We start from the raw sequence: 47,298 nt of genomic DNA on the forward strand, positions 1-47,298 counted from the left end.
CGTCGTGGAGCTGCAGAAGGGCGCCGGCGAGACCGGTGCGGCAGCGAACCAGGTGCTGGGCGCGGCGCAGGAGCTGGCGCGCCACTCCACCGATCTCGACCACGAGGTCGCGAGCTTCCTCTCCGGCGTCAAAGCCGCCTAGAGCCTCGGACGCAAAAGTGGGAACCGGTTTTGTGTGGAAAGAGGCTCACAATCAAAAGCCTAAAGCACCGGGCGTGAGTTCGAATTCACGTCCGATGCTTTAGGCAACCGGGTGTGAAACGGGGGCGCTGTTCGCTGGCGCGGGTCTCCGGTTTCGCTCGTTGTGCTGAGGAAGAAATGCCGGATGGGCGTTGCATCGTGCCTGCCCATTCCGCATCAGGGCCGCTGGAATCAGCGGCCCTTTTCGCGCCCCTCATGATGCCGGCGGCAGCGCTCCAGTCCACTGCGCAGAAGAGCGGCGACGATATTGTTGGGTCGCCGGATCAATCGTCTCAGGAATGTGCCCGTAGATAGGTGCCGGGGAGCAGGCGCTCATACATTTTCCGGGTTTTCCCGTAGCATTCGCAGGCTGTTTCTTCGACGCCAGCCCGGTCGATGACCGTGATGCTGCCTCTGGACTGCTGGATCAATCCTGCCGTCTGCAGAGTTCGGGTGACCATGCTGACCGTCGAGCGCTGAACGCCCAGCATCTCGGCCAGAAATTCGTGTGTGAGCGGCAGGGTGTCTTGCTCGGCACGATCGTGCATGGCCAGGATCCATCGGCAGGTGCGGGCTTCGACCGGGTGAACCGCATTGCATGATACGCTCTGGAACGTATGCATCAGCACAGCCTGGCTATAATTGCTGAACAGCTTGCAGACATCCGGGCGTGCATTGCGCACGTGGTTCAGCCGCTCGAATGCGATCCGTGAGGCGCTGCCGGACATCTGGACGATATAGCGCCCGAAGGCCTCTCGCGTGGCGATTTCGGCCAAGAGGCCCATTACTCCCTCTCGCCCGAAGACCGCCACCTCGACGGCACTCCCGTCCTCCATGACGTTCACCAGCGAAATCATGGCATTGTGGGGAAAATAGGCGTAGTGGAGAAGCTCGCCGGCTTCGTAGAGCACTTGGCCGCGCGTCAACCGCACAGCATCCATGTAAGGGAGTATCGCGGCAAAGTCCTCGGGCTTGAGCGCAGCCAGTAGGCGGTTGGCGCGGTGATCTGCGGTGAGAGCCTCTGTCATGGCAATCTCCACACCCCAATCATATAACGCGTCTATGCACAGTTTGTGGCGTTCTGGAGCGCCACGGAATATCGGATTTCGAAAGATCGAGATGAGCGCGACTCACGGGGGCGCTGATGAGGTCCGCTCTCGACAATGTCTGGTTTTTGCGCACTTCCGGGACCGACCGAAAGTAGCATTAGTGCCTGCTTGCACGAGGCAAAGGGTATGGCGCGTCTGTGCCTTGCTTGAGATGCGCCCCCCTTATATATCACGGCTCTGCGAGGACGACCTCCCCCTTCTGGGCATTCACTCGGGACGACCCGACCTTCCGGCTGGGGGACTGAATCATGCGCACGACTCGTGACCGTATCCGTCACGCCATCAGCTTCGAACTCGTCGGACTTGCTCTCGTCACGCCTCTCGGTGCGTGGGTCTTTGGCATGTCCATGACCGACGTCGGTGTCGTCGGGATTGGCGCCGCGACCATCGCGACGATCTGGAACTACGTCTATAATCTGGGCTTTGACGCCATCATGCAGCGCCTGACGGGCGGAACTCGAAAGGGCATCACCATCCGAGTCCTGCATGCCGTCCTGTTTGAGGCGGGTCTGCTGGTCGTGCTGATGCCTCTCATTGCTTGGTATCTCGATATCGGCCTCTTTGAGGCCTTCCTCATGGATGTGGGCTTCGCCATCTTCTACATGGTCTACGCGTTCGTATTCAATTGGGGATACGATCGGGTTTTCCCCTTGCCCGCATGGCAGGCTTCTTCGCAAACGCCCTGATGGCGGGCCTGTGCCGGAGATTACGAAAGATTAATGCAGGCATTCAGTCATTGTTCACTGGGCGACGTCGAAATTGAACGCAGGCAATTCGTTCACATTCTGCCTGCGGAGTGAGTTATGAAGAGAGTAGTGTCTGGTATTGTTGTGGCGTGTTTGGCCGCTGGTGTTGTCGGGTCTGCGACCAATGCTGCAAACGCGTCTCCTTTGATTTTCGTGAAGCCCGAAGTTGAAGGTGCAGAATTGCAGCAGGTTCAATTTCGTCGCGACCACGATCGGGCCAGATATGAACGCCGCTTCCACCGCCCGCATCATGAACGCCGCGTTGAGCATCCTCGTTTCGAACGGCGCGGCGGCTGGGGTTATTACAACGGGCATCGAGGCTATCGGGACTACCGCCGTGGCTATCGGCATTACAATGGATGGTGGTTTCCGCCGGCGGCCTTTGTCGCGGGAGCCATCATCGGGGGTGCTATCGCCAATCAGCCCGCAGTCGCTGCTCCGCCGGTCTACGCTCCGGTTCGCTTGAGCGCTGCGCATGTCAACTGGTGCACGAACCGCTGGAAGTCCTATCGCGTATCGGACAATAGCTATCAGCCTTTGAGCGGGCCGAGGCTCGCCTGCGTGTCGCCCTACGGCGGCTAGCGCATTGCATGGGCCCGGAGGGCCGCAAGAGTGAAAACCGGGTCCACTGTCCCATGCGATGCGCTCTTCTAAAGAACAGAACGTGGGCGGGCCCTTCGGGTCCGCCTTCAGGCGCCATGATTATGAGTATTTCTGAGGCGGATCCGCTTGTGGGCAGCCTCTGCCACACCTCTCCGATGGTTGCCCGGGAGGCTCGGCTGTGTCGTCGACGATCTCTCGTCGAGGCGGTTGCTTGAGGCTGTCAGCAGAGAGAGTGGCTCTATGTTCGCCCCGTCGACGGGGCGATGCGAGTGGGATGCCCATTCCGAACTCAAAAAGTCGCGTCGATCCCCAGGCCACAGCGCTCCAGGGCGTCAGAACTTTCGGCGGAGCCTTGGCGGCGGAAAAATTTCCTGGAGGCCGGTGGATGGGAATATTGGCGGAGAGGGGGAGATTCGAACTCCCGATACGGTTGCCCGTATGCCGCATTTCGAGTGCGGTGCATTCAACCACTCTGCCACCTCTCCGGAGGGCGAGGGCGTTCAGCCCCGCTGGTTGAGGCCGGGTGGATATCATGGGCTTGGCGGCTCTTCAAGCACCTTGGTGCATGTTTTTGAGAGGTTTTTGATTGACAAATCCAAAGGCAATCCGTACCTAGGCATCCTCTATGAGCGGGTACGAGTGCCTGCTCGTATCCATGCGGCTGCTCTCAGGCGGCCGTGAACCGAAGCCGGAAACTGCCAAAAAGCCAATCCTGCGGGCCATAAGCCTCGTGGAGAATTGGGTTTGAACACGAGGATCAAGATGTTCGCAGTGATCAAGACCGGCGGCAAGCAGTATCGCGTTGCCGCCAACGACGTCATCACCGTCGCCACGCTCGCGGGCGAGCCGGGCACAGCCGTTACGTTCGACCAGGTTCTCATGGTCACCAACGACGGCACGACCCAGGTGGGCGCCCCCCTCGTCGAGGGCGTGACCGTGGCAGGCGAGGTGGTGGAGCACACCCGCGGCGAGAAGGTCATCTCCTTCAAGAAGCGCCGTCGCCAGAATTCGCGCCGCAAGCGCGGGCATCGCCAGGATTACACCGTGGTGCGGATCACTGAGATCCTCGCCGGTGGCGCGAAGCCCAAGAAGGCTGCGCCCAAGAAGACCACCAAGGCCGCGGCGGAAGACGCTGCGCCGGCCACAGCTGAATAAGCGCAAGGCAACTGACAGGAACACGGGAGTAGACCCATGGCTCACAAAAAAGCAGGCGGTTCGTCTCGCAACGGTCGCGATTCCGAAGGCCGTCGTCTCGGTGTCAAGAAGTTCGGCGATCAACAGGTTGTCGCCGGCAACATCATCATTCGTCAGCGCGGCACGAAATGGCATGCGGGCGCGAACGTCGGCATGGGCAAAGACCACACCCTCTTTGCCACGGCCAACGGCCGAGTCCGATTCCTTACGCGTCAAGGCCGAGCCTTTGTATCGGTCGTCCCGGCCCAAGAGGCCGCAGAGTAAACGGCGAGAGCAAAACGAAGGAGCTCCCGCCGGCATCACACCGACCCGGCGGATCGAAGCTCCGAAACAGGCCCAAAAGGCCAAGCTCAGATCCGAGAACCAACAGGGGAGGTGGGATGTCCACCTCCCCTTCGTGTTTTCCGGGCCAGGGAGGCCCATTCGGATCGGAGCAAGAGCATGTTTCCCGACCTCACCCGTGACGATGTTTTCCGTCTCGAGACGCGCCGCCTTTGGCTGCGCTGGCCTCGCCTTGCGGATGCCCAGGCCGTCGTACGTCTTGCCGGTGAGAAAGCTGTCGCGGACATGACGGCCCGAATTCCGCATCCGTACCATCCGGACCAGGCCGAGAGGTTCATCTTCGAGGCGAGGCGGTCCAATGCGAACGGCGAAGGCCTGCAACTGGCGATCACCCCCAAGGGCAAGCCGAACAGCCTCATCGGCGTGGTCGGAATCAGCGCCGATCCTGAAACCGGCAAGCCCAACCTCGGCTATTGGCTCGGCATTCCGTCCTGGGGGCAGGGCTATGCCACCGAGGCGGCCCGGGCTCTGATCGACGCCTTCTTCGCCTACAGTGACGGAAGCGAGATCACGGCCTGCGCCCGGGTGATCAATCCGGCCTCGCGGCGCGTGCTGGAGAAGTGCGGCTTTGCCTATCAGGGCGCAGGGCTCTCCGAGCTGCCTGCCCGGTGCGGCTTCTATCCGGTCGATCATTTCCGCCTCGACCGGCGGACGTGGGAAAGCCTGAAGACCTGGGGCCATACCGGCTTCGTTCCCGAGCCCGCCTCCGTCGAGGTGGAGCTGGACCGCTCCATCTCGTTGGCGAGCTAAGCCGCCTTCACACGAACCGGAGCGCTCCCGAAAACCGTTCGGGAGCGCTTCTCTTTTGTCTGCGTTGCCCGTGCGGGTGCGTTGCTCATGGGCATGTTGTCCCGTAAAGGATACGGGTTATGAAATTTCTCGACCAAGCCAAGATTTATATTCGTTCGGGCAATGGCGGCGCGGGCGCCGTGTCGTTCCGCCGTGAAAAGTTCATTGAATTCGGTGGGCCTGACGGCGGCGACGGCGGCCGTGGCGGCGACGTATGGGCTGAATGCGTAGAGGGGCTCAACACGCTCATCGACTACCGCTACCAGCAGCATTTCAAGGCCAAGACCGGCGGCCACGGCATGGGCAAGAACCGCGCCGGCGCCAAGGGCGCCGATGCGGTGCTGAAGGTGCCCGCCGGCACGGAAATCCTGGAGGAGGACGGCGAGACCGTCATTGCCGACATGACCCATGTGGGCCAGCGCGTGCTGCTCGCCAAAGGCGGCAACGGTGGCTTCGGCAATGCGTATTTCACCACTTCCACCAACCGTGCGCCGCGCCGGGCCAATCCGGGCCAGGAGGGCGTGGAGCGCACGCTCATCTTGCGTCTGAAGCTGATCGCCGATGCCGGACTCGTCGGCCTGCCCAATGCCGGCAAGTCGACCTTCCTGGCTGCGGTCACGGCGGCGAAGCCCAAGATCGCCGATTATCCGTTCACCACGCTTCATCCGGGACTCGGGGTCGTGCGCGTCCATGGCCGCGAATTCGTGCTGGCGGATATCCCGGGCCTGATCGAGGGCGCGTCGGAGGGTGTCGGCCTCGGTGATCGTTTCTTGAGCCATGTGGAGCGCTGCCGTGTGCTGCTGCATCTCGTCGAAGGCACGAGCGAGGACGCGGGCGAGGCCTACAGGACCGTCCGTCACGAGATCGAGGCCTACGGCCACGGGCTTGCCGACAAGCCCGAGATCGTCGCGCTCTCGAAGGCTGACGCTTTGGACGAGGACACGCTCAAAGAGCAGCTCAAAACCCTGAAGAAGGCCTGCAAGCGTACGCCGCTCGTGATGTCCTCCGCATCGGGGCAGGGCGTGCAGGAGGTGCTGCAGGCGCTCCTCGCTGTCATCGACGAGGCGAAGGCCGAGGAAGAGACTGTCGAAACCGAAGATGAGTGGCATCCGTGAGCCCCCAGATCAGCCAGTTTCGCCGCGTCGTCCTGAAAGTCGGCTCCGCGCTCCTGGTGGATCGCGCCAGGGGTCGGCTGAATCATGCGTGGCTCGCCGCGCTCGCGGAGGATATCGCAGACCTCCATGCCAAGGGCGCGGATGTCCTCGTCGTCTCCTCCGGCGCCATCGCCATGGGGCGCACGGTCCTGGGGTTGCCGTCCGGCCCCTTGAGGCTGGAAGAGAGCCAGGCGGCCGCCGCCGTCGGCCAGATCGCGCTCGCGCGGACCTGGTCGGAGGTGCTGGCTCATCACGGCATCACCGCAGGCCAGATTCTCGTGACGCTCTCCGACACGGAGGAGCGGCGGCGCTACCTCAATGCGCGCGCGACGACGCTGAAGCTGCTCGAAATGCGCGCGGTGCCCGTGATCAACGAGAACGACACGGTGGCGACGTCCGAGATCCGCTATGGCGACAACGATCGCCTGGCGGCACGCGTGGCCACCATGATCGGGGCGGATCTTCTGGTGCTGTTCTCCGACATCGATGGGCTCTACACGGCGCCGCCTGCATCCGATCCCGATGCTGAGCATATTCCCGTCGTCCAACGCATCACGCCCGCTATCGAAGCCATGGCGGGAGGGGCTGCGTCCGAGTTGTCGCGCGGCGGCATGCGCACCAAGGTGGAGGCGGGCAAGATCGCCACGTCCGGCGGCACGCACATGATCATCGCCGACGGGCGCGCGAAGAATCCCTTGCGGCGCGTGGCGGAAGGTGGGCGCTGCACCTGGTTCCTCACGCCGTCCAACCCTGCGACGGCGCGAAAGACATGGATCGCCGGCGCGCTCGAGCCGCGCGGCGCGATCATTGTGGATGAAGGAGCGGCACGCGCGCTGAAAGGCGGCGCAAGTCTCCTGCCAGTCGGCGTGCGCCGCATCGAGGGCACGTTCCATCGCGGCGACGCGGTCACGATTCGGGATGAAAGCCGCGTTCTCGGGCGCGGTCTCGTGGCTTATGACGCCGAGGAGGCCTCTCGCATCATCGGCCGCCCGAGCCGCGATATCGAAGCCATCCTCGGCTATCCCGGTCGCGCCGAGATGGTTCACCGGGACGACATGGCGCTCAGCGACTGATCGTCGTTCAAAATTCTCAGCAGGGTCTGAGCGTCGCCGGGAGCAGCGCTTTTGATGTCGTTGTCGAAATAGACGTAAACGTCACGTTCCTCCCGACGCCATTCCGCGATCCGATGGGACCAGGCCCGCAGGGTTGCCTCGCTGTAGCTCCCCGCGTAGCGGCCGTCGGTGCCATGGGCGCGCACATAGACGAAAGCGGCGGTGCTCATCCAAGGGGCGGGAGCATCGGCGTGGTCGGACAAGCAGAGCGCCGCGTCGTGATCGCGCAGGATGCGAAAGGTGGCTTCTTCATACCAGCTCGGGTGGCGAAACTCGAAGGCGATGCGCTGGTCTTGCGGAACGAGCGATAGGCAGCGCGCAACCCGCCCGCGTGTTTCCTCATTGGCCCGCAGCATGGGCGGCAGCTGAAACAGGACGGGTCCGGAGGCATCGCCCAGGCCCGCCATGCGCCCGAAGACGAGATCGAGGCTCTCCTCGACGTCTTTCAGCTTCTTCATATGCGTGATGAAGCGCGAAACCTTCCAGGCGAAGATAAAGCCGTTCGGCACGCTCTCCCGCCAGGTCCTCACGGCCTGCTCCGTCGGCAGCCTGTAGAAGGAATTGTTGATCTCGGCCGTATCGAAACGACCCGTATAATAGGAAAGGAAGTCCTTGATCTTTAAGGTCGCAGGGTAGAAAGGTCCGTGCCAGGACTTATAGTGCCAGCCGGACGTTCCCACCCGGACCTCGGGATGCATCGTGGCATGCCGGACGGGGCGGCCCGGCTCTGGGATATCCCGGCGCGCTATGGATTGTGGATGGTTGGTTTCCCTTCGAGAAGCGGAGGGCTGGGACTGGGACATGGATGACACTCGAGCCTTGAGCGACACGTCGCTCGTCGAACACCTCAACGCGTCAGGTGCGGCTTCGGTTGGGAATCCGGATGTTCCGGCGCTCATGGCCGAGCTGGGACGCCGTGCCCGCCAGGCCGCCCGTGATATCGCCCTGGCTTCCTCCGAGCAGAAGAATGCGGCCTTGCGCACGATTGCCGCCAGCATTCGCGCGCGGGCGACCGCCATCCTTGCCGCCAATGCGGAGGATCTGGCCGAGGCCAGGGCCAAGGGGCAGACCCCGGCCTTCGTCGATCGCCTCGTTCTGAACCCGGAGCGCCTCGAAGCCATCGCCGCCGCCGTGGAGAGCATCGCCGAGCTGCCTGATCCCGTCGGCCGCCTGCTGGCGTGCTTCGAGCGTCCCAACGGCTTGAAGATCGAGCGCGTCGCGACGCCGCTCGGCGTGATCGGCGTCATCTTCGAGAGCCGCCCGAATGTGACGGCGGATGCGGGGGCCTTGTGCCTCAAGGCGGGCAACGCCGCCATCCTGCGCACCGGCTCCGACAGCTTCCGCAGCGCGCTCGCCATCGCGGAGGCCATGAGCGAGGGGCTGGAGAAAGCCGGATTGCCCGCCGACGCCATTCGCCTCGTCCCCACGCGCGACCGCGCCGCCGTAGGGGCCATGCTGTCGGGACTCGGCGGGAATCTCGACGTGATCGTGCCGCGCGGGGGCAAGAGCCTCGTGGCTCGCGTTCAGGAAGAGGCGCGGGTCCCGGTCTTCGCGCATCTCGAAGGCCTCAACCATGTGTTCGTGCACGGCAAAGCCGATCTGGAGATGGCGAAGAGCATCGTGCTGAACGCCAAGATGCGGCGGACGGGCGTCTGTGGCGCGGCGGAGACGCTGCTTGTCGACCGCGCCTGCGCGGCCACTCATTTGAAGCCGCTTGTGCTGATGCTGCTGGATGCGGGCTGCGCCGTGCGCGGGGACACGGCCACGCAGGCCGTCGATCCGCGCGTCACGCCTGCAACGGAAGAGGATTGGCGCACCGAGTACCTCGACGCCATCATCGCCATGCGCGTGGTAAACGGATTGGATGAGGCCATCGCGCATATTGAAACTTACGGCTCCCATCATACCGATTCCATCGTCACGGACGATGCCGCGGCCGCGGAGCGCTTCCTCAGGGAAGTGGATTCGGCCATCGTGCTTCACAATGCATCGACGCAATTCGCCGATGGCGGCGAGTTCGGGTTCGGGGCCGAGATCGGCATCGCCACGGGCCGCATGCATGCCCGCGGTCCTGTCGGCGTGGAGCAGCTGACGTCGTTCAAATATCGCATCCACGGTTCGGGTCAGACGCGCCCGTGATTTCCCCTCCCTCCCGTTTCCGTCTGATGCCCTCAGGGCTCGTCCGCGTGCCGCTGGCTACCCCCGGCATGCGGATCGGGCTCTATGGCGGCTCGTTCAATCCGGCGCATGCCGGACACCGCCATGTGAGCCTCATGGCGCTCAAGCGCCTGGGGCTCGACCGCATCTGGTGGATCGTCACCCCTGGTAACCCCCTGAAGGATACGGGCGAGCTGGCGTCCACCCCGATGCGTGTCACGCAGGCGAAAGAAGTCGCCGGCGACCCGCGAATCGACGTCACCGCCTTCGAGGAGGACATCGGCGCACGGTACACCGTCGATACCCTGGCCTATCTCAAGCGCCGTTTTCCGGGCGTGCACTTCGTGTGGATCATGGGCGCGGACAATCTGGCGGGCTTCCATCGCTGGCGAGGCTGGCGGCGCATCGCTCGGCTGATGCCCATTGCGGTCATCGACCGCCCTGGTTGGACCCTGAAGGCGATGCGCTCCCGCGGCGCGACGGTCCTTTCGGGGGGGCGCATCCATGAGGAGAAGGCACGGGCGCTGGCCGGTCTCAGGCCGCCAGCCTGGGTCTTCCTGCACGGCCCCCGCTCGCATCTGTCCTCCACCATGCTGCGGCAAATGGGACGAACTTCTCCTTCCGGGGGACGTTGAAAGATGGGGGCATCCGATCTTATCTTAAGAATCGGCGCTCCCCTTGGGCGCTGCTTAGAAAGGGCTTGAACCTGAACCGACTGAACTCTCTCGAAGCGGATACGAACACGCTTCCCCCTCTCTCCGGAGCGACTGCTCCGCAGGATGAGGATATCCGGGCCGCCGTCCTGGCTTCCATCGAGGATATGAAGGCCGAAAACACGGTCGAAATCGACCTGGCCGGTAAGACCTCCCTTGCTGACACCATGATCGTTACGTCAGGCCGTTCCCATCGTCACGTGGGCGCGATCGCCGACCGTCTGGTCAAGGATCTCAAGGACAAGGGGTTCGGCACTCCGCGCGTGGAAGGCCTGCCTGCCTGCGATTGGGTGCTTATCGACGCCGGCGACATTCTCGTTCACATCTTCCGCCCCGAGGTTCGTGGCTTCTACAACCTCGAGAAGATGTGGGGCGCCGATCGTCCTCAGGATCGCGCGAGCTGAACTGAAGGCTTGAACCGTTGCGACTGAGCTTGCTGGCCGTGGGCCGTCTCAAGAGCGGCCCCGAACGGGAGCTGGTCGAGCGATACAGGCAGAGGGTGGACGGCATGGGCCGGGCCCTGGGTCTGGCCGGGCTCGACATCGTCGAGTTGCCGGAAAGCCGCGCGCGCCGGGAGGACGACCGCCGCGCCGAAGAGGCTGAGGCCCTTCTGGAGAAGGCCGGATCCTCCGTGCTGATCGTGTTCGACGAGCGCGGCAAAAGTCCCTCGAGCGAGGCTTTCGCCGAGCGAATCAGGCAGTGGCGCGACGAAGGTCGTTCCGGGGTAGCCTGTGTGATCGGAGGCCCGGACGGCCTCGATCCCAAGATCCGCCAACGCGCCGAGTTGGTGGTTTCCTTCGGTGCGCTCACGATGCCGCACCAGATCGTCCGGGCGCTCGTGGCCGAGCAGCTTTATAGGGCGCTGACAATCATGGCCGGGCACCCTTATCATCGCGCCGGTCACGATGATTCCTGACGAATGTTCCGCCTGATGAATCTTCCCTCCCGCAAGGCCCTTGGCTTTGCCTCATGCCTGGCTGTTTGTGCCCTGGGCCCCGCATGGGCCCAGCAGGCGCCTGCGCCCGCTGCGGGAGCCTCGAAGGTTTCGCCCGAAACCGAGGAGGAGAAAAGGAAGCGCCAGAACGACCTCAAGGTTCTGGAGGAGGCGATGAACGCCAGCGCCGAGGCCCAGAGGCGCCTCACGGCAGAAATCGAGTCGATCAAGACGGATCGGGCCAAGCTCAATGCCACCCTGATCGAAACCGCAGGCCGAGTTCGGGATACGGAGGACCGGATTCGCGGGCTGGAGCAGCGCCTCCAGACGTTGACGTCCTCCGAGGCGGCCATCCGCCGCTCCCTGGAGAGCCGCCGCGGCGTGATCGTCGAGGTCTTTGCGGCCCTCCAGCGGATGGGCCGCCGCCCGCCGCCCGCCGTCCTGGTGCGGCCCGAAGACATGCTCGAGGCCGTGCGGGCCTCCATCATGCTGGGCGCGGTGCTGCCGGAGCTCAGGGCCGAGGCCGAGATTCTGGCCTCCGATCTTGCCGAGCTGGTGCGCCTCAAGGAGGCGATTGCCATCGATCGCACCACTCTCAACGCCGAACTGGGGCCGCTGAACGGCGAGCAGCAGCGCCTGACTGCGCTCATGGAGGTCCGCCAGAGCCGCATGGCCGAGGTCGAGCGCAACGTCGGGGCCGAGCGGGACAAGGCGGCGGCGCTTGCCCGTCAGGCTGGAACTCTCAAAGAGTTGATCGACCGGATGGAGGCGGAGATCGCCAGCGCCCAGAGGGCTGCCGAGGAAGCCCGGAAGGCGGCGGAGGCGCAGGAGCGCGAGGCCAGGGAGCGCTTTGCCCAGGCTGCCTTCCGCGATCCGGCCAGGCTGGCGCCGAAAATCCCGTTCTCGGAGGCGAGAGGCATGCTTCCGAGGCCGGTCAGCGGCGAGGTGACGTCGAATTTCGGCGCCGATGACGGCTATGGCGGAACGACGCGCGGCATTTCGATCACCACCCGTCCGAAGGCGGCTGTCGTATCACCAGCGGACGGCTGGGTGGCCTTTGCCGGGCCCTTTCGGTCCTACGGTCGACTCTTGATCATCAACGCAGGCGGGGGATATTATGTTCTTCTGGCCGGTATGGACCAAATCAACGTCGACGTCGGGCAATTCGTGCTCGCTGGCGAGCCAGTTGCGACCATGGGTGACACCTCTCTCATGAGTTTGACTGGATCTGCCATAGAAAAGAACAATCCCGTCCTCTATGTTGAGTTCAGGAAAGACGGCGGTTCAATCGACCCAGGTCCCTGGTGGGCGAAATCGCAAAGCGAAAAGGTTCGCGGATAATGCGCAAACTCTCCCTATTGATTCTCGGTGTGGCTATCGGTGCCGGCAGCGCGACCATGGTGTCGCAGACGAGCCTGATGACCTCGGGCGCAGTCGCCGCCTCGGCCGATACCTACCGTCAGCTGAGCCTTTTCGGAGACGTCTTCGAGAAGGTCCGCACGGATTATGTCGAGAAGCCGGACGAGTCGAAGCTCGTCGAATCGGCCATCAACGGCATGCTGACCTCGCTCGATCCGCATTCGAGCTACATGGATGCCAAGAGCTTCCGCGACATGCAGGTGCAGACCCGCGGTGAGTTCGGCGGCTTGGGCATCGAAGTGACGATGGAAGACGGCCTCGTGAAGGTCGTGACCCCGATCGACGACACGCCGGCCTCCCGCGCCGGCATCCTGGCCAACGACGTTATCACCCAGATCGACGGTGAGCAGGTTCAGGGCCTCAACCTGAACCAGGCCGTCGACAAGATGCGCGGTCCGGTCAATTCCTCGGTGATGCTGAAGATCCAGCGCAAAGAGGCGAAGGATCCGATCGAGGTGAAGCTTACCCGTGAGACCATCAAGGTCCGCCCGGTGCGCGCCCGCGCCGAAGGCGATATCGGCGTTCTGCGCATCACGCAGTTCAACGAACAGACCTACGATGGCCTGCGCTCGGGAATCGAGAAGCTCAGCCAGGATATCGGCGCCGACAAGGTGGCTGGCTTTGTCATCGACCTGCGCAACAACCCGGGCGGCCTGCTCGATCAGGCGATCATGGTTTCCGACGCGTTCCTCGATCGCGGCGAGATCGTCTCGACCCGCAGCCGCAATGCGGAGGATACGCAGCGCTTCAGCGCCAAGGCCGGCGATCTGACGAAGGGCAAGCCCCTCGTCGTGCTCGTGAATGGCGGCTCGGCCTCTGCGTCCGAGATCGTGGCCGGCGCCCTGCAGGACCACAAGCGTGCGACGGTGCTCGGCACACGCTCCTTCGGCAAGGGCTCCGTGCAGACCATCATCCCGCTCGGCGGCAACGGCGCGGTGCGCCTGACCACGGCGCGCTATTACACGCCGTCGGGCCGCTCGATCCAGGCCAAGGGCATCGATCCGGATATCGAGGTGCTGCAGGATGTGCCCGACGAGCTGAAGGGCAAGGACGAGACCAAGGGTGAGGCCGGTCTGCGCGGCCACCTGCAGAACGGCGGCGATAAGGAAGAGCGCGGCGGTTCCTCCGCTTACGTTCCGCCGGATCCGACCAAGGACAAGCAGCTCCTGGCCGCTTACGATCTGCTCCACGGGGTGCGCAAGGGCGCGGCCAACATCACGCCGACCCAGAACTGAGTTCGGCTGCATCACAAAACGATCAAGCCTGGCGTTGACGGACGCCAGGCTTTTTCATTCAGGCTTTGACAATCGTACGGGACGGCTTGTGCAGAATCCTTTGAAACGGCACTCTGCAGGCTCGATCTTTGGAACCATCGATACAAGCCGGCGATGACTGAGATGATCGGCGAACGTGGGGGCGAGGCAAGGGAGTGAATGTCTGATGAGAAACGCCAAAAGCCCGCAGAGCAGGAAGGAGCTACCGTATCGCTCCTGCGTCGGCGTCATGCTGCTCAACAAGCAGGGCCATGTTTTCATCGGGCGGCGTCATTCTTCCGATTCGAGCGATCAGGTCGCCGACGGCTATGCGTGGCAGATGCCCCAGGGCGGCATCGATCCTGGCGAGGATCCCTATCAAGCAGCCCTGCGTGAGTTGTACGAGGAAACCAGCGTTCGCTCGGTCAGGCTGCTCGCCGAAGCGCCTGACTGGTATTCCTACGACTTGCCATCCATGGTGGCGGGGCGCGCATGGCGAGGCCGCTACCGCGGGCAAACGCAAAAATGGTTCGCCTTCCGATTCGAAGGCGACGAGAACGAGATCAACATCACGCAGCCGGGCGGCGGGCACCACAAACCCGAATTCGACGAGTGGCGCTGGGAGGAGATGCATCGGCTGCCCGAGCTTATCATCCCGTTTAAGCGCGGCGTGTACGAGAATGTCGTCGCGGCTTTCGGCCATCTGGCTCCGCAGGAAACAGGGGCCTGATTGCTGTCGAGCTCTCCGCCCCTGCAGCGTCCGCAGGAACCACGTCAAAGCTTGTGAGTTGTTCCCGCGCTTTCGTGCAACCGACCGAGGCTGATCGTGCCGAACGAGCCCTTCGACCCTGAACCGAGCAACTCTCTCTCGAAGGACTTTCGCATCTTCCTCGATTCCGGATTCCTGATCGCGTTGCTGCTGGGTTTGTTGCTGCTCGCCTGCGTCGGGGGCGTCCTCCTCTACGCCGCCATGAAGTATGATATTTCGCCGTTGTGACACCCCTGCCGAACGACTTTAGGAACGGAACCCTCACGAACACTCTCCGTTGACATGGTCATGTGAGGGGCAGGGGGTCTGCTCCTCGTCGATGGAGGGTTCTCAATGCGCGTAACTTTGTTAGCAACCGTTGCGGCGGCAGCTCTTTCCCTCAGCGTGGCGGCCATTGCTCAAACGAGTGGTGGCTCGGGTGGAACATCGGGGGGCACCTCGGGCACCGTCTCCGGTGGCACCTCCGGCGGAACGGCAGGTGGCACTTCAGGCGGCGCTTCGGGCACCACCTCTGGGACGACTTCAGGCGGAACGTCGGGTACGAGCTCCGGTGCCGCATCGGGCGGTACCTCGGGCGGAACGTCAGGCACCTCGGGTGGAACGTCCGGTGCGACCGGCGGAGCGGCAGGCAGCACTTCGGGCGGCGCAGCTGCGACCGGCACCACATCGGGTACAACGAGTGGGACGTCCGGCAAGGCAGGCGGCGCCGCCAACACGACCGGCAGCACCTCCGGCTCCAATGTCAACGTCTCGAGCGAACAGCGCACGGAAATCACGCGTGCCTTCAGCAGCGTGAGAACCGAGCCAATGAACGACGTGAACTTTTCGGTGAACGTCGGCACCGTCGTTCCGGAGACTGTCGTGACACATCTGCACGCATGCCCGAGCGAGGTGGTGCGCATCCTCCACGGCCTGCCGGAATGCCGCTATGTGATCGTGCGTGATCAGGTGGTGATCGTGGAGCCCAAGACACGCAAGATCGTGACGGTCATCGAACGTCGCGGCTGAGGCCTCTGACGCCTATCGCTCCGACAACGCCCGTGATGGAAAGCGCATCACGGGCGTTTTTTCTGGCCCGGTGAAGGCTCAAGCCGCATGGGGGAACTCGTTCCTGCCCGTCTGGGATTCCTGTTGCGGCATCATCGCGATAGCCGCACGGGCATAGCGGCGGAATTCCTCCTTCAGGATTTCCGGCTCGGCTTCCCACAGCAATGCATCGTCCTCCGCCTCGTAAAGAGCCCGAGCGACGTATTCAATTTCTTGGTCCATGATAGTGCCCCTTCATGTCTTCGGTCGTTGCTTCTTGCGGCCGCCTGCACCACGCTTCTTTTATCGATTTTAGCGGGCGACAGGACTTGGCCGTTCAACGATGGCCATTTGTCCAAAAGGTTTCTGATTTGCCAAATGTGCAAAAGGGGTAGCTCAATGGATCCAAGCAGAAACGCGGGACGATGCAGGCGATCTCTTCAGGCTGTCATCCTACCCTGATCGCCCTCCGCGGTGTGGCCAGTGATGGAAGAGAGCCGCATCAACGATCAAACGCAAGAAAAACCCTCGGTCGTGCCGAGGGTTAGGCAATGGTGCCCCTGGCCGGGATCGAACCAGCACTCCTTGCGGAACTCGATTTTGAGTCGAGCGCGTCTACCAATTCCGCCACAGGGGCAAGGATCTGCGGAGTACCATGAGGAATTGAGCGTGGTCAATCAGGCAGATGTGAAAGCTTGGGCGGAGCCTGCCTCTCGCTATTCCGGGCGGCTTGTGCTCAAAGGAGCCGGGGCGTGCGGCCTCAAGACCGATATCTGCCGGAATTCCATGCTCAGACGCCTTTACGACTGGACGCTGTCTCTCGCCTCCAAGCCTTCGGCTCCTTATGCCCTGGCCGCCGTGTCCTTCGCGGAAAGCTCGTTCTTTCCCGTGCCGCCGGACGTGATGCTCGTGCCGATGATGCTGGCGCGTCCGGATCGGGCTTGGTTCTATGCCCTGATCTGCACCATCGCCTCCGTGCTCGGGGGTATCCTGGGCTATGCCATCGGGGTGGCCTTCTACGATACAATCGGGGCCCGGCTTTTCGAGTTCTATGGCCTCACCCAGGGCGTCGAGGCGTTCCGGCACGGCTATGCGGAATACGGGCATTGGGTGATCCTTCTCAAGGGCCTCACACCTATTCCCTACAAGCTCGTCACCATCACATCGGGCCTCGCGGGCTATTCCCTGGGATGGTTCATCCTGCTCTCTGCCCTGACCCGGGGCGCGCGCTTCTTCCTCGTCGCGCTGCTCATGAGCCGGTTCGGGCCGCGCATCAAATCGGTCATCGACAACCACTTCAACCTGGTTGCAACCGGGGCCATCGTCGTCATCATCGGCGGCTTCGTCGCTTTCCGTTATCTTTTCTAAAGGGGACAGGGATGAGCCTTCGCCTGACCATGCGCCAAGCTGCCCTGGCCGTCGTTCTGGCCGCAGCCGCCACCATCGGCGGAGCGCTCGTGTTCGAGCATGTGTTCGGCTATGTGCCCTGCAAGCTCTGCCTGATTCAGCGCAATCCCTATTACATTGCCATGCCTCTGGGGCTCGTGGCGGCCCTTCTGCCGCCCTCCTGGACGCGGATGGGCCTGTGGCTCCTGGCGTTGATCTTCCTCGTGAGCGCAGGGCTCGGGGCTTACCACGCCGGCGTCGAATGGGGCTTCTTCGTCGGACCCAGCGATTGCGGGGGCGGCTCGGGCGCCGGCACCGGAAACATGGGCGATTTTCTCAACCAGCTGCAGAATACGCGCGTGGTGAGCTGCACGGCCGCCGCATGGCGTTTTCTCGGCCTGTCCCTGGCGGGCTGGAATGTGCTGATCTCGCTCGCCCTCGCGGCCTTCGCCGCGAAGGCGGCCGCGGGCAAGGGCTTCGCTCTGGGGCGCTAAAGCTCGTTTGGGGGCGGTCCGGCTTTAAGTTTCGAGCTCGGCATCCCAATACAGGAAGTCCATCCAGGTCTGGTGCAGATCGTCCCTCGCCTGTGGCAGACGGCGGGCGATGGCGTCGAGTTCGTGGGGAGACGGTTCGAACGGCTTGCGCCGGAGGGTCATGCCGGCCTGCTGCGGCGTCTTGCTTCCCTTGCGCAAGTTATCGGCACTGCAGGATGCGACGATATTGCTCCAGGCCGACATGCCGCCCCGGCTCTTGGGGACGACGTGATCGAAAGTCAGATCCTTGGCGTCATATCGTTGGCCGCAATATTGGCAGGTGAACTCGTCCCGTAGGAACAGATGATACCGGGTAAACGCGACCTTCTTGCGTTTGCGGTAGCGCTTGAGAGCGACGACGGCCGGAACTTCGAAGGATTGATTGGCGGAGTGGACCAGGACGTCTTCATAGGTCTTGATCTGGACGACCCGGTCCTGAATCACGGCGACGAAGGCGTCCTGCCAGTTCCAGATCGACAAGGGAGCCCAACTGAGCGGCTGCAGATCCGCATTGAGAACGAGGGTTCTCAGGTTGGAGATGGGAACATTCATCCGAGAACCCCCATTCCGGAGTGCGATTGTGCGGAAAGGGGCGGGGTTCCGATCCGCTCAGGCGCCCATCGGTTTCCTTGGGGCATTCGCCACGAGGACGCGGAACGATGTCGAAGCAGGGAGCGGCCGGTTTGAGGAGAGGCTGAGCGTCGAATCGAGTGGGTGGTCGAAGAGAGGCAGATTGTGGCCCTCGGACTTCGAAACGCTTTATCATACTCGGAAATGACGTTCATGAGATCGAGGAACGCCGCCCTCATCGTATTCCACCAGCGACGGATGGGCATACGATCATCGCTCAATGACCGGTCGCTGGTCTCGAGGGCAAGGGCCGGAGCGGCCTCCGGCCTCACAACAGGTTTGATGCGAATCGTCACATCGCCTCCTCTCAAAGAAGAGTAGTCCCGTTTGAGTAGACTATAGGCAATGTGACGGTGTTGTGAAGTTGGCACGCGAAGGTGTTTGTGACGCACCTCACAGGAAATGAATGCGGGGTAGGGGTCCCGCAACGGAAGCGAACAGAGGCGGCTCACCCGCTGCCGAAGAGAGGGACCCATCGAAAATGAGCGTTCTTCAGCACGGTTTCGGGTCGCTCGAAGCGGCCATCGCCTCCTATGGGGTCTTTGCGCTCTTCGTCGTGCTTTACTTCGAGTCCTTCGGGGTGCCGCTCCCAGGCGAAAGCGCCCTGATCACCGTGTCCCTGCTCGCCGCCCGGGGCGATCCAGCCATCGGCCATGTCGTCCTGGCGGCATGGCTGGGAGCGGTGCTGGGGGACAGCACCGGCTATCTGATCGGACGCCTGGGCGGGCGTCCGCTGCTGCTGTGGTTGGCGCCGCGGGTCAAGCTGGCGCCGGACAAGCTGTCCCGCGTGGAGGCGATGGCCCGCGAGAAGGGCTTCATCATGGTGATGACGGCGCGTTTCGTCGTGGTCCTGCGGCAGCTCAACGGCATCCTGGCCGGGACGGTCGCCATGCCCTGGCCTCGGTTCGCCTTGGCGAACGCCCTCGGTGCACTGGCATGGGCCGCCTTCTGGGGGCTGGGAGCCTATTTCTTCGCCGATCTGTTCCGCCGCTTCGTTTAGAGCATTTTTCGGCGAGGTGGATCCGGTTCACCGCCCAAAAACGCAGCAAGGCAAAGAAAAGAGCTGATTCCACGCAAGGGAATCAGCTCCGAAACCGTCCTTGCCACTCCAGGCGACGGGGCGGAGAGGGTTAGCGCGTCGGAACCGGGTGCTCGCCGCGATAATCGTAGAAGCCGCGCTTGGTCTTGCGGCCGAGCCAGCCAGCCTCGACGTATTTCACCAGGAGCGGGCAGGGACGATACTTGGAATCGGCCAGGCCCTCATAGAGCACCTGCATGATCGACAGGCAGGTATCGAGACCGATGAAGTCGGCGAGCTGCAGGGGCCCCATCGGGTGGTTCGCGCCAAGGCGCATGGCGGTGTCGATGGCCTCGACGGAGCCCACTCCCTCATAGAGGGTGTAGATCGCCTCGTTGATCATCGGCAGCAGGATGCGGTTGACGATGAAGGCCGGGAAATCCTCCGAGACGGTGGAGGTCTTGCCGAGCTTGGCGATGAATTCCTTGGCGGATTCATAAGTCGAATCCTCGGTCGCAATGCCGCGGATCAGCTCCACGAGCTGCATCACGGGCACCGGATTCATGAAGTGGATGCCGATGAACTTCTCGGGGCGGTCCGTGGCTGCGGCGAGGCGCGTGATGGAGATCGAGGACGTGTTGGTCGCGACCATCGTCTCCGGGCGCAGGGAGGAGCAGAGATTGGTGAAGATCCTGCGCTTCACTTCCTCGTTCTCGGTCGCGGCCTCGATCACGATGTCGCAAACGGCCAAGTCGTCGTAGCCAAGGGCAGGCTTGATGCGCTCGAGCGCCGCCTGGCGGTCCGCATCGGTGATGGCGCCCTTGGCGACCTGACGGGCCATGTTGCCGTTGATGGTGGCGAGGCCCGCCTTGATGCGGTCCTCCGAGAGATCATGGAGCTGGACGCTCAAGCCCGCGAGAGAGCAGACATGCGCGATGCCGCTGCCCATCTGCCCCGCGCCGATCACGCCAACCGTTTTGATCTCGATGCCCATCTGACTTCGCCTACCATCCATGCTTAATGTATCCGGGCGGCCTGTCCGCCCGGATTGCGATCATTCGTCTATTCCTGACCCGATTAGCCGGCTTTGGTCAACTCCTCCTTGAGTTCAGGCAGGACCTGGAAGAGGTCGCCGACGAGGCCGTAATCGGCGACCTGGAAGATCGGGGCTTCCTCGTCCTTGTTGATCGCCACGATCACCTTGGAATCCTTCATGCCGGCGAGATGCTGGATCGCGCCGGAGATGCCCACCGCGATGTACAGATCGGGCGCCACGACCTTGCCGGTCTGGCCCACCTGCCAATCGTTCGGCGCATAGCCGGCATCGACTGCGGCGCGGGAGGCGCCCATCGCCGCGCCGAGCTTGTCCGCGATCGGCTCGATGTACTGCTTGAAGTTCTCCGCCGAACCGAGCGAGCGGCCGCCCGAGATGATGATCCGCGCCGAGGTCAGCTCCGGACGATCGGACTTGGCGATCTCCTCGCCCTTGAACGTCGACAGTTGAGGATCCTCGGCCGCATTCACGGTCTCAATGGCAGCCGAGCCGCCTTCGCCCGCCGCCGGGAAGGCGGCCGTGCGCACCGTGATCACCTTCTTGGCATCGGTCGCCTGCACGGTCTGGATCGCATTGCCCGCATAGATCGGGCGCTCGAAGGTGTCGGGCGAGACCACCTTGGTGATGTCGGAGACCTGCATCACGTCGAGCAGCGCGGCAACGCGCGGCATGGTGTTCTTGCCGTTCGAGGTCGAGGGCGCCACCAGGGCGTCATAGGCGGAGGCCAGCGACACGATGAGCGCGGCCGTCGGCTCGGCCAGCATATGCTCGTAAGCGGTTCCGTCGGCCAGCAGCACCTTCTCGACGCCGTCCAGCTTGGCGGCGGCTTCCGCAGCGGCGCGGGCATTGGAACCTGCGACCAGCACGTGCACGGGCGCGCCCAGAGCCTTGGCGGCGGAGAGCGCCTTGTGGGTGGCGTCCTTCAGGTGAGCGTTGTCGTGCTCGGCAATCAGCAACGTGGTCATTGTTTTTCTTCTCCCTTAGAGCACGCCGGCTTCGGTCTTCAGCTTCGAGACGAGTTCGGCCACGGAGCCGACCTTCACGCCTGCCTTGCGGCCGCCGGGCTCGGTGGTCTTGAGCACCTTCAGGCGGGGAGCGACGTCGACGCCGAGCGCCTCAGGCGCGGTCTCGTCGAGGGGCTTCTTCTTGGCCTTCATGATGTTGGGCAGAGAGGCGTAGCGCGGCTCGTTGAGGCGCAGGTCCGTGGTGACGATGGCGGGCAGCTTCAGGCCCACCGTCTGCAGGCCGCCGTCGACCTCGCGGGTCACGTCGATGGAGCCCTCGCCCACGTTCACCTTGAACGCGAAGGTGCCCTGGGGCCAGCCCAGCAGCGCCGCCAGCATCTGGCCGGTCTGGTTGGAATCGTCGTCGATGGCCTGCTTGCCCATGATCACCAGATCGGGCTTTTCCTGCTCGATCACGCCTTTGAGGATCTTCGCCACGGCGAGCGGCTCGACGGCGGCGTCGGTCTTGACCAGGATGCCGCGGTCGGCCCCCATGGCGAGCGCGGTGCGGATGGTCTCGCCTGCCTGCTGCGGGCCGATGGAGACGGCGACGATCTCGGTGGCCTTGCCCTGCTCCTTGAGGCGCACGGCCTCCTCGACGGCGATCTCGTCGAAGGGGTTCATGGACATCTTCACGTTGGCCAGCTCGACGCCGGACCCATCCGATTTCACCCGGATCTTCACGTTGTAATCAACCACCCGCTTCACGCACACAAGAAGCTTCATTCGTCTGTCCTCATTGAAGGTCAGGTCCGGAAATGGCCCATGGGAAGCTCTCCGGACAGATAGGAAAAAGGCGGAATGGACCGTATCCGTAAGCCTTCGAATGTCAACGCGGTGTCTGCAATTCCTGAGCCGCGGCGCGGGCCAGGACCGGATCGTAGCGATGACGCATGAACGGGATGAGAATAGCGCCCGCCACGAACCCGCCAAGATGGGCAAACCAGCCGATGCCTTCGTCCGAGCCGAAGAAGGCCGACACGAACTGCACGGCGAACCAGAAGCCGATGGCCCAATAGGCCGGCAGGCGCAGCGGGATTCCGCCGAGAAACAGGGCCCAGATCCGCACCCGCGGATAGAGGATCACATAAGCGGCCACGACGCCCGATACTCCGCCCGACGCGCCGATGAGAGGGCGTTGCGGAGCGGGAAGAATGAACGAGTCGGGCAGGCTGGCCCCGGCCACATAGAAGGAGGCGAGGGCGTGGGCGAAGCTCGCGACCACGCCGCAGACCAGAAAGAAGATCAGGAAGCGCAGGTGCCCCATGGCGTCTTCCACGTTGTCGCCGAACACCCAGAGGAACAGCATGTTGCCGATCAGGTGAAACCACGATCCGTGCAGGAAGATGTTGGTGCCCAGCGTCATCCAGGCGGGCACAAAGGGATAGCCCTCGGGCAGGGTCTCGAGGCCGAAGAGAACCGCCGGGATGAGGCCGAAGCCGCCCACCATTTCATCCGGGCTGAGCGGACCGAAGACGAAAACGAGATGAATGAGCGTGCAGACCACGATCAGGGACCGCGCCACGACCGGAGTTTTCATATGCTGCAGAGGGATGCCGTCGTGAAGCGGAACAAACATGATCGGCTCCTAAAGCATCGGACCCAAAAGAGAAATGAGCTATTGGGCGTACCGATGCTGGCTCCCTTCCGCAAGGGAGAGACCGGCGAACGGCCGGGAGCGGCCATTCGTCCGTTACGCTATCGATTCTGACCGGGCACCCAAAGGACGTCCAGGGCGCCCTTGTCGTTCACATGACGGGACGCGACGAACAGAAAATCCGAGAGCCGGTTGAGGTATTTGACGGCCTCTTGCGACACCTTCTCGTCGGGCTTCTGCATGAGTTCGACGACATTGCGCTCGGCGCGGCGGCAGACGGTCCGAGCCAGATGCAAGGCCGCGGCGGCGGGAGTGCCGCCGGGCAGCACGAAGGAGCGCAGGGGAGCGAGGTCGGCGTTGAGCGTGTCGATCTCCTGCTCCAGCCGATCCACCTGTCCCTGCGTCATCCGCAGCGGCTCGTAGGGAAGCGGCTTGTCCGTCTCCACGGTGGCGAGATCGGCGCCGAGATCGAAGAGATCGTTCTGAATGCGGCTCAGCATGGCATCGATCGGCTGCCCCTGCGTATGCAGGCGAACCAAGCCGATGCAGGCATTGGTCTCGTCCACAGTGCCGAAGGCCTCGATGCGGAGGTCGTGCTTGGGGCGGCGTCCCCCGGCGGCCAGCGCCGTGGTGCCCTTATCCCCTGTGCGGGTATAGATTCGATTGAGAACGACCATGGACGGCCCGGTTTCGAGAAGGTTCGTTTAGAACGAATACCCAACCCGAGCGCCGACATTCGTCAAGCCCCGATTCTCGGAGCACGCGCCGGCATTGGAGAGATGCTCGATGGTGGCCATCACGCTCCAATTGGCGGAGAGGCGGACACCGACCGAGCCGGACTCGCGAAAGAGAGGGGAGCAGCCCAGAGACTGGCGGTCCGAGAAGGGGTCGTGAACCTCCTTCTTGCCGTTGTGAAAGGCACCGCCAATGGTGCCTTCGACGAACAGCTGAGGCGTGACGTCGAAGGTCCAGGTCAGGCCCGTATAGGCGAAGCTCGTCCGATCATCGAAGTTCAGGCTACCGCCGAAATGCGGGCGGGGAATGAAGTAGCTCGTGAACAGGTCCGATGCGGTGAAGGGCTTCGCGAGAAGGATTTCGCCGGTGAGGTTCGCCGAACCGCCATCGCCCTCGGGACCCCAGGGATCCTGTGCGGAAAAGCCCATGCGGAACTCGGACAGAAGGCTCATCGGCTGATCGGATGACTTCCTGGCATCAGCAGCGAGAAGACCCGTCGATCCTGCAAGAAGAACGAAAAGCCCCAAGCCGATGGCTTTGCTGACGTGCATTGTGAAGAGATCCGCCGCTGAAAATCGAAGAGGCCATCAGGGTAGGCCTGCATGGCTAATGATCTCTTAATACAAATCGTGGCGTAAAAGTGTCAAGACAATGAAGGCTAAACCGCCCTCCACCAGATAACGCCCATGATGATGATGATCGCCAAAAACTGAAGCAGCACACGCATTCGCATGAGGTGCTGCGACCGGTTGGCGCTGCCCCCGCGCAGCATGTTGATGAGGCCGAGCAACAGGACGAAGGCAACGGCGAGAACCGCGATTGGCACAATGATGTCGGCGAAGCTGGTCATCTTGATTCCATGGATGCCCGGATCCGATCATCGGGATCCGGGGCGAGGGGAGGGGCCTTGAGCGTCTGACGCGGGCCCCTCTTACCCCTAAACCTAGTTCCTGCGAAGGAGGCGCTCGAAGTAATCGAGCTCTTCCTGCGGCCGCGTCGGGTCGCCGAGCTTGCGTCGCAGTTCCTCCAGGATGCGCTGAGCCCTCTGGGCCGGCGACTCGTTGACGTTGGGGACACCATCCCGTGTGTTGTCGACGTAGTCCTTGCTTCGGGTGGGACGGCCCAGGGGATCGTTGTTCCGCTGCCCGGTCTGCCCGGGCCCCTGAGGCTCGCCCTGGCCGGGCTGATCGCCCGCCTGCTGGTCGCCCTGGCCCTGCTGCATCTGCTGCATTTGCTGGGCCATGCCCTGCATGCCGCGGCGGAGATTTTCGAGGGCGCGCCCCTGGGCATCGACGGCGGGACCGTCCTGCCCTTCGCCGAGCGCGCCTTCAGCCTCCCGCATGGCCCCTTCGGCCTCGTTGAAGCCCTGCTCGCCCTGCATGCCCATGCCTTCCATGCGCCGCTGCAGCTCCTGCAGCCGCTCGCGCAGGGCCTGCTGCCGTTGCTGCAGTCCTGACGGATCCTGCGGATCGCCTCCGTTCTCACCCTGCTGCTGGTTGTCTCCCTGGCGTCCCTGCTGGCGCTGTCCCGGCTGGCGTTGCCCCTGCCGTGGCCCGTCGCGGTCGCCTTGCTGCATGCGCCGGTTCTGGCCTTGCCGGAACGTCTCGTCACGAAGGTCCTGCTGCTCGCGCGTCATGTCTTCGAGATCGCGCATGGCCTGGTTCATCTCGCGGGAGAGCGGATCGGTCATACGGCTGTTGGGCTGGGCCGTCTGCAGGTTCTCGAGGATATTGCGCAGCTCATCGAGAAGGCGCTGTGCCTCAGCCATGTCGCCACGGCGCATGGCCTCTTCCATCTGCTGCAGCATGCGGTTGAGATCGTCCTGCGAAATCACCCGGTCCGGCGCGCGCTGGTTCTGATTGTCGCCCTGCTGCTGGTTCTGCTGCATCCGCTGGGCGAATTCGCGCAGGAATTTGTCCATGGCCTGCCGCAACTCGTCCGTGAGGCGCTTGATCTCTTCGTCCGGGGCGCCACGCTCCATGGCCTCCTTCAGGCGTTCCTGAGCCGCCCGCAATTGCTGCTCGGCATCCGAGAGGTTCCCGTCCTCGATCTGCAGCGCCATGCTCCAGAGCCAATCGGCGACGTCGAGGAGGGCCTCGTCCGTCTTTGCGGCGCGCAGGCGCTCGGCGGCCGTGCGAAGGCCGAGGAACACGCCCCATTGCGGCGTGAACATCGCGGGCTCGATCAGCAGGGCGTCCAGGGCGACCTGCACGCGCTTGCGGTCGTCGGGGGCGAGCACGAGGTTGCGCCGCTGCTCGACGAGGGCCTTCGCGAGCGGGTTCGTGAAGGGCCGCTGCGGCAGGGTGAAGGTCAGCGCCTCGCTCGTCGCCTCCTGGCCGGCCTCGTCCTTGGCCTTGAGCCTGATCGTGACCGGCGCTCCGGCCCAGGGGTGGTTCGTCAGGTCGATGGGTGAGCGGGTCTCGGGGGCATTCTCCTCGTGGCTCGGAAGGGCGAGCGCGAGGGAGGGAGCCGCCACCAGGGAGCGCCCCTTGCTGCCGTCCGCCTTCTCGACCTGGCCTTCGAGGGAGGTGATGCCGTAATCGTCCTTTCCCTTGTAGACGAGAGTGAAGGTGCCGCGCGCATTGACCTCGGGCGGGCCGGCGAACGCGATTTCCGGGACCCGATCGGGAATGGCTTCGATCTCGAGCGTGACGCTGCGGGCGAACCCCGTGCTGACGGTCAACTCCCCGCTGCCGTCGAGCGTGTAGCGTTCCTCGCGCAGGTCCGCCCGCTGGTTGCCCTTCGGCGGCAGGGCGGTCAGGCCTTTTCCGGGTTTGATCTCCGCGGTGCCGTCACCGGCGACCCGGATCACGATGGTGGAATGGATCGGTGCGCGCAGGGACTGGCCCTTCGCCAGATCGATCATCAGCGGAGGCATGCGCGTGTAGAGCGGTGGATCGATCCACCCGTCGATACGGAAGGCCGGAGCGGAGGCCGAGGCCTCCCGCCAGTCGAAGGCCGCCTTCAGGCGCGAGCCGATCTCCGGCCCCGCCACGAAGGCGCTCGTCACGAGGGCCAGAACGCCGGCGGCCCGCAGGGCATAGCGGTCGCGCCGCGGCATGTCGGGCCGGGGCGGCGCGACCCGCATCCGCCCGATGGCCTCCTCGGCCCGCCTGCGGTGGAGCGACCAGAGCGCCCGGGTGCCGGGATCGCTCGATCCGAGTGCCAGGCTGTCGTCGAGCACCCGGGCGGGGCCGTGGGACAGGCCGGTGTCGCGGTCGAGGCGGTCGAGGGCCCGCACACGGCTCGGCATTCGCAGGCGCAGGAGCGGCCAGAGGGAGAGCAGGAACGCGGCGGTGAAGAGGCCGAGGCCGATCGAGCGCCAGAAGGGCGCGATATCGAGCCAGAGGCCGAGCCACGAGAGCGTCAGGAAGAGAAGGACGATGGCGAGCGGCAGCCAGATTCGGGGCCACGCATCCTCCCACCAGAGGGACCAGCGCGCATGGTTGACCAGGCGCCCGAACCTTTTGCTCAGGGGGCTCTGCGCAGGCGACGGGTTCGGGCCTTCGCTCATGCCAACTCTCTCCGCACCACGGATGTGCCAACGCCCCCGTCGAAAAGCTAGCACGCCAAGACGCGATGGCCAGTATGGAATCCTGTTCCGGCTTCAAGAAGTTTTGATCCGAACGATCGGGCCGGCTGCACGTGACAGCCTCGATCCAATGGTCAAGGCTCCCCTTACGGTAAGTTCCTGCGTGCCCTGGAGAGACCGTTAGGTCACCCTTGTCTCTCAAGCCCGGTGCGACGGCCTAGGCCTTCGAACGGCTGACCGGTCACACAGCTTTTAAGTGATATGTTGCAACATGGCAACGAGGATCTAAGCGTAGCTCTTATAAAACGTTATTATATTGACTATGACAATGTAACGCCATAACCCATGTGGCCTGAGGACCGTTCCATCGAACACCGCAAGGGGGAATATCATGGCAACTTCAAACAGCGCAGTGGCTGAAGGCACAACGGCTGCAAATCTTTCTATCGATTCTACCGCACTGACGGGGGCCACGATCGGGGTGGACCCGCTGCTGAATGCTGTCGAGGCCACCGATGCCGTTCAGGTGGCGATAAACCTGGACGACGGTTTCACCTTCGTATCGGCCAAGATCGACGATATCGATCTCTCGCCACTGGCAACTGCGGGGCAATACACTTTCGACGCCACCGGCTTGGCGGACGGCGAGCACACCATCACCGTGATGGCTTTTGATAATGCCAATAACGTGGAGGTCGCCACCACTCGGACGATTGTCATCGACACCACGCCTCCGGCGGATGCTGGCATCGACGTGGACAATCTCCTGAATGCGGAAGAGGCCAACAACACGGCCGTTTCGCTGGCCGTCACGCCGGACACTGGCGCTGTCATTGCATCGGTCAAGATCGACGGCATCAGCCTGGCTCTGCCGGACACGGCAGGGCAATATACCTTCGACGCCACCGGCCTGGCGGACGGCGAGCACACCATCACGGTGGACCAGGAGGATGCCGCCGGCAATCATTCCATCACCACCCGCACGATCGTCGTTGACCGCATGGCTCCGGCAAATCCGACAGTGGCCCTGACGCAGGACAGCGGCACGGACGGTGATGGTGTCACCAACAACGGCGCGCTGACAGTTGGGAACGTGGAGACTGGCGCCACCATCGAGTACTCGCTGGATGGAGGCACCACCTGGAGCACCGAGTACGCCCCGGACGATCTGGACGATGGCGACTACACGGTCCTGGTTCGCGTGAAGGATGCGGCTGGCAACGCGTCGGAGGCCGTCGAGATCGCCTTCACCCTCGACAGGACACCTCCGGGGGATGCCAGCATTGACGTGGACACTCATCTGAACGACACCGAGGCCACCGATGCGGTCGCGGTGGCGGTCATGCCGGACAATGGCGCGAGCATCGTGTCGGCTAAGATCGGCGACATCGATCTGACGGAGACGGCAACGGCGGGCGCCTACACGTTCGATGCCACTCAGCTTGAAGACGGCGAGTACACCATCACGATCGTGACGAAGGATGCCGCCGGCAACCAGACCACGACCATGAAGGTGGTCACCATCGACCGCGTGGCTCCGGACGCTCCGACGGTGACGCTGACGGACGACACCGGCACGGCCGGCGACAACCGCACCAGCAACGGCGCGCTGACGGTCGAGGGCGTGGAGGATGGCGCCACGGTCGAGTACCAGCTGGACGACAGCAATGAGTGGAGCACGGCTTACGACCCGACTGGCCTCGCGGATGGCCAGCACACGGTCAAGGTCCGCGTGACCGACGCAACCGGCAATGTGTCAGCCCCTACGTCGGTCACCTTCACCCTCGACACCACGGCCCCGACGAACTTCCAGGTTGCGGGCGGTCTCGTGGCCGAGAAGGCGCAGGTCGGTACGGAGTTCGTCACACTCTCCGCGACCGATGCCAGCGTGGGTGATACCTTCACCTACGCTCTGGTCGACGAGAATGGTGACGAGGTTCAGGACCCGCTCTTCGAAATCTTAGGCAACAAGATCAGGGTGAAGGCCGCCTTGAACGATACCGAGGTCGGCCTCCACGAATTGCGGGTGAAGGTCACCGATGCCGCTGGCCATGCTTTCGTGAAGGCGATCACGGTCGGCGTCTACAACACCGAGGAAGCTCCGGAGAACGTGAATCTCACCCTGGCGCCTCAGCCCCTCAAGGAGCTGGCTCAGAACGGCACGGTCGTCGGCGACCTGTCGGCCACCGACCAGGACGCCGGGGATGAGGTGACCTTCCGTCTCGTGGACGATGCGGACGGCCGCTTCGATGTCGTGAACGGCCAGCTCGTGGTCAAGAACGGGCTGAAGCTCGATTACGAGCAGGACCAGTCGTACCAGGTGACCGTGGAGGCCAAGGACAAGTCCGGACTGGTGACGCTCAAGACCTTCACCATCGATCTCGGTGACGTGAATCCGGAAGTCGTCGACGGAACCGCTGCCAACGAAACCTTCTTCGGCGGCACGGGCAACGATAGGCTCGCGGGCGGCGGGGGCAACGATACCCTGGTCGGCGGAGCCGGCAATGACGTGCTCAACGGTGGAGCCGGCAACGATGTGCTCAACGGCGGCTTGGGGAACGACAGGCTGTCGGGCGGTTCCGGCAGGGATGCCTTCGTGTTCAGCACGACGTTGAGCAGCACCCGGAACGTGGACACGATCACCGACTTCAGCGTGAGGGACGACACGATCCGTCTGGAGAACAAAGTCTTCCGCAAGCTCACCAAGACCGGCGTGCTGAACAAGGACTTCTTCACCATCAGCGCGAAGGCGAAGGACAAGAACGACTACATCGTCTACGACAACAAGACCGGCGCGCTCTATTACGATGCCGACGGTTCGGGGCGGGGCGCTGCGGTCAAGTTCGCCCAGCTCAGCAAGGGTCTCCATATGACCAATGCCGACTTCCTCGTCATCTAAAGCGTCGAACGCAAAAGCGGGAACCGGTTTTGCGTGAGACGATGCTCTAAAGCTATCTGGATGATGTAAAAACAAACCCCGGTGGATCACCACCGGGGTTCTTCATTGGGTTTGGAAGGGGTTTGGAAGCGAACTCCCAAAGTTTCAGGACAGCCAGCCTGGAACGCGATCGAGGCCGATGAGATCCTCGTAGGTCGGGCGCGGCCGCACGACCGCGCTGTCCATGCCGCGCACCAGAACCTCCGGCACGAGCAAGCGCGTGTTGTAGGTGTTGGCCTGGACCGCGCCATAGGCGCCCGCCGTCATGATGGCGATGAGATCGCCCGGCTTCACGGTCGGCATGTCGCGGGAGAGTGCGAGGTAATCGCCTGTCTCGCAGACCGGGCCGACCACGTCGGCGACAATGTGGGGCGTGTCCGCCGAAGGCTCCGCCACCAGCTTGATGTTGTGATAGGCGTCGTAGAGGGTCGGGCGGATGAGATCGTTCATCGCTGCGTCGACGATCACGAAGGTGCGGTCCGCGCCTTCCTTCACATAGATGACCTTCGCGACGAGGACGCCCGCATTGCCGGCGATCAGGCGGCCCATCTCGAAAACGAGCTTGAGGCCGAGATCCTTCGTGTGGCGCTTGATAATCTGGGCATAGGCCTGCGGATCGGGCGGCGGCTCGTTTTCGTCCCGGTAAGGCACGCCGAGGCCGCCGCCGAGATCGATGTGGTGCAGCTTGTGCCCGTCCGCCATAAGGTCGCGGGCGAGCTCGGCCAGGAGGGCCGTCGCGTTGTCGAAGGGCGAAAGGTCCGTGATCTGGCTGCCGATATGCATGTCGACGCCGGTGATCTCGAGGCCCTTCAGCCGGGCTGCCCGGGCATAGACCTCACGGGCGCGGGAAATCGGGATGCCGAACTTGTTTTCCGACTTGCCGGTTGAAATCTTCTTGTGGGTCTTGGCGTCCACGTCCGGATTGATGCGGATCGAGATCGGCGCGCGCCGGCCTTTCGAGAGGGCGACGTCCGAGAGCGCCTCCAGCTCCGGCTCCGATTCCACGTTGAAACAGAGAATGCCGCTGTCGAGGGCGAAGGCCATCTCGGCCCTCGTCTTGCCGACGCCGGAGAACACCACGCGCTCACCCGGCACGCCCGCCGTCAGGGCGCGGCGCAACTCGCCTTCCGAGACGATGTCCATGCCCGCGCCCAGGCGGCTCAGGGTCCTGAGCACCGCCTGGTTGGAATTCGCCTTCATGGCGTAGCAGACGAGGGCATCGGTTTCCGCGAAGGCTTCCGCGAAGACGCGGTAATGCCGCTCGAGCGTGGCCGAGGAATAGCAATAGAATGGGGTTCCGACCTCGTCGGCGAGGTGGCGCAGGCTGACATCCTCCGCGTGAAGGACGCCGTCGCGATAAGCGAAATGGTGCATGGGTCTGCCTTAGAGCAGCGGATCGAGAATAAAGGGCTTGTTGGGGATGGTATAGGCGCGGCTGGGTTTCGAGCGAGGGGTGCCGACCGGAGAGGGGAGGGTGGCCTGGTCCTCGGCGTTCTGCTGCTGCGTCTGGGCTGTGGCGGACCCATTCGGCGGCGGCTCGAGCGCGCCGCGGCGGCCGCAGGCCGAAAGGCCGAGAAGGATGAGGCCGGCCACCAGGGCCGCACGGGAAAAGGAAACGCAGGTCGACATCCAGAGGCTCCGAAACGTGGCCGCACCATAACGGGAAGCGATGGCCAATGCGAGAGGGAAGACAGCCGGTTCAACGCCATTTGGCGAGACGAAAACCAAATTGCGAGCTTGCATGTATGCAAATCTTAGAAAGCCAGAGAGCAGAAAGATTCAGAGAGAGAGAGAGAGTCTTTCATGATGGCTGTTCACAGCTATTGAGTCCCATCGAGGGTAGGCTAGTGAAAGGGAAAGTTTGCGCTGATGCATTGAAGCGAGGCCAGCAGGTTGACTCTATAGAGGATTATTGAAATGTAATATTATCCAAATTTGAGTGGGAGGGCGCTATGACTACACCTGTTGTCTCCATACCTGAGAACTTTATTTCCGGACAGGGTTTCAACACGACGGCTCTCGCTGATGGATCTCTCTTGGCTGTTTACGCCAGAACGGTCACGGGCGGGGGATTTCAGATCGTCAAGCAATTCCTCAATGCGGATGGAACAGCGAAAACGTCGCCGCAGGTCATTTTCTCGCGGAGCGGGATGCATCTCAATCCGATGGCCGTGTGCTTGAGCGATGGTCGCTTCGTGGTCGCATGGAAGTCCGACGATAGCGGATTGGGCGAGTCATTTGTCAGGTATCAAGTCTTCAAGGCCGATGGGACCGCCGCCAGCAGCATTCTCGCCCTGGGAGGCCCTGAGAGCTTGGTCCTTCATCCTGGCCTCACGGCGCTTGTCGATGGTGGTTTTGCAATTTCCTACCTCTCGGGCAGTTCTTGGAGGAGCGCCTTCTTCAATGCCGCGGGCACCATGAGCCAGGATACGGCGTTGGACACTCATGCTGTTGGCTCGAACGATGTCGCGACGCTGAAGAACGGCAGCTATGTGACGGTCGCAACGACCTTCCTTGACGCGGGAGGCGTGGATTTAAAGGCTTATATTCGCAAGCCAACAGGCGAGGTGACAACCAAGACTCTGATCCATGCGGGCGACATGGACGGGGCTCCAGACGTCACGGTACTGGCAGACGGCAATTTCCTCGTTGTATGGAGTGAACAAACGTCGACGACCAATACCTTGAAGGCCCACCTTTACGACGCTGACGGCAATCCTGTCGGAAATGAGCTTTCTTTCGGTACCGGCTTCGTACACCACACGGTCAAAGCCCTGGCCAATGGCGGATTTGCTTTAGCCTACACCACTCTCAGGCCCAACGAAACGACTGGAGGTAATGTCTATGATCTCCATCTCGCAACCTATTCCGCAGGCGGGGCTTCCGTCGACAGCCCGACCGTCGTTAAGGCAGGTATCTCCGACAGCCTCATTGATCCCTCTATCGAGGTGCTGAAGGATGGCCGCTATGTCTTGTCCTATGAAAGGGGGCATTATCAGATCTTCGACCCGCGCCCTGCTGCCGTGAGCTGGACGGGAACGAGTGCAAGCGAGCAATACGGCGGCACCCGCTATGGGGATCGCCTGAACGGCTCCGGCGGAAACGACAAGCTCTATGGCTTCGATGGCAACGACGTCCTCAATGGCGGAGCCGGTAACGATACTCTGAAGGGGGGTATGGGGGCGGATACGCTCAATGGCAGCGTAGGCAACGACATCTATTGTGTCGACAGCAGATCCGACAAGGTGGTGGAGACCTCCAGTGGCGGCACGGCGGACCTGGTCTATGCCAGCGTGAGCTATACCCTGTCGTCCTACATCGAGAAGCTCTATGCCAGCGGCAGCGGCGCGATCAACCTGACCGGCAATGCGCAGGCCAACACGATCAAGGGCAATGCCGGAGCCAACAAGATCAACGGTGGCTCGGGCAATGACACGCTCTATGGCGGGTCGGGCAAGGACATCTTCGTGTTCAGCACCAAGCCATCCTCGTCCAACCTGGACAAGATCGCCGACTACAACGTGAGCTATGACTCGATCTACCTGGAGAACGCTGTGTTCACCAAGCTGGGCTCCGGCTCGGCCTCGAGCCCGAGGAAGCTCGCGGCTTCCGCCTTCTGGACAGGCGCCAAGGCGCACGATGCCAGCGACCGCATCATCTACGATCCTGCCAAAGGCTATCTCTACTACGATGCGGACGGCACCGGATCATCCAAGCAGGTGCTGATCGCCACCCTCGCCAAGGGCCTCAAGATGACCTACGCCGAGTTCTTCGTCATCTGATCCGCCACAGGAGCAGATGAATTTCTCAACCCCGGCGCTTCTCCGCCGGGGCTCTTCTATGGGGTGATCCACGGCTTCGTGATGGTCGTTTTCATGTCCAGGGCTTGAGGCTTGGCCGAAAAAGAGCCACATCGGGCCCATGTCGAATGCACCGGAACACGTGAAAACCCGCAGCCGCTTCTGGATGGCCGGTCTTGCCGCCGTCACCCTCCTGGCCGGAGGCGCTGCCTGGTACGGCCTCTCGCACCATGGGGCTGGTGTTGCCCAGGCGGGCGAATGCCGGGCCTCGAAGACCGTTGCGGACAATCTGAAGCCGCTGGCGAAGGGGGAGCTGGCCGCTCTCGGCGTGAGCAGCGCGCCCAAACCTCCGCCGGCGATCAGCTTCGCCGGTTCGGAGGGGCAGGCTCAGAGCCTGGCCGATTTCAAGGGCAAGACGATTCTCGTGAATCTCTGGGCGACGTGGTGTGTGCCCTGCCGCCAGGAAATGCCGGCCCTCGACAAGCTGCAGGCCGAGTTGGGCGGCGGGGATTTCGAGGTGGTCGCCATCAATGTGGACACCCGCAACCCCGACAAGCCCAAGGCCTGGCTGCAGGACAACGGTATCAAGAGCCTGGCCTATTATGCCGATCCGACAGGCAAGGTGCTGCAGATCCTGCAGAAGTCGGGCCACGTGGTCGGGCTGCCGACGACCTTCGTCGTCGACGCCACAGGCTGCGAGATCGCCCTCCTGAAAGGCCCGGCGGAATGGGCCTCCCCGGACGCCATCGCCTTTGTCCGCACGGCCCTGGGACGTTCTTAGGACTGAAAAGCGCCCGCTCCGTCGGGCTGGCCCGGCTCGCCCGTGAAGGCGGGCTTCAGGAGCCGCCAGGGGCGGTCCATGGCCTGACGTGTCTCGCCGGGCTTGAGCCGATGCGGCGTCCCGTCGGCCGAGATGGCTTCGATCACGAGGAAACCGAGACGCTGGAGCATGGTGGCCGCCAGCTTGGTGGCGGCATCATCCGCCCGCACGGCCAGAGAGCCCGCGGCGTAGATGCGCTCGATCAGGGTTTTGGGATGGTGCTGTGCGGCCGGCTTGCGCGGCTTGAACACGACGACATTCGCCGTCTCTGGCTCGAACATGGATAGACCCCCGATTGAACCGCCCGGTTCTGTTTTTCTGAGCGGCCTTGTCTTGAGCCATATGTAGGAGGCCGGGCGGCCTTTCGGAATGCGACATAAACCGCCTCCCTCGGAGGCTCAGGCGCAATAAAAAAGCGGGGTCTGCGCCCCGCTTCGTTGCGTCGGTTCGGTCTGGGAGCCGATCAGGCGCTCTGCTGAACCTGAATGCCCTTGTCGGCGAAGAGTTGCTGCAGCTCGCCGGCCTGGAACATCTCGCGGGTGATGTCGCAGCCGCCGATGAACTCGCCCTTCACGTAGAGCTGGGGAATGGTCGGCCAGTTGGAATAATCCTTGATGCCCTGGCGGATGGTCTCGTCCTCGAGCACGTTGACGCCCTTGTAGGGCACGCCGAGGTAGTTGAGGATCTGGACCACCTGGCCCGAGAACCCGCACATGGGGAATTGCGGCGTGCCCTTCATGAACAGCACGACGTCGTTGGACTTCACTTCGTTGTCGATGATCTGGTTGGCATCAGCCATGGGGGTCTCCTGTTCCGCAGCGGTCAAGGCGCCGGGTTCGTGTCTCAATTGTCGGGTGTCAGCGTCGTCAATGCAAGGGCGTGGAGAGCCCCACCCATGCGGCCTTGCAGCGCTGCATAAACCATCTGGTGCTGCTGGACGCGGGATTTTCCCTTGAAGGCGGAGGAAGTGACGGTCGCGGCATAATGGTCGCCGTCGCCCGCCAGATCCTTGATCTCGACGACCGCATCCGGCAGGGCGGCCTTGATCATGCTCTCGATATCGCGTGCATCCATTGCCATGGATTGAAACTCCTCAGGCCTTCCCGGCCATGTATTCGGGCAACCAGGACTCGTGAGCGGCCTTGAGCTGCTTCACGGATATGGCCTGCTGGCCCGGCAGAATCAACGAATCGCCGCACGTGACACCCAGCGTCACGGCTGGAATGCCGACGGCACCCGCTGCATAGAGAATGTCGGCGGCCACGTCCTCGTCGACGGCGATGAGATAGCGCGCCTGATCCTCGCCGAAGAGGAAGGCGTGGAGCGGCATGTTCTCAGGCGTCGCCGTGATCTCGGCGCCGACGTTGCCCGCCATCGCCATCTCGGCCAATGCCAGCGCGATGCCGCCGTCGGAGCAATCGTGAACCGTCTTCACCTGTCCCGAGCGGACGAGCTGGCGGATGAAGTCGCCGTTGCGCTTCTCCTCGGCGAGGTCCACCGGAGGCGGAGCGCCTTCCTCGCGCCCGCAGACGTCGCGCAGGTAGATCGACTGGCCGAGCCAGCCGGCGGTTGCGCCGATCAGGATGATCGCCTCGCCCTCGTTCTTGAAGGTGATGGAGGCGTTCACCGTGACGTCGTCGAGAAGGCCCACTCCGCCGATGGCGGGGGTGGGCAGGATGCCCTGGCCGTTGGTCTCGTTGTAGAGCGAGACGTTGCCGGACACGACGGGGAAGTCGAGCGCCCGGCAGGCTTCGCCGATGCCCTTCAGGCAGCCGACGAACTGGCCCATGGATTCAGGGCGCTCGGGGCTGGCGAAGTTGAGGTTGTCGGTGATCGCCAGCGGCAGGCCGCCGACGGCCGTGATGTTGCGCCAGGCTTCCGCCACGGCCTGCTTGCCGCCCTCGAAAGGATCGGCCTCGCAGTAGCGCGGCGTCACGTCCGTGGTCAGCGCGAGCCCTTTCGGCCCGTCTTCCACGCGCACGATGGCGGCGTCGCCGCCCGGAATCTGCACCGTGTTGCCGAGGATCAGGTGATCGTATTGCTCCCAGACCCAGCGCTTGGAGCACTGGTCGGGCGAGCCGACGAGCTTCAGGAGCGCCTCGGCTTCCGAGACCGGCGCCTTCACGCTGTCTGGCGCGATGACGGGCTGCTTGGGGCTTTCCGCCCATGGACGGTCATAGACCGGAGCCTCGTCGCCGAGCTCCTTGATCGGAAGATCGGCCTTCACCTCGCCCTCGTGCTTGATGACGAAGCGCAGGGTGTCGGTGGTCTTGCCGATCACGGCGAAGTCCAGGCCCCACTTGTGGAAGATGGCCTCAGCCTGCTTCTCCATGCCGGGCTTGAGCACCATGAGCATGCGCTCCTGGCTCTCGGACAGCATCATCTCGTAGGCCGTCATGCCGTCTTCGCGGCAGGGCACCTTGTCGAGGTCGAGCTCGACGCCGAGATTGCCCTTCGCGCCCATCTCCACCGCGGAGCTGGTGAGACCGGCGGCGCCCATGTCCTGGATCGCGATCACCGCGCCGGACTTCATGAGCTCGAGGCAGGCTTCCAGCAAAAGCTTCTCGGCGAAGGGGTCGCCGACCTGCACGGTGGGACGCTTCTCCTCCGAGGCGTCGTCGAACTCGGCGGAGGCCATGGTCGCGCCGTGGATGCCGTCGCGGCCGGTCTTGGAGCCGAGATAGACGATCGGGTTCCCGACGCCGGTGGCCTTGGCGTAGAAGATCTCGTCCGTGCGGGCGAGGCCGACCGCCATGGCGTTGACCAGGATGTTGCCGTTGTAGCGCTTGTCGAAGCCCACGCTGCCGCCGACGGTCGGCACGCCGAAGGAGTTGCCGTAGCCGCCGATGCCCGCGACCACGCCCGAGACGAGGTGCGGGGTCTTGGGATGATCCGGCTCGCCGAAGCGCAGGAAGTTGAGCGCCGCGATCGGGCGGGCGCCCATGGTGAACACGTCGCGCAAAATGCCGCCGACGCCGGTCGCCGCGCCCTGATAGGGCTCGATGAAGGACGGATGGTTGTGGCTTTCCATCTTGAAGATGCAGGCCAGCCCGTCGCCGATATCGATCACGCCCGCGTTCTCGCCCGGTCCCTGGATCACCCAGGGAGCCTTCGTGGGAAGGCCGCGCAGGTGGATGCGCGAGGACTTGTACGAGCAATGCTCGTTCCACATGGCGGAGACGATGCCGAGCTCGGTGAGCGTCGGCTCGCGGCCGATGAGCTTCACGAAGCGGTCGTACTCGTCGGGCTTCAGTCCGTGCTCCTTGACCAGCTCCGGGGTGATGGCGACGTCGTTGCGGATCATCAGGGTCTCGTAATCTGGAGGAATCAGGCGGCGCGGGGGAAGGACGACACGAGGCTCTCGAACAGGCCGCGCCCGTCGGTGCCACCCACGAGGTCTTCGATCAGGTTTTCCGGATGAGGCATCATGCCGAGGACGTTGAGCTTGTCGGAATAGATGCCCGCGATGGAGTTCATGGAGCCGTTGCGGTTGGCGTCGGGCGTCACATGGCCCTGCGCGTCGCAATAGCGGAAGGCCACGAGTCCCTCGCCTTCGAGGCGCTTCAGGGTCTCCGCATCCGCCGTGTAATTGCCCTCGCCGTGGGCCACGCAGACGTCGATGGCCTGTCCCTGTTCATAACGCTTGGTAAAGGCGGTGTCGTTGCGTTCCACCTTCAGGAACTGGCGGTGGCAGATGAACTTGAGGTTCGCGTTGCGCATCAGGATGCCGGGCAGAAGGCCGGATTCGCACAGGATCTGGAAGCCGTTACAGATGCCGAGCACCAAGCCGCCGCGCGCCGCGTGGGCCCGCACCGCGTCCATCACGGCCGCACGGCCTGCGATGGCGCCGCAGCGCAGATAATCGCCATAGGAAAAGCCGCCCGGCAGGACCACGAGATCCGTGCCCTTGGGCAACTCGTGTTCGGCGTGCCAGACCTTCTGGGCGTCGGAGCCGGCCTGCTTCAGGGCCCGCAACACGTCGCCTTCGCGATTGGAGCCAGGGAAGACGATGACGGCGGATTTCATGAGTTCATCCTTCTCTCGTCATGGCCGGGCCCGTCCCGGCCATCCACGCCTTGCGGCGCGGGGAAAACGTGGATGCCCGGATCAGGTCCGGGCATGACGGTCAGATCAGTTCGACGCGGTAATTCTCGATGACGGTGTTCGCGAGCAGCTTCTCGCAGGCCGCCCTGAGGGACGCTTCCGCCTGGGCCTTGTCGGACGTGTCCAGCTCGATGTCGAAGACCTTGCCCTGGCGCACGCCGGCGATGCCTTCCACGCCCAGGGACGTCAAGGCCCCTTCGATAGCCTTGCCTTGCGGGTCGAGAACGCCGTTCTTCAGGGTGACGGTGACGCGAGCTTTCATGGGAGGCCTCGGGCTGTTTGAGATTTGCCCAACGCCATAAAGCCATTAGCGGCAAGAAACAACGGCTGAGACGCACGATCTGGTGAAGTGGCTTCAGGTTCTGCCAAGCTCGTGCCGGACGTGGGCTCAAGTGCCCAATTCGCGGGCGGCGACCTGGCGGGCCGTCTCCTGGACAGTCTCGGCCGTATCGCCGATCACGAGAACGATCTCCAGGTCGTCGCCCGAGCGCCGGCCCAGGGCCGCGCCGTAGGCGGGCCTTTTCCCGTCCGCGGGGGCGAGGCTGATCACGAAGCCGGGATAGGGGGCATCCTTCAGGCGCTCGACGGCAATCGTGGTCCGCACCGCCTTCTTCTTACCGTCGGCGGGGGAGCGGAGGGCGCGGGCGAGACGGTCCGGGTCCTTCAGCACGGCTTCCGTGATCTGCGCGTCCTTCCCGGTGAGGCGGATCACGCCGACGGCCAAGCCGGGGCTGCATTGCGGCGGAGCGCAGAAGGCGAGGGCGACGGGGTCTGCCCGGTCCTCGGCAAGCCACTTGCGCAGCGGCAGCGCCTGCCAGGGCGCGCCGGGCGGGACACCCTCGACGGCGCGAGGGATGTAGCCGCAGCCGGTCAGGCCGAGCGCCAAGACGACCAGAAGGGAGCGGAAGGACAGACGAAACGACATTGCCTTTTCTAGCGCATCGTGCGGAAAAGTGGACCCGGTTTTCCGCATGAACGATGCGCTGATCTAAAGAGTGGAGCATCGGATATGCCCCAAAAGTGCGAGTCCACTTTTGGGGCATATCCGATGCTTTAGCGCGATGTTGTGGGGCAGGTCGACGGGCAGGCAAAGAAAAGCCCGGCGTGGAAGCCGGGCTCGATTATTCTTTGGGGCGGAGGCCTCACTGCACGAGGCGCGGGCCGCCGGTGACGACGTTCTCGTTCTCCGAGAGGATGCCGAGGCGGCGCGCCACCTCCGTATAGGCTTCCACCAGCCCGCCCATGTCGCGGCGGAACCGGTCCTTGTCGAGCTTGTCCTTGGACTTGATGTCCCAGAGACGGCAGGAATCCGGGGAGATTTCGTCGGCCACGACGATGCGCATCAGCTCGCCCTCCCAGAGGCGGCCGGTCTCCAGCTTGAAGTCTACAAGGCGGATGCCGACGCCGAGGAAGAGCCCCGACAGGAAGTCGTTGACGCGGATCGCCAGCGCCATGATGTCGTCGATCTCCTGGGGCGAGGCCCAGCCGAAGGCGGTGATGTGCTCTTCCGAGACCATCGGATCGCCCAGCTCATCGTTTTTGTAATAAAATTCGATGATCGACCGGGGGAGCTGCGTGCCCTCCTCGAGGCCGAGCCTCTTGGCGAGGGATCCCGCGGCCACGTTCCGCACGACGACCTCGAGAGGAATGATTTCCACTTCCCGAATCAGCTGCTCGCGCATGTTCAGGCGGCGGATGAAGTGGGTGGGGACGCCGATATCGTTCAGGTGCTGGAAGAGGAATTCCGAAATCCGGTTGTTCAGCACGCCCTTGCCGTCGATCACTTCATGCTTCTTGGCATTGAAGGCCGTCGCATCATCCTTGAAGTGCTGAATGAGCGTTCCGGGTTCGGGGCCCTCATAGAGGACTTTCGCCTTGCCTTCATAGACGCGACGGCGACGATTCATAGGCGTGTACCGTGGTTTGAGAAAATCCATAGTGCCGTGGGCTCCTGGGTCAGAAATGATGCAGTTCCGCGGCCGGCGTATGCGCGGCATTAAACCAGCGCTCCGCTTCAGGGCAACCTATCCGATCAAGGGGGCGAGCACAACGCGGCACGGAGGAGGGCAGGGCACAGCCCCTTCGAAGCACCTGCTTTTAGATGGTGATGGCATGGCGATGGCGCGAGTGCGCCCTTATATCGCATGATTGGACCCATAGAGAGGAGCATCCATGACCCTTTTCAACGAGCGCGAAGACGTCTTCGAGAAACAATTCGCCCATGACCAGGATCTTCGCTTCAAGGCCACGGCCCGCAGGAACAAGCTGCTCGGCCTCTGGGTCGCCGAACGGCTGGGCAAGACCGGCGAGGATGCCGAGGCTTATGCCAAGAGCGTCGTTCAGGCCGACTTCCAGGAGCCGGGTGACGCGGATGTGGTCCGCAAGATCCGGCAGGATCTCGAACAGGCAGGAAAAAATGTCGACGAAACCGAGCTTGGCGCTAAGCTGCAGCAGCTGATGGCCCGGGCCATCGAGGAGGTCAAAGCGGGGCGTTGAGCCCCGCCCGCCTTGCGGGAGCCCGCGCCGAGGCAAGAAGCACCAGGATAAGAAAGAACGCCATGCTGACCAATCCATCCTTCCCCGACCTCCTGAAAGCAGGCACGCCCCTGCTCACCGCCTGGTGCGGAATCCCGGATCCTTCCGTTCCGGGCCTGCTTGCCAGGGAAGAGTTCGATGCGGTCGTGATGGACATGCAGCATGGCTCCATCGACTTCGCCGCGGCGCTCCGGGCCGTGCCGTTGATCGCGGCGGCGGGAAAGCCGGCCCTGGTCCGGGTGCCGGTGGGCGATTTCGCCTCCGCCTCTCGCTTCATGGACGCCGGTGTATCGGGGGTGATCGCGCCCATGATCAACACCGTCGAGGACGCTCGGCTCTTTGCCTCCTTCATGAAATTTCCGCCCGTGGGGCAGCGCAGCTGGGGCGCCTATGGCGCGCTTTCCCTCTCAGGTCTGGATCCGTCTGACTATCTGCGCCGGGCCAACGACCTGACGGTTTCCTTCGCCATGGTGGAGACCCGGGAGGCGCTCGCCCTTCTCGACGAGATCCTCAATGTGCCCGGTATCGACGGCGTCTTCATCGGTCCAGCGGACCTCTCCATCGCATTGTCGGGCGGCAAGAGCGTGGATCCGGCCAGCGCCGAGGTCGACAAGGCGCTCGACCATGTGCTCGCCCGCGTGAAGGCCGCCGGCAAGCTCTCCGGAATTTATGCGCCCTCCGGCGCGAGGGCCGGGGAACTCGCCCGCAAGGGCTTCAACATGGTCTCGATCGGCAGCGACACCGCCATGCTGAGGGCCGGCGCCCAGGCCTCCCTTGCCGCCGCGCAGCGGGGGTGAGACGTCACGTGACGGGGCTGCCCTCCCGCGCTTTTGCCACACGGTAATAAGCCCAGAGCACCTTGGCGGCCACGCCGCGCCAGGGGCGCCAACCTTCCGCGAGGGCCGTCAAAGCCTTCGCGTCGGGCCGCTTGGCGAGCCCATAGGCGATCCGGGCGGCCTCCTGAACGGCGAGGTCCCCGCCCGGAAACGCATCCGGATGGCCGAGGCAAAACAGCAGATAGATGTCGGCCGTCCATGGGCCGATACCCTTCACACGGGTGAGGAGGTCGTGCGCCTCGTCGGCGGGGAGCTCATGGAGCCGGTCGAGCGGCAGCCGCCCTTCGACGATCTCGGTGGCCGTGGCGCGGATCGTTCTGATCTTCATGGCGGAAAGGCCCGCGCCCCTCAGTTCCTCGTCGGAGAGGCTCAGGAAGCGCTCAGGCTCCGGCGGATCCAGGATCAGCCGCAATCGCCCCCAGATGGCCGAAGCGCTTGCGGTCGAAACCTGCTGGCCGACGATGATCCACGCCAGCCCCTCGAAACCCGGCGGACGCTTGCGCAGCTGCGGGATCACGCCTTCGGCGACGAGCCTCGCCATGACGGGATCGGCCTTTGCGAGCGCCGACAAACCCCTCTTGAGAACCGCGTCCGTTTCGAGGAGGGTGACCATCCCATTCCGCTCCTTGTTTCCTGAAGGCCGTCCGTGACGAAGCCCGTGTTCCGATTCGCTCCAAGCCCCAACGGACGGCTTCACCTCGGCCATGCCTATTCGGCCCTGCTCAACGATGCGCTCGCCCGCCGGCTCGCCGGCCGGTTTCTGCTGCGCATCGAGGATATCGATATCGCACGCTGCCGCCCCGAATACGAGGCGGGGATCGTCGAGGATCTCACCTGGCTCGGCCTGTCCTGGGAAAAGCCCGTGCGCCGGCAATCGGAGCATTTCTCGGATTATCGATCGGCTCTCCAGATTCTGAAGGGAAGGGGGCTCGTCTATCCCTGCTTCTGCTCCCGCAAGCACATCGCCGGGCGGATCGAGGCGATCGAGGGGAAAAGCGGCGAGGCTTGGCCGCGCGATTCCGATGGCGCGCCACTCTATCCGGGCACCTGCAAGGGCCTTTCGCGGGGCGAGATCGAGGAAAGGACCCGCTCGGGCGAGGCGCATGCCTGGCGGATCGACAGCGAAAAAGCCCGCCGCCTTCATTCGGGTCCCTATGCCTTCACGCGGTTTTCCCTCACGGGCGACAAGGAGATTGTGGCAGCCGATCCCTGGCGCTGGGGCGATGCTGTGATCGTGCGCAAGGACGTGCCGACGAGCTATCATCTTTCCGTCGTGGTGGACGACGCGTTGCAGGGCGTCACCCATGTGGTCCGCGGACAGGATCTGGAGGCGGCAACCGACCTGCACGTGCTTTTGCAGGCCCTGCTCGGCTTGGACACGCCGCTCTATCACCATCACGGCCTGATCCTCGATCCGGGCGGCGACAAGCTGGCGAAGAGCCGGAAGTCGGAGGCCCTCTGCGAGTTGCGAGCCCGGGGCGTGACGGCGGCGGAGGTCAGGCGGCGGCTGGGCTTTGCCTCTCAGCCTACGCCCAGCACATAGAGCCAGAACAGAGTGGTGCCTAGGGCCAGGATCGTGGAGAGCGTCACGGCGCTGGAGGCGAGCGCCACGCCCTCCCCATAGCGTTCCGCGAAAAGGTAGGCGTTGATGCCGGAAGGGCACGACGCGAAGAGCACGGCCACGCCCGCCCAGACAGGCGGCATCTGGAACACGTAAGTCGCGAGCAGCAGCACCACGAGCGGGTGAACCACGAGCTTGAGGACGGAAATCACCATCGGCAGTTTCCAGCCGGTCTTCATCCCGTAGCGGCACAGGGCGATGCCCATGGAGATCAGGGCACAGGGAACGGCCGCGCTCGCGAGCAGGTCCATGATCTGCCAGAGGGGCGTCGGAACGATCCCGGCAATGGGGCGAAGAGCGGAGCCGGCAAGAATGCCGATCACGATCGGATGCGTCGCCAGACGGCGCAGAATGAGGAGGGGCGAGGCTTGGCGCCCCTCCGCCAGCACGGTCGCCAGGGTCATGGTCACGGGCAGATGAACGGCGAGCAGCAGAAAGAGCGGGACGGCGCCTTCGTCCCCATAGGCTTTGAGGATCATGGGCACGCCGACGAAGACGGTATTGGCCTGGCCCGCCGAGAACCCGGCCACGACGCTCGCTACGCCCTTGACCCCGAAAAATCGCTTGGCCAGCGCGGTGGCCAGAACCCAGGCGACCGCGACACCTATGAAATAGGAGATCCAGTAGCCCCAAGGCTGCGTCTCCGGGATCTCGGCCTTCACGAGAGTGCGGAAGATCAGGCAGGGGACCGAGAGGGTGAAGACGAATTCCGAGAGGCCTTCGCCCATCCGCTCGGAGACGAAACCCGTGCGGCGTGCGAGATAGCCGATCCCGATCAGGCCGAAGACCGGAAATACGATCGTGAGCAGGTCGAGCATCAGGTTCAGCGCAGCTCCGCGCGCTGGGCCAGGCTTGCCGTTGCACCCGCCTGGCTCATCAGGTCGTTCACCTGCTCGCGCTGGCGCTTGAACTCGACAAGGCTGCGGCCGTCGAGCTCCCGGCCCTGCGGAAGTCGGATCTTCAGAGGGTCCACGAAGCTGCCGTTGATCAGCACCTCGTAGTGGAGGTGAGGACCGGTCGAGAGGCCGGTGCTGCCCAGATATCCGATCACCTGGCCCTGCCGCACCCTGACGCCGGGAGCCATGTTCTTGGCAAAGCCCGACATATGCGAATAGGTGGTCACATAGCCGTTGGCGTGCTGAATCTCGATGTGGCGACCGTAACCCGATTTCCAGTCCGCCATGCGGATGGTGCCGTTGCCGGCGGCCAGGATCGGCGTGCCGACCTTGTTCGACCAGTCGATTCCCGTATGGGGCCGGGCATAGCCCAGGATCGGGTGGAAGCGCGATCCGAATCCCGACCGCAGAATTCCGTCGGAGATCGGCTTGCGGAGCAGGAACTTCTTCAGGGAACGGCCGGTCTCGTCGAAATAATCGACGGATCCGTCGTCACCCTGGAACCGGTAGACGCGGCGCGCCTCGCCACCGACTGTCAGGGCCGCATAGAGAACTTCCGGCGGCGCATTCTCGTCATCCGACCCGAAGAACACTTCGAAGCTGTCGCCCTGCGCGACGCGGCGCTGGAAATCGACGTCGTAGCCGAAGATGCGAATGAGCTCTTCCACGGTTTCCGGCGGCAAATCGTTCTTCATGGCCGTCTCGTACAGGCTCTCGTAGAGCCTGACGCCGCCACCGCCGCTTTCCTCCTCCTCTTCTTCCTGCGCATCGGCCATCGCCTTGCGGTCGGAAAGGTCTTCGGGAGGCGTCACGGAGACAAAAACGCCGCGATCGTTCGTGGCGGCGATCCCGTCAATCCCTTTTTCGCCGAATGCGATGACGCGGACGATCTGCCTGGGGTCGCCCAGGCGCGGACCGGGCGCGATGAGAATGCGCAGGTGGGCGCCTTCTCCCATCGCCGCGACCTTCATCCGCGCCGACAGGGCCATGGTGATCGCCGCGATCTGCTCCGGGGTCGCACCATAGCTGCGCAGAACCGTCTCGAGGGTCTCGCCCTTCTTGAAGACGACGTCACGCTCTTCCACCATGGGCGGAACGGCCTTCTGCTCGATCTTCGGCAGATCGGTGACGTTTTCGGGCATCACCCGAACTTCGATGGTGCTGAAGGGCGCGTCGACGACACGGGCATATCCCAAGGCATCGCCGAGACCATCGGGCTGACGCAGGGTGCGGGACAGGATCTGCTGGGCCGGGATCGGCACGGAGGAGCGTCTCCCGGTCCCGGCCCCGACACGCTTCTCTTCCTCGATCATGGCCAGGACGTCGTCGTCCGTCAGAGCCGGCGAGCTTGCCTCGATGACCATGGAGGCGAGGTCCCTCCGAAGAACGGACACATCCGCGTCGGTGATCTCCGGCACCTGATCGATCTTCTCCTGCGTATTCTCTGCGAAGAGGCGCATGGGATTGAACGGGGGAATGTCGGAGGCATAGGTACCGGCCGTGAGGGAGAGATTGGTGGCGATCTTGACGAACTGCCGGACCTTGATGGCCTCGCGGTCGCCGCTGCGGATGGTCATGGCGGCCCTGAAGCTCTGCTTCGCGGAGGTCGTCAGCTCGGTCATGTTGAGCCGGTCGCCCTTGCGAGCCGCGTTCGTGGCGCGCTCCCCTTCCGGCTCGGCCCGAGAATAGGCGTTCACCGTGGCGAGTTCCGGAGACTGAACGGCATTGGTGGCGCCCTCGATCGAAATATGAATCGAGGCGCCGATCAGAACCGCGCCGGTGACGCCTGTCAGGACGCTCGCGCCGAGCCAGCGCAGGTTGATCTCGCGCTTGTCGATCTCGGGAGCCGAGGCGCCGCTGGCGGTCAAGGCCGGTTCATGGCCCAGTTCCACTCTTGACGACCCGCGGAAGGCTTCCTGTCGGGAAGCCTTCGGAAGGCTGTCATCAGGAGGAACATGGCTCATGAGAAGTCGTATCCGGTTGAGTAGCCTAATCCATAGGGGGTAGAGGCGCTCTAGCACAAGAGAGGGCACCGGCACAGCATAAGAGGAGAGAGACCGCTCGGATGCTCCTCTGATAGAGAGGCGCCGCCTGGCTTGCTTCACCCGCTACTGTGTCGGCAGTGAGGCAAGGCTTGCCGAAACCTGTGAGGGGAGGGGTGGCTAGAGCACCGGACCCAAAAGTGGATCTGCACTTTTGGGATCAATCCGATGCTCCCTCTAAAGGAAGCGCATCGTTGATACGGAAAACCGGGTCCACTTTTCCGTATCAACGATGCGCTGGGTGAGCTTCCGCCCGGTGTCAAAAAACTTTCACAACCGAGTTGACAGATTCCGGAACCCGGGCTTATAACCCGCCCATCGACGCCGCCGCTGAATGCGGACGGCGCCAGCGCCTTCCAGAAAACGGGCTGATACGCCCGACGAAAGTCGGGAATAGATGGCTGTTTTCTGTATGGTTCCGTTTTCGGACGGGTTGCCCGGTTTTAGCAAAGAACAGGGTTGACAAGCTGGTCGAATGATCCTAAATCAGGCTCATCCGGCGCTGCCAGAAAATGGCAGCTCCGATGTTTCCCTGACAGGCTGGCGGCTCAAGCCGGGTAAAACCGGAGTGAGGCGCTGTCGTCTTCGGAAACTGCATCTTTGGTGATGCTGCTCTTTGACAAGTGAAGAAGGAAGAAGAAGCGCAGGCGGCGGTGTCCTTGCGGCGGCCCTTTGGGGCTGCTTGGAACAAGACATCGACCTTTGTCTTGCGCTTTT

The 47,298-nt window shown here is 63.5% G+C and carries 51 protein-coding genes and 2 tRNA genes; 25 read left to right on the plus strand and 28 right to left on the minus strand.

The annotated features are described in order from the left end of the window. Positions 1-473: 473 nt before the first annotated feature. Positions 474-1,208 (minus strand): Crp/Fnr family transcriptional regulator, encoded by a 735-nt coding sequence (locus ACS5Q0_RS22275; protein ID WP_473128846.1) that lies wholly within the window; start codon positions 1,206-1,208, stop codon positions 474-476. 329 nt (positions 1,209-1,537) lie between these two features. On the opposite strand from ACS5Q0_RS22275, the gene ACS5Q0_RS22280 reads away from it, so the two are divergent. Together ACS5Q0_RS22280 and ACS5Q0_RS22285 are read left to right on the plus strand one after the other, a co-directional pair. After that, positions 1,538-1,975, plus strand: a complete 438-nt coding sequence (locus tag ACS5Q0_RS22280; RefSeq protein ID WP_473128847.1) for a PACE efflux transporter — start codon at positions 1,538-1,540, stop codon at positions 1,973-1,975. Positions 1,976-2,092: 117 nt separating this feature from the next. Next, positions 2,093-2,617, plus strand: coding sequence for a BA14K family protein (locus ACS5Q0_RS22285; RefSeq protein WP_473128848.1), 525 nt, complete (start codon positions 2,093-2,095; stop codon positions 2,615-2,617). Between the two features lie 416 nt (positions 2,618-3,033). Here the strand turns inward: ACS5Q0_RS22285 and ACS5Q0_RS22290 are convergent. Next, positions 3,034-3,123, minus strand: a tRNA-Ser gene (locus tag ACS5Q0_RS22290). Positions 3,124-3,400: 277 nt separating this feature from the next. On the opposite strand from ACS5Q0_RS22290, the gene rplU reads away from it, so the two are divergent. From rplU to proB, 5 genes are all read left to right on the plus strand, one after another. Then, a complete protein-coding gene (gene rplU, locus ACS5Q0_RS22295) occupies positions 3,401-3,793 on the plus strand; it encodes a 50S ribosomal protein L21 (RefSeq protein ID WP_473128849.1) in 393 nt (130 codons plus the stop codon). A 36-nt stretch (positions 3,794-3,829) separates the two neighbouring features. Beyond that, entirely contained in the window at positions 3,830-4,096 is a 267-nt protein-coding gene (rpmA, locus tag ACS5Q0_RS22300; protein ID WP_009763277.1) for a 50S ribosomal protein L27, read from the plus strand. Between the two features lie 177 nt (positions 4,097-4,273). Continuing rightward, the gene (locus ACS5Q0_RS22305) at positions 4,274-4,924 is read left to right on the plus strand and encodes a GNAT family N-acetyltransferase (protein ID WP_473128850.1); all 651 of its coding nucleotides are present in this window, start codon (positions 4,274-4,276) and stop codon (positions 4,922-4,924) included. 119 nt (positions 4,925-5,043) lie between these two features. Beyond that, complete coding sequence (obgE, locus tag ACS5Q0_RS22310) at positions 5,044-6,078, plus strand: GTPase ObgE (protein ID WP_473128851.1); 1,035 nt, start codon at positions 5,044-5,046, stop codon at positions 6,076-6,078. Next, entirely contained in the window at positions 6,075-7,190 is a 1,116-nt protein-coding gene (gene proB, locus ACS5Q0_RS22315) for a glutamate 5-kinase (RefSeq protein WP_473128852.1), read from the plus strand. The genes obgE and proB overlap by 4 nt, the downstream gene beginning before the upstream one ends. Here proB and ACS5Q0_RS22320 read toward each other — a convergent pair. Next, positions 7,160-7,927, minus strand: coding sequence for a DUF72 domain-containing protein (locus tag ACS5Q0_RS22320; RefSeq protein WP_473128853.1), 768 nt, complete (start codon positions 7,925-7,927; stop codon positions 7,160-7,162). The two genes, proB and ACS5Q0_RS22320, sit on opposite strands and share 31 nt — an antisense overlap. A gap of 199 nt (positions 7,928-8,126) precedes the next feature. On the opposite strand from ACS5Q0_RS22320, the gene ACS5Q0_RS22325 reads away from it, so the two are divergent. The 9 genes from ACS5Q0_RS22325 to ACS5Q0_RS22365 all read left to right on the plus strand — a co-directional run bounded on the left by ACS5Q0_RS22325 (position 8,127) and on the right by ACS5Q0_RS22365 (position 15,482). Continuing rightward, complete coding sequence (locus ACS5Q0_RS22325; protein WP_473128892.1) at positions 8,127-9,368, plus strand: glutamate-5-semialdehyde dehydrogenase; 1,242 nt, start codon at positions 8,127-8,129, stop codon at positions 9,366-9,368. A gap of 26 nt (positions 9,369-9,394) precedes the next feature. Further along, positions 9,395-10,021 carry a nicotinate-nucleotide adenylyltransferase gene (locus ACS5Q0_RS22330; protein WP_473128893.1) on the plus strand — a complete coding sequence of 209 codons (627 nt, stop codon included), beginning with the start codon at positions 9,395-9,397 and terminating at the stop codon, positions 10,019-10,021. Between the two features lie 152 nt (positions 10,022-10,173). Then, positions 10,174-10,503, plus strand: coding sequence for a ribosome silencing factor (gene rsfS / locus ACS5Q0_RS22335; RefSeq protein ID WP_473128894.1), 330 nt, complete (start codon positions 10,174-10,176; stop codon positions 10,501-10,503). A gap of 17 nt (positions 10,504-10,520) precedes the next feature. After that, positions 10,521-11,015, plus strand: coding sequence for a 23S rRNA (pseudouridine(1915)-N(3))-methyltransferase RlmH (rlmH, locus tag ACS5Q0_RS22340; protein ID WP_473128854.1), 495 nt, complete (start codon positions 10,521-10,523; stop codon positions 11,013-11,015). 3 nt (positions 11,016-11,018) lie between these two features. After that, positions 11,019-12,374, plus strand: coding sequence for a murein hydrolase activator EnvC family protein (locus ACS5Q0_RS22345; protein ID WP_473128855.1), 1,356 nt, complete (start codon positions 11,019-11,021; stop codon positions 12,372-12,374). Next, the gene (locus tag ACS5Q0_RS22350; RefSeq protein ID WP_473128856.1) at positions 12,374-13,687 is read left to right on the plus strand and encodes a S41 family peptidase; all 1,314 of its coding nucleotides are present in this window, start codon (positions 12,374-12,376) and stop codon (positions 13,685-13,687) included. Before ACS5Q0_RS22345 ends, ACS5Q0_RS22350 begins: the two co-directional genes overlap by 1 nt. 205 nt (positions 13,688-13,892) lie before the next feature. Continuing rightward, on the plus strand, positions 13,893-14,435 hold the full coding sequence (locus tag ACS5Q0_RS22355; protein WP_473128857.1) for an RNA pyrophosphohydrolase: 543 nt from the start codon (positions 13,893-13,895) through the stop codon (positions 14,433-14,435). 96 nt (positions 14,436-14,531) lie between these two features. Next, entirely contained in the window at positions 14,532-14,702 is a 171-nt protein-coding gene (locus ACS5Q0_RS22360; protein ID WP_473128858.1) for a hypothetical protein, read from the plus strand. A 105-nt stretch (positions 14,703-14,807) separates the two neighbouring features. After that, positions 14,808-15,482 carry a DUF1236 domain-containing protein gene (locus ACS5Q0_RS22365; RefSeq protein ID WP_473128859.1) on the plus strand — a complete coding sequence of 225 codons (675 nt, stop codon included), beginning with the start codon at positions 14,808-14,810 and terminating at the stop codon, positions 15,480-15,482. A 78-nt stretch (positions 15,483-15,560) separates the two neighbouring features. Here ACS5Q0_RS22365 and ACS5Q0_RS22370 read toward each other — a convergent pair whose 3' ends face one another. After that, positions 15,561-15,743: a hypothetical protein gene (locus tag ACS5Q0_RS22370; RefSeq protein ID WP_473128860.1), complete on the minus strand. Its 183-nt coding sequence runs from the start codon at positions 15,741-15,743 to the stop codon at positions 15,561-15,563. Between the two features lie 309 nt (positions 15,744-16,052). Next, a tRNA-Leu gene (locus ACS5Q0_RS22375) sits at positions 16,053-16,137 on the minus strand. 149 nt (positions 16,138-16,286) lie between these two features. Between ACS5Q0_RS22375 and ACS5Q0_RS22380 the strand changes: the two genes are divergently transcribed. Together ACS5Q0_RS22380 and ACS5Q0_RS22385 are read left to right on the plus strand one after the other, a co-directional pair. Then, positions 16,287-16,868 (plus strand): YqaA family protein, encoded by a 582-nt coding sequence (locus tag ACS5Q0_RS22380; RefSeq protein ID WP_473128861.1) that lies wholly within the window; start codon positions 16,287-16,289, stop codon positions 16,866-16,868. A gap of 11 nt (positions 16,869-16,879) precedes the next feature. Further along, positions 16,880-17,380, plus strand: coding sequence for a disulfide bond formation protein B (locus ACS5Q0_RS22385; RefSeq protein ID WP_473128862.1), 501 nt, complete (start codon positions 16,880-16,882; stop codon positions 17,378-17,380). 24 nt (positions 17,381-17,404) lie between these two features. On the opposite strand, the gene ACS5Q0_RS22390 is transcribed toward ACS5Q0_RS22385, so the two are convergent. Further along, a complete protein-coding gene (locus ACS5Q0_RS22390) occupies positions 17,405-17,971 on the minus strand; it encodes an HNH endonuclease (RefSeq protein ID WP_473128863.1) in 567 nt (188 codons plus the stop codon). A 559-nt stretch (positions 17,972-18,530) separates the two neighbouring features. Between ACS5Q0_RS22390 and ACS5Q0_RS22395 the strand changes: the two genes are divergently transcribed. Continuing rightward, positions 18,531-19,049 (plus strand): DedA family protein, encoded by a 519-nt coding sequence (locus ACS5Q0_RS22395; protein WP_473128864.1) that lies wholly within the window; start codon positions 18,531-18,533, stop codon positions 19,047-19,049. A 130-nt stretch (positions 19,050-19,179) separates the two neighbouring features. On the opposite strand, the gene ACS5Q0_RS22400 is transcribed toward ACS5Q0_RS22395, so the two are convergent. The 8 genes from ACS5Q0_RS22400 to ACS5Q0_RS22435 form a co-directional block, all read right to left on the minus strand. After that, positions 19,180-20,061, minus strand: coding sequence for a 3-hydroxybutyryl-CoA dehydrogenase (locus ACS5Q0_RS22400; protein ID WP_473128865.1), 882 nt, complete (start codon positions 20,059-20,061; stop codon positions 19,180-19,182). An 83-nt stretch (positions 20,062-20,144) separates the two neighbouring features. Continuing rightward, on the minus strand, positions 20,145-21,086 hold the full coding sequence (locus ACS5Q0_RS22405; RefSeq protein ID WP_473128866.1) for an electron transfer flavoprotein subunit alpha/FixB family protein: 942 nt from the start codon (positions 21,084-21,086) through the stop codon (positions 20,145-20,147). A 15-nt stretch (positions 21,087-21,101) separates the two neighbouring features. Continuing rightward, positions 21,102-21,851 (minus strand): electron transfer flavoprotein subunit beta/FixA family protein, encoded by a 750-nt coding sequence (locus tag ACS5Q0_RS22410; RefSeq protein ID WP_473128867.1) that lies wholly within the window; start codon positions 21,849-21,851, stop codon positions 21,102-21,104. A gap of 103 nt (positions 21,852-21,954) precedes the next feature. After that, positions 21,955-22,704: a rhomboid family intramembrane serine protease gene (locus ACS5Q0_RS22415; RefSeq protein WP_473128868.1), complete on the minus strand. Its 750-nt coding sequence runs from the start codon at positions 22,702-22,704 to the stop codon at positions 21,955-21,957. A 119-nt stretch (positions 22,705-22,823) separates the two neighbouring features. After that, on the minus strand, positions 22,824-23,399 hold the full coding sequence (locus ACS5Q0_RS22420) for a cob(I)yrinic acid a,c-diamide adenosyltransferase (RefSeq protein ID WP_473128869.1): 576 nt from the start codon (positions 23,397-23,399) through the stop codon (positions 22,824-22,826). A gap of 27 nt (positions 23,400-23,426) precedes the next feature. Further along, the gene (locus ACS5Q0_RS22425) at positions 23,427-24,008 is read right to left on the minus strand and encodes an acyloxyacyl hydrolase (RefSeq protein WP_473128870.1); all 582 of its coding nucleotides are present in this window, start codon (positions 24,006-24,008) and stop codon (positions 23,427-23,429) included. A 107-nt stretch (positions 24,009-24,115) separates the two neighbouring features. Next, positions 24,116-24,307, minus strand: a complete 192-nt coding sequence (locus tag ACS5Q0_RS22430; RefSeq protein WP_414472097.1) for a twin transmembrane helix small protein — start codon at positions 24,305-24,307, stop codon at positions 24,116-24,118. A 93-nt stretch (positions 24,308-24,400) separates the two neighbouring features. Continuing rightward, the gene (locus ACS5Q0_RS22435; protein WP_473128871.1) at positions 24,401-26,971 is read right to left on the minus strand and encodes a TIGR02302 family protein; all 2,571 of its coding nucleotides are present in this window, start codon (positions 26,969-26,971) and stop codon (positions 24,401-24,403) included. Positions 26,972-27,380: 409 nt separating this feature from the next. Here ACS5Q0_RS22435 and ACS5Q0_RS22440 point away from each other — a divergent pair, with 409 nt between their 5' ends. After that, a complete protein-coding gene (locus tag ACS5Q0_RS22440; RefSeq protein WP_473128872.1) occupies positions 27,381-29,888 on the plus strand; it encodes an Ig-like domain-containing protein in 2,508 nt (835 codons plus the stop codon). Between the two features lie 144 nt (positions 29,889-30,032). On the opposite strand, the gene lysA is transcribed toward ACS5Q0_RS22440, so the two are convergent. Next, positions 30,033-31,301, minus strand: a complete 1,269-nt coding sequence (gene lysA / locus ACS5Q0_RS22445; protein WP_473128873.1) for a diaminopimelate decarboxylase — start codon at positions 31,299-31,301, stop codon at positions 30,033-30,035. Positions 31,302-31,310: 9 nt separating this feature from the next. Next, positions 31,311-31,556, minus strand: a complete 246-nt coding sequence (gene lptM, locus ACS5Q0_RS22450; RefSeq protein WP_473128874.1) for an LPS translocon maturation chaperone LptM — start codon at positions 31,554-31,556, stop codon at positions 31,311-31,313. A gap of 323 nt (positions 31,557-31,879) precedes the next feature. Between lptM and ACS5Q0_RS22455 the strand changes: the two genes are divergently transcribed. Further along, complete coding sequence (locus tag ACS5Q0_RS22455; protein ID WP_473128875.1) at positions 31,880-33,709, plus strand: calcium-binding protein; 1,830 nt, start codon at positions 31,880-31,882, stop codon at positions 33,707-33,709. A gap of 139 nt (positions 33,710-33,848) precedes the next feature. Next, positions 33,849-34,508 carry a thiol:disulfide interchange protein TlpA gene (gene tlpA / locus ACS5Q0_RS22460; protein WP_473128876.1) on the plus strand — a complete coding sequence of 220 codons (660 nt, stop codon included), beginning with the start codon at positions 33,849-33,851 and terminating at the stop codon, positions 34,506-34,508. Here the strand turns inward: tlpA and ACS5Q0_RS22465 are convergent. The 8 genes from ACS5Q0_RS22465 to purC all read right to left on the minus strand — a co-directional run bounded on the left by ACS5Q0_RS22465 (position 34,505) and on the right by purC (position 40,588). Beyond that, complete coding sequence (locus tag ACS5Q0_RS22465; protein ID WP_473128877.1) at positions 34,505-34,828, minus strand: hypothetical protein; 324 nt, start codon at positions 34,826-34,828, stop codon at positions 34,505-34,507. The genes tlpA and ACS5Q0_RS22465 overlap by 4 nt on opposite strands. A 182-nt stretch (positions 34,829-35,010) precedes the next feature. Continuing rightward, on the minus strand, positions 35,011-35,346 hold the full coding sequence (gene grxD / locus ACS5Q0_RS22470; RefSeq protein ID WP_473128878.1) for a Grx4 family monothiol glutaredoxin: 336 nt from the start codon (positions 35,344-35,346) through the stop codon (positions 35,011-35,013). 44 nt (positions 35,347-35,390) lie between these two features. Next, positions 35,391-35,627: a BolA family protein gene (locus ACS5Q0_RS22475; protein WP_473128879.1), complete on the minus strand. Its 237-nt coding sequence runs from the start codon at positions 35,625-35,627 to the stop codon at positions 35,391-35,393. 13 nt (positions 35,628-35,640) lie between these two features. Beyond that, entirely contained in the window at positions 35,641-37,851 is a 2,211-nt protein-coding gene (gene purL / locus ACS5Q0_RS22480; protein ID WP_473128880.1) for a phosphoribosylformylglycinamidine synthase subunit PurL, read from the minus strand. Between the two features lie 23 nt (positions 37,852-37,874). Next, positions 37,875-38,573, minus strand: a complete 699-nt coding sequence (gene purQ / locus ACS5Q0_RS22485) for a phosphoribosylformylglycinamidine synthase subunit PurQ (protein WP_473128881.1) — start codon at positions 38,571-38,573, stop codon at positions 37,875-37,877. Positions 38,574-38,673: 100 nt separating this feature from the next. Next, entirely contained in the window at positions 38,674-38,913 is a 240-nt protein-coding gene (gene purS / locus ACS5Q0_RS22490; protein ID WP_473128882.1) for a phosphoribosylformylglycinamidine synthase subunit PurS, read from the minus strand. A gap of 126 nt (positions 38,914-39,039) precedes the next feature. Next, entirely contained in the window at positions 39,040-39,576 is a 537-nt protein-coding gene (locus ACS5Q0_RS22495; protein WP_473128883.1) for a hypothetical protein, read from the minus strand. 217 nt (positions 39,577-39,793) lie between these two features. Next, positions 39,794-40,588 (minus strand): phosphoribosylaminoimidazolesuccinocarboxamide synthase, encoded by a 795-nt coding sequence (gene purC, locus ACS5Q0_RS22500; RefSeq protein ID WP_473128884.1) that lies wholly within the window; start codon positions 40,586-40,588, stop codon positions 39,794-39,796. Between the two features lie 235 nt (positions 40,589-40,823). Here purC and ACS5Q0_RS22505 point away from each other — a divergent pair, with 235 nt between their 5' ends. Together ACS5Q0_RS22505 and ACS5Q0_RS22510 are read left to right on the plus strand one after the other, a co-directional pair. Further along, positions 40,824-41,147 (plus strand): DUF1476 domain-containing protein, encoded by a 324-nt coding sequence (locus ACS5Q0_RS22505; RefSeq protein WP_473128885.1) that lies wholly within the window; start codon positions 40,824-40,826, stop codon positions 41,145-41,147. A gap of 62 nt (positions 41,148-41,209) precedes the next feature. Continuing rightward, positions 41,210-41,983, plus strand: a complete 774-nt coding sequence (locus ACS5Q0_RS22510) for an HpcH/HpaI aldolase family protein (RefSeq protein ID WP_473128886.1) — start codon at positions 41,210-41,212, stop codon at positions 41,981-41,983. Between the two features lie 4 nt (positions 41,984-41,987). On the opposite strand, the gene ACS5Q0_RS22515 is transcribed toward ACS5Q0_RS22510, so the two are convergent. After that, positions 41,988-42,635 (minus strand): DNA-3-methyladenine glycosylase family protein, encoded by a 648-nt coding sequence (locus ACS5Q0_RS22515; RefSeq protein ID WP_473128887.1) that lies wholly within the window; start codon positions 42,633-42,635, stop codon positions 41,988-41,990. 33 nt (positions 42,636-42,668) lie between these two features. Here ACS5Q0_RS22515 and gluQRS point away from each other — a divergent pair, with 33 nt between their 5' ends. Next, positions 42,669-43,565: a tRNA glutamyl-Q(34) synthetase GluQRS gene (gene gluQRS / locus ACS5Q0_RS22520; RefSeq protein ID WP_473128888.1), complete on the plus strand. Its 897-nt coding sequence runs from the start codon at positions 42,669-42,671 to the stop codon at positions 43,563-43,565. Here the strand turns inward: gluQRS and ACS5Q0_RS22525 are convergent. The 3 genes from ACS5Q0_RS22525 to ACS5Q0_RS22535 form a co-directional block, all read right to left on the minus strand. Next, positions 43,544-44,461 carry an AEC family transporter gene (locus tag ACS5Q0_RS22525; RefSeq protein WP_473128889.1) on the minus strand — a complete coding sequence of 306 codons (918 nt, stop codon included), beginning with the start codon at positions 44,459-44,461 and terminating at the stop codon, positions 43,544-43,546. The two genes, gluQRS and ACS5Q0_RS22525, sit on opposite strands and share 22 nt — an antisense overlap. A gap of 5 nt (positions 44,462-44,466) precedes the next feature. Then, a complete protein-coding gene (locus ACS5Q0_RS22530) occupies positions 44,467-46,503 on the minus strand; it encodes a peptidoglycan DD-metalloendopeptidase family protein (RefSeq protein WP_473128890.1) in 2,037 nt (678 codons plus the stop codon). A 559-nt stretch (positions 46,504-47,062) separates the two neighbouring features. Beyond that, a partial coding sequence (locus ACS5Q0_RS22535; protein ID WP_473128891.1) for a hypothetical protein occupies positions 47,063-47,298 on the minus strand: 236 nt, incomplete at its 5' end.

This window comes from Microvirga sp. HS2 (assembly GCF_055792805.1).

Bases quoted from the DNA above. Each gene is read 5' to 3' on its own strand.
- ACS5Q0_RS22370 (WP_473128860.1), bottom strand. From the start codon at position 15,743: ATGGACCAAGAAATTGAATACGTCGCTCGGGCTCTTTACGAGGCGGAG.
- ACS5Q0_RS22415 (WP_473128868.1), bottom strand. From the start codon at position 22,704: ATGTTTGTTCCGCTTCACGACGGCATCCCTCTGCAGCATATGAAAACT.
- lysA (WP_473128873.1), bottom strand. From the start codon at position 31,301: ATGCACCATTTCGCTTATCGCGACGGCGTCCTTCACGCGGAGGATGTC.
- purL (WP_473128880.1), bottom strand. From the start codon at position 37,851: ATGATCCGCAACGACGTCGCCATCACCCCGGAGCTGGTCAAGGAGCAC.
- lptM (WP_473128874.1), bottom strand. From the start codon at position 31,556: ATGTCGACCTGCGTTTCCTTTTCCCGTGCGGCCCTGGTGGCCGGCCTC.
- ACS5Q0_RS22380 (WP_473128861.1), top strand. From the start codon at position 16,287: ATGCTCAGACGCCTTTACGACTGGACGCTGTCTCTCGCCTCCAAGCCT.
- ACS5Q0_RS22440 (WP_473128872.1), top strand. From the start codon at position 27,381: ATGGCAACTTCAAACAGCGCAGTGGCTGAAGGCACAACGGCTGCAAAT.
- obgE (WP_473128851.1), top strand. From the start codon at position 5,044: ATGAAATTTCTCGACCAAGCCAAGATTTATATTCGTTCGGGCAATGGC.
- purS (WP_473128882.1), bottom strand. From the start codon at position 38,913: ATGAAAGCTCGCGTCACCGTCACCCTGAAGAACGGCGTTCTCGACCCG.
- ACS5Q0_RS22405 (WP_473128866.1), bottom strand. From the start codon at position 21,086: ATGACCACGTTGCTGATTGCCGAGCACGACAACGCTCACCTGAAGGAC.
- ACS5Q0_RS22435 (WP_473128871.1), bottom strand. From the start codon at position 26,971: ATGAGCGAAGGCCCGAACCCGTCGCCTGCGCAGAGCCCCCTGAGCAAA.
- ACS5Q0_RS22395 (WP_473128864.1), top strand. From the start codon at position 18,531: ATGAGCGTTCTTCAGCACGGTTTCGGGTCGCTCGAAGCGGCCATCGCC.
- ACS5Q0_RS22275 (WP_473128846.1), bottom strand. From the start codon at position 1,208: ATGACAGAGGCTCTCACCGCAGATCACCGCGCCAACCGCCTACTGGCT.
- ACS5Q0_RS22320 (WP_473128853.1), bottom strand. From the start codon at position 7,927: ATGCATCCCGAGGTCCGGGTGGGAACGTCCGGCTGGCACTATAAGTCC.
- tlpA (WP_473128876.1), top strand. From the start codon at position 33,849: ATGTCGAATGCACCGGAACACGTGAAAACCCGCAGCCGCTTCTGGATG.
- ACS5Q0_RS22465 (WP_473128877.1), bottom strand. From the start codon at position 34,828: ATGTTCGAGCCAGAGACGGCGAATGTCGTCGTGTTCAAGCCGCGCAAG.
- ACS5Q0_RS22385 (WP_473128862.1), top strand. From the start codon at position 16,880: ATGAGCCTTCGCCTGACCATGCGCCAAGCTGCCCTGGCCGTCGTTCTG.
- ACS5Q0_RS22330 (WP_473128893.1), top strand. From the start codon at position 9,395: ATGCCCTCAGGGCTCGTCCGCGTGCCGCTGGCTACCCCCGGCATGCGG.
- purQ (WP_473128881.1), bottom strand. From the start codon at position 38,573: ATGAAATCCGCCGTCATCGTCTTCCCTGGCTCCAATCGCGAAGGCGAC.
- ACS5Q0_RS22365 (WP_473128859.1), top strand. From the start codon at position 14,808: ATGCGCGTAACTTTGTTAGCAACCGTTGCGGCGGCAGCTCTTTCCCTC.
- ACS5Q0_RS22510 (WP_473128886.1), top strand. From the start codon at position 41,210: ATGCTGACCAATCCATCCTTCCCCGACCTCCTGAAAGCAGGCACGCCC.
- ACS5Q0_RS22475 (WP_473128879.1), bottom strand. From the start codon at position 35,627: ATGGCAATGGATGCACGCGATATCGAGAGCATGATCAAGGCCGCCCTG.
- ACS5Q0_RS22495 (WP_473128883.1), bottom strand. From the start codon at position 39,576: ATGTCGTTTCGTCTGTCCTTCCGCTCCCTTCTGGTCGTCTTGGCGCTC.
- rplU (WP_473128849.1), top strand. From the start codon at position 3,401: ATGTTCGCAGTGATCAAGACCGGCGGCAAGCAGTATCGCGTTGCCGCC.
- ACS5Q0_RS22525 (WP_473128889.1), bottom strand. From the start codon at position 44,461: ATGCTCGACCTGCTCACGATCGTATTTCCGGTCTTCGGCCTGATCGGG.
- ACS5Q0_RS22345 (WP_473128855.1), top strand. From the start codon at position 11,019: ATGTTCCGCCTGATGAATCTTCCCTCCCGCAAGGCCCTTGGCTTTGCC.
- ACS5Q0_RS22420 (WP_473128869.1), bottom strand. From the start codon at position 23,399: ATGGTCGTTCTCAATCGAATCTATACCCGCACAGGGGATAAGGGCACC.
- ACS5Q0_RS22355 (WP_473128857.1), top strand. From the start codon at position 13,893: ATGAGAAACGCCAAAAGCCCGCAGAGCAGGAAGGAGCTACCGTATCGC.
- ACS5Q0_RS22505 (WP_473128885.1), top strand. From the start codon at position 40,824: ATGACCCTTTTCAACGAGCGCGAAGACGTCTTCGAGAAACAATTCGCC.
- ACS5Q0_RS22410 (WP_473128867.1), bottom strand. From the start codon at position 21,851: ATGAAGCTTCTTGTGTGCGTGAAGCGGGTGGTTGATTACAACGTGAAG.
- ACS5Q0_RS22280 (WP_473128847.1), top strand. From the start codon at position 1,538: ATGCGCACGACTCGTGACCGTATCCGTCACGCCATCAGCTTCGAACTC.
- ACS5Q0_RS22285 (WP_473128848.1), top strand. From the start codon at position 2,093: ATGAAGAGAGTAGTGTCTGGTATTGTTGTGGCGTGTTTGGCCGCTGGT.
- ACS5Q0_RS22455 (WP_473128875.1), top strand. From the start codon at position 31,880: ATGACTACACCTGTTGTCTCCATACCTGAGAACTTTATTTCCGGACAG.
- ACS5Q0_RS22325 (WP_473128892.1), top strand. From the start codon at position 8,127: ATGGCCGAGCTGGGACGCCGTGCCCGCCAGGCCGCCCGTGATATCGCC.
- ACS5Q0_RS22305 (WP_473128850.1), top strand. From the start codon at position 4,274: ATGTTTCCCGACCTCACCCGTGACGATGTTTTCCGTCTCGAGACGCGC.
- ACS5Q0_RS22515 (WP_473128887.1), bottom strand. From the start codon at position 42,635: ATGGTCACCCTCCTCGAAACGGACGCGGTTCTCAAGAGGGGTTTGTCG.
- grxD (WP_473128878.1), bottom strand. From the start codon at position 35,346: ATGGCTGATGCCAACCAGATCATCGACAACGAAGTGAAGTCCAACGAC.
- ACS5Q0_RS22430 (WP_414472097.1), bottom strand. From the start codon at position 24,307: ATGACCAGCTTCGCCGACATCATTGTGCCAATCGCGGTTCTCGCCGTT.
- purC (WP_473128884.1), bottom strand. From the start codon at position 40,588: ATGGATTTTCTCAAACCACGGTACACGCCTATGAATCGTCGCCGTCGC.
- ACS5Q0_RS22530 (WP_473128890.1), bottom strand. From the start codon at position 46,503: ATGAGCCATGTTCCTCCTGATGACAGCCTTCCGAAGGCTTCCCGACAG.
- ACS5Q0_RS22400 (WP_473128865.1), bottom strand. From the start codon at position 20,061: ATGGGCATCGAGATCAAAACGGTTGGCGTGATCGGCGCGGGGCAGATG.
- rpmA (WP_009763277.1), top strand. From the start codon at position 3,830: ATGGCTCACAAAAAAGCAGGCGGTTCGTCTCGCAACGGTCGCGATTCC.
- ACS5Q0_RS22390 (WP_473128863.1), bottom strand. From the start codon at position 17,971: ATGAATGTTCCCATCTCCAACCTGAGAACCCTCGTTCTCAATGCGGAT.
- ACS5Q0_RS22425 (WP_473128870.1), bottom strand. From the start codon at position 24,008: ATGCACGTCAGCAAAGCCATCGGCTTGGGGCTTTTCGTTCTTCTTGCA.
- ACS5Q0_RS22350 (WP_473128856.1), top strand. From the start codon at position 12,374: ATGCGCAAACTCTCCCTATTGATTCTCGGTGTGGCTATCGGTGCCGGC.